The organism is Streptomyces sp. NPDC050617, assembly GCF_040654795.1.
Classification (GTDB): Bacteria; Actinomycetota; Actinomycetes; order Streptomycetales; family Streptomycetaceae; genus Streptomyces.
This window is the reverse complement of record NZ_JBFAIS010000028.1, coordinates 54,843-110,596: the sequence shown is the minus strand read 5'-3', so window position 1 is coordinate 110,596 and position 55,754 is coordinate 54,843. Positions and strand designations below refer to the sequence as shown.

The window sequence follows — 55,754 nt, the reverse complement described above, 5'->3', positions numbered from 1 at the left end:
TCATCCGGCATTCGGTGCGGGGCGGGAGGGTGAGCGCCGTCACCCGGCCCGCCGCCCCCCCCCGGCCCGCCGTCGGCTCGCCGCTGGGTCGCCGGGCTGTCGGGCGCGGAGCGACCGCGTCGCCGAGCCACCGCGTCGCCGAGCCACCGCACCGCCGGGCCACCGCAACACCGAGCGACAGATCCGGCCATCCCTGGAGACGAAGATGACGATCAGCCGCACCAGCACGATCAGCCGCAGAGACTTCGCCAAGCGAACCGCCCACGCCGGCGCCGGCATCGCGCTGGCCGGCAGCGCCGGTGTGCTCGCCACCGCGCCCGGCGCCCTCGCCGCGGAGCCGGGCGAGGCCGGCGAGCGCCTCGACCGCCACGGCGAGGGGCCCGGCTACGGACCGCTCGTCCCGGACCCGGCCGGGCTCCTCGCGCTGCCCGCCGGGTTCTCGTACCGCGTCATCACCCGCGCCGGTGTCACCAGGCTGGAGTCCGGCGAGTTCACCCCGTCGAACCACGACGGCACCGCCGCCTTCGAGGGGCGGCGCGGAGCGACGCTGCTCGTCAACAACCACGAGCTGAGCGGCCCGCGCGCCAAGTGGCCGCACCCGGTGCCCCTGGCCGACGGCCTCGTCTACGACCCGGCGGCCGCGGGCGGCTGCACGATCGTCGAGGCCGGCGCACCCGGCACCGGGCCCCGCGGCCGCGGCCATGTCGCCGAGTGGGTCGGCCTCGCCGGCACCTCCACCAACTGCGCGGGCGGCAGCACCCCCTGGGGCACCTGGCTGACCTGCGAGGAGACCGAGGACAAGGCCGGCCAGAACGGGATGACCAAGGACCACGGCTATGTCTTCGAGGTCGATCCGTACGACCGGCGGGCGGGGCGCGGCCCGCGGCCCGTCAAGGCGTTCGGCCGGTACGCGCACGAGGCGGCCGTCGTCGATCCCCACCGCGGCCACGTCTACCTGACCGAGGACGCCGCGGGCCCGAACGGGCTGCTCTACCGCTGGACGCCGCCGCCCGGCTTCCGGCACGGGCGCGGGGAGCTGCGCGGGCTGGCGGACGACGCGGGCGCGCTCCAGGCGTTCAAGTGCTTCGACTCCGGCGGCCGGTTCGTCGACGACCTCGCACGCGCCACGAAGCCGGGCACGGTCTACGGCGTGGACTGGGCCGACGTCCCCGACCGCGACGCGCGGACGGTCTCGGTGCGCAAGCAGTTCACGGACGGCCAGGTCACGCGGGCCCGGAAGCTGGAGGGCATGTGGTGGGGCGACGGCGGCGTCTACGTCGTGTGCTCGTTCGCCCGCCAGGAGAGCCCCGTGCAGCACGACGGGCAGGTCTGGTTCTACGCGCCGAAGCGGCGCACCCTGACGCTCAAGGTGCGGCTCGGCGTCAACGCCCACCCGGAGCGGGAGGGCGCCTTCGACGGCCCCGACAACATCACGGTCTCGCCCTACGGCGGGCTCGTCATCGCCGAGGACGGGGACGGCGTGCAGCACCTCTTCGGGGCGCTCGACGACGGGCGCACGTACCCCCTCGCGCGCAACGAGCTGAACATCGGCACCGCGGACAAGCCCGCGTACAGCGAGTTCACCGGGGTGACCTTCTCACCGGACGGGCGAACGCTGTTCGCCAATATCCAGGAGCCCGGCATCATGCTGGCGATCACCGGGCCGTGGCGGCGCCAGGGCCGTCAGCGCCGCTGACGGCGGCCGAGGCGGGGCGCGGGCCCGCCCCGCCCCGGGAATCTTGAGCGCCCGCAGCTGTTGTCACGGAAGTGACCTCGGCACTACGGACGACCCCGCTCTCCCTCCTCGACCGCTCCCGCACCCGCGAGGGGCGGGAGCCGGGGGAGGCGCTGCGGGACACCGTGCGCCTGGCGGGGCTGGCCGAGGAGCTCGGATATCACCGTTTCTGGGTGTCCGAGCACCACAGCGTGCCCGGAGTGGCCGGTTCCGCGCCTACGGTCCTCGCCGCCGCGGTGGCCGCCGCGACCTCGCGCATCCGGGTCGGCACGGGCGGCGTGATGCTGCCCAACCACCGGCCGCTGGTCGTCGCCGAGCAGTTCGGGGTCCTCGAATCGCTCTTCCCCGGCCGTATCGACATGGGGCTCGGCCGGTCGGTCGGGTTCACCGACGGCATCCGGCGGGCGCTGGGCGCCGACAAGGACGCCACCCGCGACTTCGCCGCCCAGCTCGCCGAGCTGACCGGCTACTTCACCGGTGACCAGCGCGTACACCCCGAGGTGCACGCGCAGCCGGCCGAGGGGCTGCGGGTGCCGGTCTTCGTGCTGGCCAACGCCGCCGGGGCCCGGCTCGCGGCCGCCGCCGGGCTGGCCCTGGTCATCGGCGACCTCCGCGGCCAGGACCGGATGCTCGACGCCATCGAGCGCTACCGGGCGGAGTTCCGGCCGTCCCCGCTGCTCGCGGCCCCGTACGTCGTCATCGCGGGCACCGCGGCCGTCGCTGAGACCACCGCGGCCGCCCGCCGTCTGCTGCTCCCCGAGGCGTACTCGCTGGCCCGCTCCCGTACGCAGGGGGTCTTCCCGCCGCTGGTCCCCGCCGAGGAGATCGAGGCGCTGGAGCCGCGGATGACGGCCAGGGAGCGCGAGTACTACACGGCGGCCCTGGAGGGCCAGCTGCACGGCACGGAGGACGAGGTCGCCGCCGAGCTGGGGGCGGTGGTCGAGCGCACCGGCGCCGACGAGGTGCTGGTCACCACCAGTACGTACGACCGCGAGGCGCTCCAGGACTCCTACCGGCGGCTGGCCCGCGCGGCGAGGCGCTGACCGCCGGGGGCGGGCCGTGACGGCGCGTCCCCGTCAGGCCATGGCCGCGGCGCACCGCTCCCGGCCCATCGTCGCCAGCCACTCCCCGCGCAGCCGCTCGTACTCGCGGCGCTCCTTGGAGGTCAGGGCGCCGCCTCGGCGCGCCGAGGACGACCACAGGGCGTGGATCGCGGCGTTGAGTTCGGCGGCATCCGGGCGTGCGACAGCGGGGTCGGAACGGTGGGTGGGCATAGATACAGGCTAGGGGCAGGCACTGACAACGCACCCCGATACGCGGGGCACGGGTTCGCGCGCGGAGCCCTCCGACCGCCCTCCGACGGCGTGTTCGGCACGTGCCCGTACGGCCCGCAGAGCACCTTCCGCCCCGTTGAAGGCAGTTCGCGCACCGATCCGACGAACTGCCCTGATACCGCAAAAGACCTGATCAGGCATGGGGTGACGGTTCCGGACCGGACGGTGCCGGCCGGCGGGGGGATGGTGCGGGCGCGGTCGGGGCGCGCATTCGCCGGCGCCTCTCGGCGCGACGTGTCCAAGGTCATGGGTGCGACCAACGCCACACTGTTCCAGGGGTGTGAAACCGGCTTCTACGGGCGTACGCGCGACTCCGCGCGCGGGGTCCGGGGTTCGCGCGCGGGGGTCATCGGGGGTCAGGGACCGCGGCCGGGCCTGGGAGGTCACCGGACACCTCGTCAACTTCGGGTGCGGAAGCGGGCGCTCCGGGACGGAACGCGTGATGGGGCACGCGACGGGCGGTCGCCGTGGGGGTCTTCGGCGGAGTGGTCGCCGCCCGCGCCCGCGATCGACCAGGCCGTCGCCCCCACGACCAGGGACACCGCCGCGATCTGACGCCCCGTAAGGCTCTCGTGCAGCAGCAGAGCGCCCGCAGCGGCGCCGACGGCCGGGCTCAGGGACAGCAGGACCCCGAAGGCGCGGACGCCGACACGGCGCAGGACGGCCATGTCCAGGGAGTACGGAACGAGCGACGACAACACGGCGACCAGGAACCCGATGCCCAGCACGCCGGGGTGCGCCGCCACCTCGCGCCCGGCGGTCACGGCGGCTGCCGGGGTCAGCGCGCACGCCCCGACGGCCAGGGCGAGGGCGAGGCCGCTCGCGTCCGGGAACCGCTGCCCCACCCGCCGGCTGAGGACCACGTAACCGGCCCGGCAGAGGGCCGCCAGCGCGCCGAGCAGCAGCCCCGCCACCGGAACGGCCTGGCCGGGAACCGCCAGCAGCACCACGCCGGCCAGCGCCGGCAGCGCCGCGGCCAGGTCCCGTACGCGCCGGGACAGGGCGACCGCCAGCGTGAGCGGACCCAGCAGTTCCAGCGACGAGGCGACGCCGATCGGCAGGAACCTGATGGCCTGGAAGTAGGCGACGTTCATGGCGGCGAGGGCCAGGCCGAGCGCGACGGCGGCCCGCCACTGGCGCCCGTCGATGCGCCGGGGGCGCGGGCGCACGGCGAGCCACATGATCACGGCGGCGAAGAGCAGCCGCATCCCCGCCAGCGCCACGGCCCCGACCTGGTCGTACGCGCCCTTGGCCACGGCCGCGCCCACCTGGAGGCTGCACATCTGCGCCAGGACGAGCACGAGGGGCAGCCGGTTCCGGCTGATGGCATGACGGCGCTCGGGCATGGGCTTCCCGTGTCCTCTCCTGGGTCCCGCCGCGGCGGGCGGGGAGGCCGCGAGCGGCGGCCCGGCCGCCACCATGCTGTAATCAGTCAGTGCACTTCAACCATTACGGCGGCGAGGCCGCCCGGCTGGCCGCCGCCCTGGCCAACGGCGCCGAACCGTGGGAGCCGCACGAACTGGAACCCGTTCTGGACGCGCACGGCATAGCGGACCGCCGCCTCACCGGCGCACAGGCCCGGCGGGTCTGGGAGTGGAGCCGACGGCTCGGCGCCTGCTTCGGGGCGCAGCCGCCCGCCGTGCGCTGCGAGCGGATCAACGTCCTGCTGGCGGACTCGGCCAGCCGCCCGTACATCTCCCTGCACGACGGCACCCCGCATCTGCACTACAGCTCCGAGGGCGCCGACCCGGCCGCGCACATCCGGGCCGTCACCGCCGCCGGACTCTCCTACGTCGCGTGCTTCGCGTCCCCGGACCGGCTGGGGCGGTGCGCCCGCGAGGGGTGCGACCGCGTGTTCGTCGACGTCTCCCGCAACGGCCGGCGCGCCTACTGCACCCTCAGGTGCTCCAACAACGACGCCGTACGCCGCCACCGCGCGCAGCACCGGACGCCGCCCCCGCGCCGCCCGTGACGCGATGCCCGGCGGCGCTGCCATGGCGGCGCGCACGCGGAAGGGCCGCGCCCGACCACTGGTCGGGCGCGGCCCTCGGACGCGGCGGGCGGACGGCGCCTACAGCGCCTCGGCGGCGGGCTTGACCAAGCCGCGGACCGTACGCGCCTTGACGAAGCCGCCGATGGCGGTCATGTCCCACTCGCCCGAGAACTGGCGGATCAGCTTGCACATCAGCACGCCCGTCTTCGGCTCCGAGCCCGTCAGGTCGAAGCGCACCAGCTCGTCGCCGGACTGGGCGTCCAGCAGCCGGCAGTACGCCTTCGCGACCTCGCTGAACTTCTGGCCGCTGAAGGAGTTCACGGTGAAGACCAGACCGGTCACCTCCGGCGGGAGGCCGCCCAGGTGCACGGTGATGGACTCGTCGTCGCCCGCGCCGTCGCCGGTGAGGTTGTCGCCGGAGTGCTGGATCGCGCCGTTGAGGATCTGGAGCTTGCCGAAGTAGCAGGCGTCGATCATCTTGCGGTCCGGGCCGTAGGCGATGACGGACGCGTCGAGGTCGATGTCCTTGCCGCGGAAGGCGGGCTCCCAGCCGAGGCCCATGCGCACCGAGGTCAGGAGCGGCCGGCCGCCCTTGACGAGCGAGACGGTCTGGTTCTTCTGGAGGCTGACCTTCCCCTTGTCGAGGCTGACCTTGCCCGCGCCGGGCGCCGGAGCGGCGGGCGCCGCCGGGGGAGCGGGCGGCTGCACGGGCCGCGGGGCCTGCGCCGGGGCGGACGGGGGAGGCGGCAGCGGGGCCGCGGGGCCGGTGGGCGCGGGCGCCTGTACGGGAGCGGGGGCGGGCTGGGGCGTCGGCTCCTCCACGCTCACGCCGAAGTCCGTGGCGATTCCGGCCAGCCCGTTCGCGTACCCCTGACCGACCGCGCGGGCCTTCCAGGCGTCGCCCCGCCGGTACACCTCGACGACCACCAGCGCCGTCTCCGCGCCCAGCCGCGGCGGGGTGAACGTGGCGAGGGGGGAGCCGTCGTCGGCGCTGCGGAGCGTCGCCGTCGGCTCCGTACCGGCGAAGGTCGCGCCCGCCGCGTCCAGGCTCGCGGTCACCACGACCTTCTCGATGCCGGGCGGCACGGCCGCGGTGTCCACCGTGATCGAGTCGCCCGCGCCGCCGGAGCCGGCGCGGTGCGTCACGCCCGGCCCGTTGGGCTGGTTGTAGAAGACGAAGTCGTCGTCGGAGCGCACCTTGCCGTCGGCGGTGAGCAGCAGGCCCGACACGTCGAGCCGCACGGGAGCGGTGACGTCCACCGTCACGCGGGCGACGGAGAGGGGGATGTTCGAGCCGGGTGTCATAGCGGTCATGTCACGGGTAACGAGCGGCCCCGCTTTGCAGTTCCATTACTTACGCGTACTTACGTGATCCTTTCGCGATCCTTTCGCGCCGGGACCGTTGGGGCGGGACGGGGCGGGGCGGGCGGACGGGGCGCATGGTGCGGAGTCAGCAGGTCAGTACGGCCGGTCGGTCAGTACAGCCAGCCGGTCAGTACGGCCAGATCGGCGGGTTGGTGCAGAAGTGGCCGCCGAGGTGGGCGTGGTCGGGGTTGCCGGGGTCGAGTTCGCCCTGGGCGGCGACGAGGGCGGGCGCGAAGGGCTCCGAGTCGTCCTGCGGCTCGTACCCGAGGGCGCGGGCCGTGGAGAGGTCCCACCACAGGCGGGTGTTGGCGGAACTGCCGTAGACCACGGTGTGCCCCACGCTCTCGGCGGTGAGGGCGGCGTGCAGCAGGCGCGCCCCGTCGGCGGGGCTCATCCAGACCGAGAGCATGCGCACCGACGTCGGCTCGGGGAAGCAGGAGCCGATGCGGATGGAGACGGTCTCGACGCCGTGCAGGTCCCAGTAGAGGGAGGCGAGGTCCTCGCCGAAGCCCTTGGAGAGGCCGTAGTAAGTGTCCGGCCGGCGCTCGGTGTTCACGGGGATGAGCGCGCCGGGCGCGGCGGGGGTGGTCGCGGGGCGCGGGGTGAACCCCACGGCGTGGTTGCTGGAGGCGAACACGACGCGGCCCACGCCCTCTTCGCGGACGGCCTCGTAAAGGTTGTACGTGCCCTCGATGTTGGCGCGCAGGATCTTCTCGAACGGGGCCTCCAGCGAGATCCCGGCGAGATGAACGACCGCGTCCACACCGCGTACGGCCTCCCGCAGCGCTTCCTTGTCGGCGAGGTCCGCGGTGATGGCGTCCGGCTCGCCCCCGATGGGCTGTACGTCGAAGAGCCGGAGCGCGTAGCCGTACGCGGGCAGCAACTCGCGCATCAGGGTGCCCAGGCCGCCGGCGGCGCCGGTGAGCAGGACGGTGCGGGGAGCGGGCATGGGCGGATCTCCTCCGGGCGGGGGGCGGTTGCATGTGCGGACGGCATTCAGATGTGTGGACACGCTAAGGAGCGGTGGTGACCGGGTCAAGACGGGGGCCGGGGCAAGGTGCGGGCCGGGTCAAGGTGCGGGCTGTTCGAGACGCGGGCCGTTCGAGACACCGGGTTCTGTTTCCCGGCCTCTGTTCCCTGCCCTCCGGACTCCGCCCCTGCCTCTCGACGCCGAGCGCCGCGCTGTTTAGGATCACCGGCACGGCATCGCGTGTCGGTCACCGACCGGGTGAGGCATGGAGGTGCCCGTGAGATTGCCTTACGGAGGCATTCCACGCATGTCAGTCGAGTTGAATCACACCATCGTCCACGCCCGCGACAGCCGGGAGTCCGCCGAGTTCCTGGCGCACATCCTGGGGCTTGAGGTCGGGGCCGAGTGGGGCCCGTTCATTCCGGTGGCCACCAGCAACGCGGTCACCCTGGACTTCGCCGAGGTCCCGGCGGAGTCGCTCGTCATGCAGCATTACGCGTTCCTCGTGTCCGACGACGAGTTCGACGCCGCTTTCGCCCGTATCCGGCAGGGCGGGATCGCCTATTACGCCGATCCGAGGCTGAAGCAGGCGGGGGAGATCAACCACCATCACGGCGGGCGCGGGCTGTACTTCCTGGATCCGTCCGGTCATGGCATGGAGATCATCACCCGGCCGTACGGCAGCGCCGAGCAGTAGCCGTACGGTCTCCCGCCGCGCGGGTCACTCGGATCGCCCGGATCGCTCGGTTCGTTCGGTTCACTCGGGCCGCTCGGGCCGCTCGGACGAATCCGCGGCCGCGGCGGCTGTGCCGATCGCGTCGGTCGTGCCGGTCGTGCCGGTCGCGGCATCGGCGTAGCGGCGGGCCAACTGGGCGCAAGCCTGCTTGAGTTCGGGCGGTTCCACGACCTCGATGTCGGCGTCGAATCGGCCGATGGCGGCGGCGAGGCCGGTCCATGACCACGAACCCAGGGTCAGCCGGCAGCGGTTCGGGCCCAGTTCCTCGACCAGCCCGTCGTGGGCGTAGCGGTACACGTCCGCGGCGGGCAGGTCGAGGATCGCCTCGCCGCGGCACGGCCAGCCGCCGGGGGCTTCGGAGCCCTGGAACCTGCCCGCCACGAAGGCGGCCACGTCGCCCCCGGGCAGTTCGCGCGGGGTGAAGCGGGGCCCGTTGGGGGAGCGCGGGGCGATGCGGTCGGCGCGGAAGGTGCGCCAGTCCTCGCGGTCGAGATCCCAGGCGACGAGGTACCAGCGCCCGCCCCACGTCACGAGGTGGTGGGGCTCCGCCCGGCGCGGGGGAGCGGCGTCCGGGGCCGCGTCGCCCGTTCCCGGCGCGGAGGCCGGAACGTAGTCGAAGCGCAGCACCTCGCGGGCGTGGACCGCCGCGCTGAGCGTCATGAGCACACCGCTGTCGACCTGCGGGTACGGCCGGGCCGACGACGGCTGGACCGCGGTCACCTGGAGGGTGTCGATCCGGCGCCGCAGCCGCGCCGGCATGACCTGCCGGACCGTGGTCAGCGCGCGCGCCGCCGCCTCCTCGATGCCGGCGCCGGTGCCGGCGGCGATCTGGAGGGCGACGGCGAGGGCCACGGCCTGCTCGTCGTCGAACAGCAGCGGCGGCAGATCCGCCCCCGCGCCGAGCCGGTACCCGCCGTCCGGCCCCTTCACCGCCGCGATGGGGTAGCCGAGTTCGCGCAGGCGGTCGACATCGCGGCGCACGGTGCGCGGACTGATCTCCAGGCGCTCGGCCAGCAGCGCCCCCGGCCAGTCGCGGCGCGCCTGGAGCAGGGAGAGCAGGGACAGGAGTCGCGCTGACGTCTTCGGCATGGTTCCCATACTGCCCCCATGCTCGCGCGAGAAGCGGCCACAACCTGTCCGCTACCCCTGCGACTCTGTCCCCGTCCGCACAACGAGAACGACCCGAAGGACCCGATCACTGTGACTGCCGCAACGACCCCCCGCTCCGCTCCCGACGGCGACGCCGACGTCGAGCGGGCCGAACTGATCGCCGCGCTCGCGACCGCGCGCGGCGCGCTGACCGCCACGGTGCGCGGACTGACCGACGAGCAGGCCGGCGAGCGCCCGACGGCCAGCGCGCTGTGTCTGGGCGGACTGATCAAGCACGTGGCGTTCATCGAGGAAGGGTGGCTGCGCTTCGTCGTCGACGGCCCGTCCGCGCTCCGCTACGACCTGCCCGACGGCGTCACCTGGGCCGACCTGGGGGCCGGCACCGCACGCGAGGTCCCGCAGTGGGCCGTCGACCACCAGAACAACCTCCAGATGCTGCCCGGCGAGACGCTGGCCGCCGTCCTGGAGCGCTACGAGCGCGTCGCCGCCCGAAGCGAGGAGGTCATCGCCTCCGTGCCGGACCTCTCCGCCGCCCACCCGCTGCCGGAGGCCCCCTGGAACGAGCCGGGGGCGGTGCGCAGCGTGCGCCGGGTGCTGATGCACGTCATCGCGGAGACCGCCCAGCACGCGGGGCACGCCGACATCCTGCGCGAGACGCTGGACGGGACGACGGCGAGCTGACGGGGGCCTGCCGGCTGGGGCGCCGCCGAACTCCGGCAGGCGGCAGGCGGCAGGCGGCCGGCCGGGCCCGTCCGACCCGGCCCGTCTCAGGACGGCCCGACCTGGTCCGGCTCGACCCGGCCTGGTCTGACCCCGCCCGACCTGACCTGGTCCGGCCCGCCCGGCCCGTACGATCTCGGCTCGGCTCACGTCGTACGTCGTACGTCGTACGTACGCGACCGTCGTACGTACGCGACCGTCGTACGTACGCGACCGTCGTACGTACTCGACTCGAAAGGAACAGCGCCGACCATGCAGCGACTCGCGCCCCGGACGACCCACCGCGAGGTGATCCGATGACCGCCGTCCTCGACGCCCGAGCGCTCAACCGCGCCACCCTCGCCCGGCAACTGCTGCTCGAACGCGCCGACGTACCGGCCCTCGACGCCGTCGCGCACCTCGGCGGGATGCAGGCGCAGGAGCCGCAGGAGCCGTTCGTGGGGCTCTGGTCGCGGCTGCGCGCGTTCGACCCGGCGGAGCTCTCGGACCTGCTCGTCGGGCGGCGCGTGGTGCGCACGCACCTCATGCGCCGCACCGTCCACCTCGTCACCGCCGACGACGCCCTGGCCTGGCGGGCCCGTCACGACGCCATGCTGCGGCAGCGGGTGCTCGGTACCTACCGCCGCGAGCTCGACGGCGTCGACCTCGACGAACTCGCCGCGGCCGGCCGGGCGGTGCTCGCCGACGGCGAGCCCCGCTCGATGCCGGAGCTCGCTCGGGCGCTCGCCGACCGCTGGCCGGATCCGGGCCCGCGGGCGCTGGGCGAGATGCTGGTCGCCGCCCTCATCCCCATGGTGCAACTGCCGCCGCGCGGGCTCTGGCGCGCGAAGGGAGGGGTGCGCAACGTCCCGGTCTCCTCGTGGCTCGGCCGCGAGATCGACCCGCCCGCCGCGGACGGGACCGACCCCGTGGGCCGGGCGCTGGTGCGGCGCTACCTGGCGGCGTTCGGCCCCGCCGCCTCCGCCGACCTGCGCGCCTGGTGCGGCCTCGCCGGGCTGCCGGCCGCGGTCGCCGCCGTGCGCGAGGAGTTGGTCGGCTTCCGCGACGAGCGGGGCCGGGAGCTGCTGGACCTGCCCGACGCGCCCCGCCCCGACCCCGCGACTCCGGCCCCGATGCGGTTCCTGCCGGCGTTCGACAACGCGATCCTCGGCTTCCAGGACCGCGGCCGGATCATCGACGACGCCCACCGCGGCCTCTCGGTCACCGGGGCCCGCGTCGTCCTGGTCGACGGCCGCGCCGCCGCGACCTGGACCGCCAAGGCCGGTACGGTCACGGTCACCCCGCTGCGCGCCTTCTCCCGAGCCGAACGCGCCGCCGTCGCCGAGGAGGGGCAGGCCCTGGCGTCGTTCCTCTCGGACGGGGAGAGCGACCGGGTGGAGCTGGCCGCCGCCGTGTCCGGCTGAGAACCGGCGCCGGCCCCCGGGCCGGGCCGGGCCGTTCCGCGCCGTACCGCGCCGCCGTCGGCGCATCGCGTCGGTCCCGTCGTCGGGAGCCTGCGGTCAGTCCGCGTCCGGGGCCGAGTGCCGGGACGCGTGCCGGACCGCGTCCAGGGCCTCGGCGGGCAGCGTGCCGCGCGGGCCGATGGCGTCGGCCACGCCCAGGCAGCCGCTGTCGCGGAAGACGACAGAGCGCGGACAGGGCGCGGACAAGGGGAGGGCAGGGCGCGGGCAGAGGGCGGGCAAAGGCAGCGCGGTGTCCGGCACTTGACCGGCTCCGTCGGGCTGGCTTAGCGTAGCCGCGTTCAGAGATATGGACGCTAATCAGAAACGTGCACGTACACGCCAGGGAGAGCCCGTGACCTCTGCCGCACTCGCCGAGCGCCTCGACGGCCTGCTGTTCTTTCCCGTGACCGCGTACGGGCCCGACGGCGGGCTCGACCTCGAAGCGTTCCGCGCCCATGTGCGCGCGGGCGTCGACGCGGGCGCGGCGGCGGTCTTCGCGTGCTGCGGCACCGGGGAGTTCCACGCGCTGACCGCGGAGGAGTTCCGCGCGTGCGTCGCCGCCGCCGTCGAGGAGGCGGCCGGCCGGGTGCCCGTCGTCGCCGGGGCCGGCTACGGGACCGCGCTCGCCAAGCAGTACGCCCGGCACGCCGAGGAGGCGGGCGCGGACGGCCTGCTCGCCATGCCGCCGTATCTCGTCGTGCCCGGCCAGGAAGGGCTGCTGCGGCACTACACCGAACTCGCCGGGGCCACCTCCCTCGACGTCATCGTCTACCAGCGCGACAACGCGGTCTTCACCCCCGAGACCGTCGTCGAACTCGCCCGCACCCCCGGCATCATCGGACTCAAGGACGGCTGCGGCGACCTCGACCTGATGCAGCGCATCGTGAGCGCGGTCCGCACCGCGCTCCCGCGCGAGGACTTCCTCTACTTCAACGGGCTGCCCACCGCCGAACTCACCGGCCTCGCCTACCGCGCCATCGGCGTGCGCCTCTACTCCTCCGCCGTCTTCTGCTTCGCGCCCGAGATCGCCCTCGCCTTCCACCGGGCGCTCGCCACGGGCGACGACGCGCTGGTGGCCAAGCTCCTCGACGGCTTCTACGTGCCGCTCGTCGAACTCCGCAACCAGGGGCGCGGATACGCGGTCTCGCTCGTCAAGGCGGGCGTCCGCCTCGGCGGCCTCGACGTCGGCGAGGTGCGGCCCCCGCTCACCGAACCGACCGCCGCGCACGTCAAGGAGCTCGCCGAACTCATCGAGCGGGGCCGGGCGCTGCTGACGGAGGCGGTCCCGCCGCTGGAGGCGAAGTGATCGCCGCCGCGTTCCTCTACCCCTGGGACGTCGTCGGCGACCCGGACGCCGCCCGCCGCGTCGCGGACCTCGGCGTCCGGCGCGTCACCCTCGCCTCCGCCTACCACTCCACCCGCGCCCTGACCCCCCGTCACCCCGGCCGCCGCATCGTCACCGCCCGCCACTCCGCCGTCCTCTACCCGCCGGACGCGGACCGCTGGCGGGGACGGGAGCTGCGCCCGTACGCGCAGTCCTGGACGGCCGGGGCCGACCCGTTCGCGGAGGCCGCGGAGGCGCTGGCCGCGGCGGGGCTCGACGTGTACACCTGGGTGGTGCTCGCGCACAACTCCCGCCTGGGCGAGGAGCATCCGGCCACCTCCGTGCGGAACGCGTACGGCGACCGCTACCCCTGGGCCCCCTGTGTCGCCCGCCCCGAGGTCCGTACGTACCTGGTCGACCTGGCCGCGGAGGCCGCGACCCGCCCCGGCGCGAGCGGGACGGACCTGGAGTCCTGCGGCTGGTACGGCCTGGCGCACCTGCACGCCCACGACAAGATCGGCGGGGTGGGGCTGGACGGCGCGGGCCAGTACCTGATGTCGCTGTGCTTCTGCGACGTCTGCGCCGCGGGCTACTCCGGGCACGGCGCGGACCCCGAGGAACTGCGCGCCGCGACCGTACGGGCCCTGCGGCCGTACTGGTCCGGAGGCGAGGCGGCGGGCGCGGCCGACCGCGCGGGGGAGTGGGCCGAGGTGCGCGAACTCCTCGGCCCGGACCTCGCCGAGGCCGTACGCGCCTGGCGCGACGCCGCCGCGGACACCCTCCAGCGGGAGTGCGTGGCGGCCGTCCGCGCCGCGGCGGGAGCGGACCGCCCCGGCTTCCGCGTCATGCTCCACGCCGACCCGGCCCCGCACCGCTGCGGCGCCAACGCGGGCGTCGTCCCCGCCGGCGTACTCGCCCACGCCGACGGCGTCGTCCTCCCCTGCACCGGCCCCGACGCCGCCCGCGAAGCGGTCCTGCGCCCCTTCGCCGGTCACGGAGCCCCGGACCGTACTCTCGCCGCCAACTTCACCGTCGTCTCCGGCATGGGCGGCAGCCCCGGCTCCCTCGCCGCCGACGCCGCCCACGCGGCGTCGCTGGGCGCGGACGAACTGCGGCTCTACCACGCGGGGCTGGCCTCCGACGCCGATCTCGCGGCGGTACGGACGGCGCTCACGCGTCTCGGCTGAGTCCCGGCGTCCGGTCAGCCGCCCGACCGCAGGGCCGGTTCCGGGAGGGTGGCCAGGCGGCGGCGGTGTTCGGCGCGCAGGGCTATCGCCGTGGCCAGGGCCCCCGCGCCCTCCCAGAGGCCGACGCCGACGAAGGGCGTGGGGGCGCGTCCGGAGACCACGGCGAGGGTGAAGACGGCGCAGGTCAGGACGCGGAAGGGGACGGTCCAGATGAAGAAGGCGCGCCAGTCGGCGAAGGCCGCCAGCACGTAGTACACGCCCATGTTCAGCGCCGCCATCGACGACGCCGTGATGAACGTACGGGTGTGGTCGACCGGCGCGCGGTGCGCGGAACCGAGGGGTTCGAGGCCCATCGCCGCGATCAGCGACTCCGGGGCGACGAGCCCCACCACGCCCAGCAGCGCGGCGAGGGCCCCGAAGACCGCCATGGTCCAGCCGGACGGAGAACGGGGCGTACGAATCGGCGGGAAGCCGGACATGAGGGGTACTCCAGGGCGCGATCGGCATGGTGAACGGGCCGCAACTCGCAACTCCCCCTGGCGCGGCCCGCGTTGATGTGCAGACCTTACGGCGTGCGATCACGCGCCCCGCTACCGGGCGGCCGTCGGACCCGCCTCGGCCCACTCCCGTGCGCCGTGCGCCCTGCGCCTCAGAGCCGCCGCGTCGCCAGCGTCAGACGGTCGCGGGCGTCGAAGAGCGCGTCCTTGATCATCTGCTCGTGCGCCGGGGTCAGCCGGGCCACCGGGACCGAGCAGCTGATCGCGTCGCGCGCCGGGGTGCGGTACGGAATGGCGACGCCGAAGCAGCGCAGGCCCAGGGTGTTCTCCTCGCGGTCCACGGCGTAGCCCTGTTCGCGGACGGCGTGGAGCTCCTCGATGAGCTGTTCGCGGTCGGTGATGGTGTGCTCGGTGAGCGGCGCCAGGGACTCCGGCAGCAGCTTGCGGACCTGCTCGTCGGTGCAGGTGGCGAGCAGCGCCTTGCCCAGCGAGGTGGAGTGGGCGGGCAGCCGGCGGCCGACGCGGGTGAAGGGGCGCAGGTAGTGCTGGGACTGGCGGGTGGCCAGATAGACGACATTGGTGCCGTCGAGGCGAGCGAGGTGGATGGTCTCGGTGGTGTCGTCGGAGAGCCGGTCCAGGGTGGGGCGGGCGGCGGCCACCACCTCGTCGCCGTCGATGTAGGAGGTGCCGACCAGCAGGGCGCGCACGCCGATGCCGTACCGAGTGCCGGTGGCGTCCGTCTCGACCCAGCCCAGCTCGACCAGGGTGCGCAGCAGCATGTACAGGCTGGACTTGGGGTACCCCACGGCCTCCTGGACGGCCGCGAGGCTGTGCATGCCCGGCCGGCCGGCGAAGAATTCGAGCAATTCGACCGTGCGGACCGCGGACTTGACCTGGGCTCCGCCCGTCTCGGCAGCTGACATCGCCCTTGACCCCTCTGTTCGACCCGCCATAGAGTCCCCAGAATATTCACCATCAGGGACAGCGTTCAGCATATCGAACAACACCCGGTGTGCGAACCGCAACCAGCAGGAGGAGGAGCCCGCGGTGGCAGCACCAGTGTGGAGCGTCGACCCCCGGACCGGGAAGCAGTACGAGCAGGTCGCCGAGGAAGCGGGCCCGGCCGACGTGGACCGCGCCGTACGCGCCGCGCACGCCGCCCGCCCGGCCCTCGCCGACCGCGCCGCGCGGGCCGCCCTGCTGCGCGGCGCCGCCGACCTCCTCGACGAGGCGGGCGAGCGGCTCGTCGCCGCCGCCGACGCGGAGACCGCGCTCGGCGCCGGCCGCCTCACCGGCGAACTGGCCCGCACCGCCTACCAGTTCCGCGCCTTCGCGGACGCCGTGGACGAGGGCGCCTTCCTCGACATCATCGTCGACCACGCCGACCCCGCCGCCCAGCCCGTGCCCCGCCCCGACCTGCGCCGCTACAAGGTGCCGCTCGGCGTCGTCGCCGTCTACGCCGCCAGCAACTTCCCGCTGGCCTTCTCCGTGCCCGGCGGCGACACCGCGAGCGCGCTCGCCGCCGGCTGCCCCGTCGTCGTCAAGGCCCACCCCGACCACCCCGCCACCTCCGAGCTCTGCGGCTCCCTGCTACGCCGCGCCGCCGTCGCCGCCGGGCTGCCCGAGGACGTCGTCACCGTCGTGCACGGCTTCGACGCGGGCCTCGACCTGGTGCGGCACCCGCTGGTCGCCGCCGCCGGGTTCACCGGCTCGGTGCGCGGCGGCCGGGCCCTGTTCGACGCGGCCGCCGCCCGCCCGCACCCCATCCCCTTCCACGGCGAACTCGGCAGCCTCAACCCGGTCGTCGTCACCCGCGCCGCCGCCGAGGAGCGCGCCGAGCAGATCGGCGCGGGGCTCGCGGGGGCCATGACGATGGGCGTCGGCCAGTTCTGCACCAAGCCCGGCCTCGTCCTCGCCCCGGCCGGCGAGTCCGGCGACCGGCTGCTGAAGTCCCTCGCCGACGCCGTCGGCGCCGCCGGCGCGGGCGTCCTGCTCGACGCCCGGATGCGGGACGCCTTCGCGGAGGGCGTACGGGAGCGGGCCGAACTCCCCGGCGTGCAGGCCCCCGTGGTCCCGGGCGCGGCGGGCGAACACACCGTCGGCGCCGGGTTCCTCGCCGTGCCCGCCGACCTTCTCGCCTCCGGCGGCCCGTACGGCGTCCTGCTGGAGGAGTGCTTCGGCCCCGTCACCGTCGTCGCCCGCTACACCGACGACGCGGAGATCGACGCGGTCCTCGGGCAGCTGTCCGGCAACCTCACCGCCACCGTGCACCTCGGCGCGGCGGAGGCCGACGGGACGGCGGGGCGGGGAGCGGACCTGCTCGCCGCGCTCGTACCGCTCGCGGGCCGGGTGCTCGTGGACGGCTGGCCCACCGGCGTCGCGGTCACCGAGGCGCAGCACCACGGCGGCCCGTACCCGGCGACGACCTCCACCTCCACCTCCGTCGGCGCCACCGCCGTCGAACGCTGGCTGCGCCCCGTCGTCCACCAGAACACCCCCGCCGCCCTGCTCCCGCCCGAGCTGCGCGACGGCAACCCGCTGGGGCTGCCGCGCCGCGTGGACGGCCGCCGCGAGAGTTGAGAGCCTGCGTCTAAGCCGCCCGGCGCATGATCAGCTGGACCCTGAGGTCCGTGCCGCCGTCGAGCGTCGGCGTCACGTCCCGCCGCTCCTCGGCCGCCGTGAAGCCATGGCGGCCGAAGAGTTCGTGGAAGCGCTCCGGCGGCTGGTGCTGGAACGTCCCGCCGTCCTCGATGCGGAAGACGCCGTACGTGCCGGTGCTCGCCTCCTGCGCGCGGTAGCGGTCGCGGCTGCGCTCGTCGGTCTGGAGCGGCACGTCGCTGACGTACACGACGCCGCCGGGCCGCACGAGCCGGGCCAGTTCCGCGACCGCGGACTCCTGCGCGACCGGGTCGGGGGCCGAGGTGAGGACGGCGAAGAGGAGCGCCGCGTCGAACGACGCGTCCGCGAACGGCAGCGGCGGCGCGCCCATCCGGGTCAGGCGCAGCTCCGGGCGGGCCGCGAGGCCCCGGGCGATGAGCGCCGCCGACGGATCGACGCCCCGCACGTCGCGGTAGCCCGATGCGGTGAGCTCCAGGACCAGCCGGCCGTACCCGCAGCCGTAGTCGAGAATCCGCCCGTCCACGGGCAGATGGGCGGCGAGCAGCTCCGGATCGAGCGGATGGGTGAAGGTGTGGGCGGCCCCGGCGGACTCCCAGTACTCGCGCGTGCGCCCTGTCTGCCGTACGTCACGGGGATGCGTCATGCGCCGGGAGGCTACCGGCAAGCGCACGGCGCGGGGAGTGCGCCCGGCGGGGCGGGAGCGGCGCCCGTACGGGCGCGCGAGCGGGCCGCGCGCCGCCACCCGCTTGGGGCCGGCGCCGGGCGTAACAGGGGCCGCATCGGTGCACACTGGACATATGTCCCAGGAGAACGCCCCGGTGGACCGCGTCCACGCCGAGTTGCGGGCACGGGTGCTCGACGGCACCTTCCTCAGCGGCGCGGTGCTCTCGGTGGAGGCCGTCGCCGACCGGCTCGGGGCCGACGCGGACCTGGTCCGGGAGGCGTTCCGGCGGATGAGCGACGAGGGGTACCTCCAGCTGGTCGCCGAGCGCGGCGCGCTGGTGGCGCCCGTATCGCTGGGCGAGGCCCGGTGCGTGATGGAGGCGCGGCTGCTCATCGAGCTGTTCGCGCTGGACACGGTGGCGGCCCGCGGCCACAACGAACTGCGCCGGCTGGGCGAGCGGCTGTACGCGCTGGAGGACGAGGTGCCGGCGGGCCCGTCGCCGTCGTCCGCGCAGGCCCTCGTCATCGGCCGCGCCTTCCACGGCGAACTCGTCGAGGCCGGCGGCAACCCGGTCCTGGCCTCGATGCACGCCGCCCTCTGGGGCCAGGGACTGCGCGTCTCCGCCGCCTCGATCGCGGGCCCCGGCCACGCGGCGGACGACATCGCGGAGCACGAGGCCATCGCCCTGGCCATGGGCGCGGGCCACGGCGGCGAGGCCCGCGAGCTGCTGCACCGGCACATCTCGGGGGTGCTGCGCCGCCTCGGCCTCGGCGACGAGTTCACGCTTCCGCGGCCGGCGGGCACGTAGCGGCGCGGAGTTCTAGCGGGCCGCCGCTGCTGCCGCGGACCGGCACAGATTGCCCTCCACGCGCGCGAGCAGCCGGGTGAGTTCGCGGCGCTCGTCCGCGCCGAGGCCGGCGAGCGTCTGCTCCTCCAGCTCCAGCCAGGCCCGCTCGACGTCCGCGCGCAGCGCGTGGCCCGATTCCGTCGCCTCGACGCGCATCGCGCGGCCGTCGACCGGGTCGGGGGTGCGGGTCACCAGTCCGGCCTGCTCCAGGCGCTGCACCATCCGGGTCACCGTCGACGCGTCCAGCGCCAGCGTCTTGATCAGCTCCGCCTGCCGCTGGGGGCCCTGGTCCCACAGCAGCATCATCAGGAATTCCTGGCCGGGGTGGAGGCCGACGCGGCGCAGCAGGCGGCCCGCCGCCGCGCGGTGCAGCCGGGCGATTCTGGGGACGGCGTGGCTGGTCACGGCGGGTGCGGCGGCCGGCGTGGCGGGGGAGTCCGGACAGGGAACGTCGTCGGTCGGTGTCATGACGGGCCTCCATGGCGTACGGGCGGCGCTCCTCGGCTCTCGGGGCGCCCGCGCCCGCTCCAGATTACTTTGGCCGGCCAAGGAATGCCCTGCGGCGCCGAGCGGTTATCCGGTCGGCCGACCGTGTAAAGCGATCGCATACCTCCTGGAGGACCCCGTGACCACCGCCTTCGACCCCCTCGAACTCGGCGCCGTCCGCCTCGCCAACCGCATCGTCATGGCCCCGATGACCCGCAGCCGCGCCTTCGGCCCCGGCGCCACGCCGACGGACTCCGTCGCCACGTACTACGCGCAGCGCGCCTCCGCCGGGCTGATCATCACCGAGGGCACCCACCCCTCCGCCGTCGGCCAGGGCTACCCCGACACCCCCGGCCTGCACAGCGCCGCCCAGGTCGCCGCCTGGCGCAAGGTCACCGACGCCGTGCACGCGGCCGGCGGCCGGATCTTCGTCCAGCTCATGCACACCGGGCGCATCGGCCACCCCTCCCTGCTGCCGGACGGGCTCGTTCCGGTGGGCGCCTCCGCCGTCCCGGCGGCCGGGCAGGTCTACACCCACGAGGGCCCCAAGGACTTCGTCACGCCTCACGTCCTCACCGAGGACGAGATCCGCGCGACCGTCGCCGACTTCGTGAGCGCGGCCCGCAACGCGATCGCCGCGGGGTTCGACGGCGTCGAACTGCACGGCGCCAACGGCTACCTCATCCACCAGTTCCTGGCCCCGAACACCAACCGCCGCACCGACGCCTGGGGCGGCTCCGACGAGAACCGCGTCCGCTTCGCCGTCGAGACCGCCCGTGCCGTCGCCGCCGAGATCGGCGCCGACCGCACGGGGCTGCGCGTCTCGCCCGGAAACCCCTACAACGACATCGACGAGCCCGCCCCCGAAGCCGTCTACACCGCCCTCGTCAAGGCGGTCGACCCGCTCGGCCTCGCCTATCTGCACGTCGTCGAGGGCCGCGACCGCGAACTGACCCTCACCCTCCGCAAGCAGTTCAGCGGCGTCTTCCTGCTCAATCCGGGCACGGTCGGCCGCCCCACCGGCGCCGAGGAGCTGCCCCTCGTCGAGGACGGCACCGCCGACGCGCTCGCCTACGGGGCGCTCTTCCTCGCCAACCCGGACCTGCCGGCGCGCCTCGCGGCCGGCGGCCCGTACAACGCGCCGGACCGGGCCACGATGTTCGGCGGCGCGGACGAGGGCTACATCGACTACCCCGCGCTGACGCGCTGACGGCCTGACGGCTCCGGGCCCCGTCGGCGAACTCCCGCCGTACGCGCCCCGGTCCGGCCCGGCGGACCGTGGACGCGGCGGCGGTCCGCCGCGCATAGTCGCCACCATGGAGAAACTCGCGACCACGCTCTTCGCGCCCGAGACGACCTACCTCAACACCGCCTCCGCCGGCCTGCTGCCCGCCACCGCCGTCGCCGCCATGACCGGGGCCGTCGAGGACACCGCGGCCGGCCGCTCCCTCACCGTCCACTACGAGGCGGTCGAGGCGGCGCGCGCCTCGTACGCCCGGCTCGTCGGCGTGCCGCCGGAGCGCGTCGCCGCGGGCGGGTCCGTCGCGGTCTACGGCGGACTGATCGCCCAGTCCCTGCCGCCCGGGTCCGAAGTCCTGGTCGCCGAGGGCGACTTCAGCTCCCTCGTCAACCCCTTCCACATGCGCCCCGACCTCACCGTGCGCACCATGCCGCTGGAGAAGCTCCCCGACGCCGTACGGCCCGGCACGGCGCTCGTCGCCGTCAGCGCCGTGCAGTCGGCGGACGGCCGGATCGCGGACCTCGACGCCATCGCGGCGGCGGCCGGGGCCCACGGCGCCCGCACGTTCATCGACGTGAGCCAGGCGGCCGGCTGGCTGCCGGTGGACGCGGACGCCTACGACTACACGGCGGCGGTCTGCTACAAGTGGCTCCTCTCCCCGCGCGGCACCGCCTTCCTCACCACCCCCGCCGACCCCACCGCCACCCCGCTCACCCCCTCCTTCGCCGGCTGGGTCTCCGGCGAGAAGCCCTGGGACAGCTGCTACGGCCCCGTCGAGGAACTCGCCCGCTCCGCCCGCCGCTTCGACGAGAGCCCCAGCCTCTACTCGTACGTCGCCGCCCGGCACTCGCTCGCCCTCATCGAGGAGCTCGGCGTCGACGCCATCGGCGCCCACGACCGCGCCCTCGCCGACCGCTTCCGCCGCGGCCTCGCCGACCTCGGCCACACCCCCGTACCCTCCGAGGGCTCGGCCATCGTCTCCGTCCCCGCCCTCGGCCACCAGGCCCCCCGCCTCGCCGACCGAGGCATCCAGCTCTCCAACCGCGCGGGCAACCTCCGCGCCGCCTTCCACCTCTACAACACCGAAGCCGACGTGGACCGGCTGCTGGAAGTGGCCGGAACAGCCTGAGCGGGTACGGACGCACTGATCGCCGAATCCGGCCGATCACCGCTGACGCCCACGAGGAGAGCCACCATGCAGTACCCACGCACTGAGCGGGACCAAGCCGCTTCCCCGGACCGCATCCTCGACGTCGGGCTGGGCTTCCAGGCGGCGAAGGTCCTGCTCAGCGCGGTCCGCCTCGACCTGTTCACGGTGCTGGCCGAGCGCCCCATGCCGTACGAGGAACTGCGCGTCCGGCTCGACCTGCACCCGCGCTCCGCCCGCGACTTCCTGGACGCGCTCGTGGCGCTCGGCATGCTGCACCGCACCGGCGGCGACCTCGACGGCGCGGACGGCCCGGCAGACGACCGCGGCACCTACGCCAACACGCCCGCCACCGCCCGCTATCTGGACCGCGGCCAGTCCACCTACATCGGCGGCTTCCTGGAGATGGCCGACAACCGCCTGTACGACTTCTGGGGCGGCCTCGCCGAGGCGCTGCGCACCGGAGAGCCGCAGAACGAGGTCAAGAAGAGCCGGGAGGGCGGCGACCTCTTCGACTCCCTCTACGAGGAGCCCGCCCGGCTCACGGAGTTCCAGCAGGCCATGACCGGTCTCTCCGCCCGCTCCGCGCACGCCATCGCCGAAGCCTTCGACTGGTCCGGCCGCCGGACCGTCGCCGACATCGGCTGCGCCGAGGGCGCGCTGCTCACCCAGCTGCTGCGCGTGCGCCCCCACCTGGAGGGCATCGGCTTCGACCTGCCGGCCGTCGCCGGGAACTTCCACGGCCGCCTGAGAAGCAGCGGCCTCGCCGACCGCCTCTCCTTCATCGGCGGCGACTTCCTCACCGGGCCGCTGCCCACCGCCGACGTGCTGATCTTCGGCCACGTCCTGCACGACTGGGACCTGCCCACCAAGCGCATGCTGCTCCGCAAGGCGTACGAGGCGCTGCCCGAGGGCGGGGCGGTCATCGTCTACGAGTCGCTGATCGACGACGACCGGCGCCAGAACGCGACCGGGCTGCTGATGAGCCTCAACATGCTCATAGAGACCACGGGCGGCTTCGACTTCACCGGCGCGGACTGCCGGCGCTGGCTGGCCGAGGCCGGGTTCGGGGAGAACTGGGTGCGCCATCTGGCGGGGGCCCAGTCGATAGCCGTCGGCGTCAAATGACCGCGCGCCCGTGGGCGGTCCCTCTGGTGAGGGGCCGCCCACGGGCGCGTCATACCAGGTGGCGCCGGTTCACACGGGCACTACTTCACGGGCGTGAACGGGGCTCGGGCGCCGATGAAGGACGGGCGGGGCACCGGGGCCGCGAAGGGCTCCACCGCCGGGTTCTCCATGCTGTTGAAGACGATGAAGACATTGCTGCGCGCGAAGGGCGTGATGTTGTCGCCCGACCCGTGCATGCAGTTGCAGTCGAACCAGGTCGCCGAGCCGGCCGGGCCCGTGAAGAGCTTGATGCCGTGCTTCTCGGCGAAGCCGGTGAGGGCCTCGTCCGAGGGGGTCCCGGCGTCCTGCATCTTCAGCGACTGCTTGTAGTTGTCCTTCGGCGTCTCGCCCGCGCACCCCAGGAACGTCCGGTGCGAGCCCGGCATGATCATGAGGCCGCCGTTGGTGTCGTAGTTCTCGGTCAGCGCGATCGAGACCGACACGGTCCGCATGTTCGCCAGCCCGTCCTCGGCGTGCCAGGTCTCGAAGTCCGAGTGCCAGTAGAAGCCACTGGCCCCGAACCCCGGCTTGACGTTGATCCGGGACTGGTGGACGTACACGTCCGAGCCCAGGATCTGCCGGGCGCGGTCCACCACCCGTGGATCGCTGACCAGGCCGGCGAACACCTCGCTGAGCCGGTGCACCTCGAACACCGACCGCACCTTCTGCGACTTCGGCTCGATGATCGAGCGCTCGTCGGCCCGTACGGCCGGATCGGCGATCAGCCGGTCGAGCTCGGCGCGGTAGACCTCGACCTCGTCCGGGGTGATGAGCTGATCGACGGCGAGGAAGCCGTCCCGCTCGTAGTCCCGCAGCTCCGCCGCGTCTATCGGCCCCGGAGCCCCAGGGTCGGACCACACCACCGGGTCCTGGCGCTGGGTGGTCACCTCGCTCGTGCCACGGGTGGGGTACAGGTCAGTGGTGCGCTCGGGGGCGGTGGTCATGATCTCTCCTCTCTTGGGCCTGCGGGGCTCGGGTTTCAGCTGCTGACGGTCTCCGGTACGGACTCCGGCTCGGTCAGCAGGGGGTAGACGCCGTTCTCGTCGTGGTCCTCACGGCCGGTGACCGGCGGGTTGAAGACGCAGACGCAGCGGAAGTCGGTCTTCGGGCGCATGGTGTGCTTCTCGTGCCCGTCGAGCAGGTACATGGTGCCGGGCGTGATGAGGTGCTTCTCGCCGGTCTCCTCATTGGTGAGCTCGGCCTCGCCCTCCACGCACAGGACCGCCTCGATGTGGTTGGCGTACCACATCGACGTCTCGGTGCCGGCGTAGAGCACGGTCTCGTGGAGCGAGAAGCCCACCCGCTCCTTGGCCAGCACGATGCGCTTGCTCTCCCAGGTGCCGGTCGCCGCCTTGACGTGCCGGTCGGTGCCCTCGATGTCCTTGAAGGATCGGACGATCACGGTGCGGTGCTGCCTTTCTCTCGTACGTACATACTGCGCTCGTCGCGCCTGGCGCGCTCACCGCGCGTACTGCGGTCAGGCGGTCTCGTTGACCGCTCGGGCGAGGGTCCGCAGACCCTCGTCCAGCTCTTCGGGGGTGACGGTCAGCGCCGGGAGGAGCTTGATGACCTCGCTCTCCGGGCCGGACGTCTCGATCAGCAGGCCGAGTTCGAAGGCGCGCCGGGCCACCGCCGTGGCGCGCGACTTGTCGGTGAACTCCAGGCCCCAGACCAGGCCGCGGCCGCGGTACTCGGCGCCGAGCCGCACGTGCTCCTCGCAGATCGCGCGCAGCGCCTGCTCGACCTGCTCGCCGCGGGCGAGGGTCTGCTTCTCGGTCTGGCCGTCGGCCCAGTAGGTGTCCAGGGCCGCGGCCGCGGTGACGAAGGACGGGTTGTTGCCGCGGAAGGTGCCGTTGTGCTCGCCCGGCTCCCAGACGTCCAGCTCCGGCTTGAAGAGCGTCAGCGACATCGGCATCCCGTAGCCGCCGATGGACTTCGACAGGGTCACGATGTCCGGGGTGATGCCCGCCTCCTCGAACGAGAAGAAGGCACCCGTACGGCCGCAGCCCATCTGGATGTCGTCGACGATGAGCAGCATGTCGCGGCGCTTGCACAGGTCGGCGAGGGCCCGCAGCCACTCGGGACGGGCGACGTTGATGCCGCCCTCGCCCTGCACCGTCTCGACGATGACGGCGGCGGGGGTGTTCAGGCCGGAGCCCTGGTCCTCCAGCAGCCGCTCGAACCACAGGAAGTCCGGGACGCGGCCGTCGAAGTAGTTGTCGAACGGCATCGGGGTGCCGTGCACCAGCGGGATGCCCGCGCCGGCCCGTTTGAAGGCGTTGCCGGTGACCGCGAGCGAGCCGAGCGACATGCCGTGGAAGGCGTTGGTGAACGACACGATCGACTCGCGGCCCTTGACCTTGCGGGCCAGCTTGAGCGCGGCCTCCACGGCGTTGGTGCCCGTCGGGCCGGGGAACATGACCTTGTACGGCAGGTCGCGCGGGCGCAGGATCATGTTCTGGAAGGACTCCAGGAACGCGCGCTTCGCGGTGGTGCCCATGTCCAGGCCGTGCGTGACGCCGTCCCGCGCGATGTAGTCGATCAGCGCGCGCTTGAGCACCGGGTTGTTGTGGCCGTAGTTGAGGGCGCCGGCGCCGGAGAAGAAGTCGAGGTAGGTGTGGCCGTCCTCGTCGTACATGTAGCTGCCCTGGGCACGGTCGAAGACGGCGGGCCAGCTGCGGCAGTAGCTGCGCACCTCCGACTCCAGGGTCTCGAAGACGCTCAGGGCGGGCGGGGTGATGGTCACAGCGTTCTCCTGGGAGACGAATCGCGAGGGGGTGAGTGAGAAGCGATGGGGGGTGCCGGGGGAGGGGCTGCCTCAGACCACGATCGGGCCGATGCGGTGCAGCACCTCCGGCTCGTGACCGGTGTCCGGGAACAGCTCGGCGCCGAAGAGGTCTTCGCGCTCCAAGCGGGCGCCGTGCCGTTCGGCGAACGAGGCGAACAGCCGGTTGGAGGGGGCGTTGTCGGCCGTGATCGTGGTCTCGACCTCGTCGACGCCCGGCTCCCGGGCGGTCCGCTCCACCAGTCCGTCCAGCAGCGCGGCGGCGAGCCCCCGGCCGCGGTGCGCGCGGTCGACGGCGATCTGCCAGACGACCAGGGTGCGCGGGCGCTCGGGGCGTATGTAGCCGGTCACGAAGCCGACCGGCTCGCCGCCCTCGGACCGGGCCACCGCCGAGGTGGCGGCGAAGTCGCGGCACCACAGGAGGTAGCTGTACGAGGAGTTGAGATCCAGCACCTCGGAGTCGCGGGCGATGCGCCAGATCGCGGCTCCGTCCTCCAGACATGGAGTGTCGAGCTTCAGCCCCTCCGGCATTTCGAGAAATTCGCAGCGGGCACGTGCAAGGTCTGCTTGTGCGGCGGTCATGCGGATTGAATTTACCGAGCTAAATTTGAAATTGCATCGCGGGTAGGGGTTACGCAGGATGCGCTTTTGTGTTAACGCGCGGGGGCCCGCGAGCGCGCGGCTCGCCTGCAAGATGTGGCGGTTTGTCCGGTATTTTCTGGGCAATCCGGGCGTGTTGTGGAGTGTGTCACATCTGGGTAACGGTCTTGAGATTCCCTGGAATTACGCCATCCGGCGTTAGCGGAATCTTGGTGTTTAAGGTCCGGGAAAGCGGGCAGAAGAATGCGGGAAGCTGCGCTTAATAGGATTCTAGGGATGGAATAAATAATTCATCAATAGGGATTGGAGTGCGGGTTGCGGGAAGGGATCCGGGGCGAGTCCGGAAGGAGCCTGGAAGGAGTCCGCGAGGGGCCGCGGAAGACGCCGCGAGAAACCGGGGAAGGCGCCGGGCGCGATTGCGCGCCGCCCGCGGGCGCCCTACGCACACGCGTGTTCGGGCTCGTACAGTGCCGTCCATGAGCGAGAGCGCTGCGGTGTCGGAGACGCCGGTGTTGCACATCAAGGGACGGGTGCTGGTCGGCGCGGAGGACGTACGCGACGAGCTGTGGGTGATCGACGGCCGCGTCACCTACGAGCGGCCGCGCGGCGCGCGCGAGACCACCCTCATCGAGGGCTGGACCCTGCCCGGCCTCGTCGACGCCCACTGCCACGTCGGCCTCGACGAGCACGGCCCGGTCGACGCCTCGACCAGCGAGAAACAGGCGGTGACCGACCGCGACGCGGGCGCGCTGCTGCTGCGCGACGCCGGCTCGCCCTCCGACACCCGCTGGATCGACGACCGCGACGACCTGCCGCGCATCATCCGCGCGGGCCGGCACATCGCCCGCACCCGCCGCTACATCCGCAACTACGCGCACGAGATCGAGCCGGAGGACCTCGTCGCCTACGTGGCACGGGAGGCCCGCAACGGCGACGGCTGGGTCAAGCTCGTCGGCGACTGGATCGACCGCGAGACCGGCGACCTGTCGGCCTGCTGGCCGCGCGGCGAGGTAGAGGCCGCCATCGCGGAGGCGCACCGGCTCGGCGCGCGCGTCACCGCGCACTGCTTCGCCGAGGAGACGCTGGCCCCGCTGGTCGAGGCGGGCATCGACTGCGTCGAGCACGCCACCGGGCTGACCGAGGAGACGATCCCGCTGTTCGCCGAGCGCGGCGTCGCGATCGTCCCCACGCTCGTCAACATCGCCCTCTTCCCCCGGCTCGCGACGGGCGGCGAGCGGAAGTTCCCGCGCTGGGCCGCCCATATGCGGCGGCTGCACGAGCGGCGGTACGAGACGGTGCGCGCGGCGTACGACGCGGGCGTGCCGGTCTACGTCGGCACGGACGCGGGCGGCGCGCTGGCCCACGGGCTCGTCGGCCAGGAGGTCGCCGAACTGGTCAAGGCCGGCATCCCGGCGTCCGCCGCGCTGCACGCCGCCGCCTGGGGCGCCCGCCAGTGGCTCGGCCGCCCGGGCCTGGAGGAGGGCGCCCCGGCCGACCTGGTCGTCTACGGGACGGACCCGCGGGCGGACGTACGGGTGCTGGGGTCACCGGACCGGGTGGTGCTGCGGGGGAGGGTGATCCGCTGAGGCGGGCGGGGCCGCGGGATGGGCCCGTCGGGGCGCGGGCCGGATGCGTACGGGACCTTTGCCCGAGACCGGTTTCGTGCGGGGCCGGTTCCGTACGGGACTTTCGTATGGGACCGGGTTCGTACGGGCCGGCTTCCGATCGGGGGCGGTCGCGGGACAGCGGTCGGGGTTACTCCGCGCGGCGGGACGAGCGGCCCATCCAGGCCGCCGCCAGCGCGCCCGAGATGTTGTGCCAGACGGAGAAGACCGCCGCCGGCAGCGCGGCCGCCGGGCTGAAGTGGGCGGTGGCCAGGGAGGCGGCGAGGCCGGAGTTCTGCATGCCGACCTCGAAGGCCATCGCCCTGCTGCCCGGACGGCCGAGCCGGGCCAGCTTGCCGGAGGCGTAGCCGAGGGCGAGGCCCAGCCCGTTGTGGAGGATGACGGCGACGAAGACGAGCGCCGCCGCGTCCATGATGAGCCGGGCGCTGCCGGCGACCACCGTCAGCACGATGACGGCGATGGTGACCGCCGAGACCCACGGCAGCACCCGCAGCACCTTGTCGATGTAGCGACTCGCCACCAGCCGGACCAGCACGCCCAGCAGCACCGGCGCCAGCACCGTCTTGAGGATGTCGGTGACCATCGCCCCCGCGTCGACGTGCAGGAACTGGTCCGCGAGCAGCAGCGTCAGCGGCGGCGTGACGAGCGGTGCGACGAGCGTCGAGACCGTGGCGACCGAGACCGACAGGGCCACGTCGCCGCGCGCCAGGTAGGTGACGACGTTGGAGGCCGTGCCGCTCGGCGCGCAGCCGACCAGGATCACCCCGGCGGCGAGCTGCGGCGGCAGGTCGAGCACGGTGGCGATGAGCCAGCCCAGCCCCGGCATGATCACGTAGTGCGCCACCAGCCCGATCGCGACCGCCCACGGGCGCTTGGCGACGGCGGTGAAGTCCGGCAGCGTCAGGGTGAGCCCCATCGAGAACATCACGACGCCGAGCAGGTACGGGACCGCGGGCGCCCAGCCGGTGAAGGGCGAGGGGAGGGCGAGTCCGAGCGCCCCGGCCGCGAGGACGAGCAGCGGGAAGACCGTTACCGCGAGGCGCGCGGCCCGGTCGGCGGCGGGGGAGCCGTCCTCGGGGGCGGGCGGCGCGGGGGCGGTCGCGGGGGGAGCCTCGGTGGGCTGGCCCGTCTGCTGGTCCGTCTGCTGGTCGGTCTGCTCATGTGACACAGAACGGCACTTTAGCGATGACCTGCGTATATCGAACAAGTGGTTCGCATCGTGGACCGGGCGGCGTGCGGATGCGGCGGCCTCGGTGACGGGGCGTGACGTGAGGGCCGGGGGAGCAGGGCGCGGTTGGGGGGCCGGGAGCGCCAGGAGAATCGAATCCAGGTGCGGAAACCACCCTTTGGAATGAACTGACGCCAGGTAGCTGTCCGTTCACCCTCAGTGCGTCAAACATGACGGGGTCCAAGCCGTCGGCCGGCGATGTCCCCCATTGGCCGCGCCGGCGGCTCCATGCCTCATGTGGGGGTCCCACACGCATGCCCAGCACCGCCAGCTTCTCCTTCGGCCTGCCCGTACGCCGTCTCGCGTCGGTCGCCGCGGCCACCGTGCTCGCCGCCGGACCGGCCGTCCTCTCCGGAGCCGCACCGGCACACGCCGCACCCGCCACCGGCCACGGCGCCGGTAACGGCGCCGGAAGCGGCACCGCCGACGGCGCCTCCAACGGCGGCGGCAAGGCCGGCGCGGTCGTCCTCCGGGCGGGGCTCGACGTCTCGCTCCTCAACAAGGCCGTCGACGTGCCGCTGTCCGCCTCCCTCAACGAGGTCCACGCACCCGCCGAGGCCGCCAAGACCGCGCTCAGCGTCACCGTGGACGGCGTCGACCGCGGAAACCCCGTCCACGTGCTCCGCGCCGACGTGGCCACGGCGCGCGCCACGGCCGACCGGCACGCCGCGCGGGGGTACGCCAACCTGGCGCACGCCAAGGTGCACGTACCGGGCCTGCCGCTGCTCCCCCTCATCGAGGTCCAGCAGGTCACGTCCAAGGCAGTGTGCGAGGCGGGCCGCAAGCCGACCGCCGCGTCGAACGTGCTCGGCGACGTGTCGGTGCTCGGCAAAAAGGTCACTCTCTCGGCGGCGGGCACGACCAAGGTGGAGGTGCCGGGCGTCGGCGAGGTCCGGCTCGACCTGTCGAAGACCTCGACCACGTCGCGCACCGCGGCGGCGACCGCGCTCGAACTCGACGTCGCGGTCAACCCGCTGAAGCTCAACGTGGCGGACGTGAAGGGCAGAGTCACCCTCGCCCGGGCCACCTGCGAGACGCCCAGGGCCGCCACCTCCCCGAGCCCCTCCGCCCCCGCCCCCAGCACCCCGGCCGCCCCGGCCCCCAAGCCCCAGACGGGCTCCGGCCACGCCCCCGCCGACCTCGCCGAAACCGGCGGCAACGCCCTCACCCCGTACCTGGCCGGCGGCGCCGCCCTCCTGGTCGCGGCAGGCGCCGGCACCCTCATCGCCCTCCGCCGCCGGTCCGCCGCCACAGGGGGACGCGGCTGAGGCCGACAGCGCGAAGCGCCGGAGGGGGCTTGAACTCGTCGCTCCCTCCGGCGTCAGTCGCCCCTTCCGGCGTCAGTCGCTCCCTCCGGCGTCAGGGGCGACGGGCGATGCGTGCCCTGGCCACACGTCAAGGGGAGCGACTTCGCCACTCACAGCCGGTTTCCGGTCGCCCCGGTCGGAAGCATGTCGTCCGCCGAGGCCGCCGCGAATCCTGTGGGGCGGTCCACCGGTGACCCGTGTGACGCAAGGGGGAACGATGATCAAGAAGTTGCTCACCTCCGCTGCCGCCCTGGCCATGGCGGCGAGCGGCGCGGCCGTCGCGATCGCCGCCCCGGCGAACGCGGCGGCGTGCCCGTCCACCAAGCTCTGTGCCTACCTGAGCAAGAACTACGCGGGTGACCCCGGAGAGGTGGCGGGCGATAACTCGAACCTGCTCCAGTACAACAAGTTCAACAACGCCCTCTCGGTGTCCAACAGCGGCACCCAGTGCACGGTGCGCATCTTCAGCAAGACCGGCTATGCCGGCAGCCACGTCGACATCAAGCGCGGCTACGGCATAGGCGACCTGACGGGGACCGCGTACTACAAGAACGTCGCCTCCAACCGCTGGTGCCCGTGACCCGTACGCGCGGCAGAACCACCGTGGTGGCCGTGTTATCGGCGTTATCGGCGCTGCTGACGGTGGCCGGGTGCTCCGACGCACCTGGCCACCGGGCGTCACAGCCGTTGCCGGTGCCCCTGCATGGCGCCGCGCTGCCGACGCCCGCCGAGGAACGCGCGCTGCACCGGGCCGAGGAGCGCGCGGTCGCCGCGTGCATGCGAGGGGCGGGGTTCGAGTACCAGGAGGTGCCGGCCGCCCCGACGCCGTCCGTCAATCCGTACGGGCTGGTGACCCGCGAGGGCGCCCGGCAGGACGGATACGGCTTGACGAGTGCCGCGCTCGCCGGGCCCGGCGCCGATCCCAACACCCGGCTCACCGGCGGCTGGTCCGTCGAGCGGCGGACCCGTTGGGAGCGCGCGCTCGTGGGCACGGCCCCGCACGAGCGCACCATCGCCGCCCCCGGCGCCCCCTCGCTCCGGGTCAACACGGACGGCTGCGTCTACCGGAGCCAGGCCACGCTCTACGGACGCCGCTGGGAGGAGGACCGCCTCGCCCTGGAAGGGGTGAACGCGAAGGTCATCGACACGGTGACGAAGTCGCCGCGATACGTCCAGGCACGTCGGGCCTGGGCGCGGTGCATGCGCGACGAGGACGAGTCGTACGCCTCGCCCGACGATGCCCGCGGGGCGGTGCAGGAACTGCTCGCCGAGGCGAAGGGCGATGCGGATGACCTGCGCCGCACGGCGCGCAGGGAACTCGAACTCGCCGGACGCGACGCCGCGTGCCAGGACTGGAGCGAGCTGCCCGCGGCGGTCCGGGCGTCGCAGCGCGAGGCGGAGACTCGCCTGCCCGACAGCGCGCGCCGCCTCGCCGCCCGCGTGTCCGCCGCGCGGGAGCGCGTCGTCCGCGCCGAGGAGTCCGCGCCGCCTCGCTGACCGCCGCCGTACTCGACCGGCGCCGGCCGGCGGACGGCCACCGTCGGGCTCTCCAGGAACACGCGGCCCCACATGCCCCCGGCAGCCCTGTCCTCACCTCTCACCCCTCGCCCAGCGCCTTGGCCAGTGCCACCGCGAAGCGGTCCGTGGTGGCGCGGTCGCGGACGGCCAGGCGGAGGTGGTCCGGGCCGAGGCCCGGGAAGGTGTCGCCGCGGCGGGCGGCGAAGCCGAGTTCGCGGAGGCGGGAGCGGACGCGGGAGGCGTTCGGCAGGCGGATCAGCAGGAAGGGGCCCGCCGCCGGTTCGTACACGCGCACCTCCTCGAACTCCGCCAGCCGCGCCGTCAGATGGGCCCGGTCCGAGGCGATGCGGTGCGCGGCGTGGCCCGCTTCCGCGAGGGCCGGGGGAGCGCTGCACGCCTCGGCCGCCGCGAGGGCCGGGGTCGAGACCGGCCACAGCGGCTGCGCGCCCGCCAGCGCGGAGACCGTGCCGGGCGCGGCCAGTACGTAGCCGATGCGCAGCCCGGCCAGGCCCCAGGTCTTGGTGAGGCTGCGCAGCACGACCAGGCCGGGCAGGTCCGTGCGCGCCGCCAGGGACTCGCTCTCGCCCGGCACCGCGTCCATGAACGCCTCGTCCACCACCAGCGTCCGGCCCGGCCGGGCGAGCCGGGCGATGGCGTCGGCGGGGTGCAGTACGGACGTGGGGTTGGTGGGGTTGCCGATGACGACCAGATCGGCGTCGGCGGGCACCGCGTCCGGCGCGAGGCGGAACCCGTCGCGCTCGTCGAGCACCACCCGTTCCACGTCGTGCCCCGCGTCCCGCAGCGCCGCCTCCGGCTCCGTGAACTGCGGATGCACGACGACCGGCCGCCGGGCCGGCAGGGCGCGCGCGACGAGGACGAACGCCTCCGCCGCGCCCGCCGTCAGCAGCACCCGCTCGGCCCCGAGCCCGTGCCGCACCGCCACCGCGTCCCGCGCCGCGCGCCCGTCCGGGTACGCCGCGAGCCCGTCCAGCGAGGCCGCGATCCGCTCCTTGAGCCAGACCGGCGGCGTGCCGGACCGTACGTTCACGGCCAGATCCGTCAACTCCGCCCCGCTGTCGCGCACTTCGGCGTCCCCGTGGTGCCGGAGATCGTGCGTCGGCGCCGCCGGGCCCTGCGTCCCCGGACTCTGCGTGCCTGGACCCCGCGTCCCCGGGCCCTGCGCCGCCGGGCTCCGGTCCGCCGTCGTCCTACGCATGAGCGCCCACCGTTTCCTCGTAGCGCCCCACGACTTCCTCGTAACGCCCCACGACCAGTTCGACCAGCTCCTCCGCCGGACCGATCGCCTCCGCCGCGACTACCTCCACCTCGGGATGGGCCGCCGCCCACCCCTCCGTCTGCATCCGCACCCGGTCCGGCAGCGCCCCGGAGAAGAGCACGTACGGCAGCACGACGATCCGCCGCGCACCCAGCCGCACGCAGCGGTCGAGCCCGGAGGGCACATCGGGGGCGGCCAGCGACACGAACGCCGTCTCCACGCCCGCGTAGCCCCGCCCCTCCCACAGCAGCCGCGCCGCCCGGTGCGCCTCGGCGTTGGCCTCCGCGTCGGCCGACCCCCGGCCCACCAGCAGCACCGTCGTCGCCGCCCGGTCCGAGGGCGTACGGGACGTACGGGCCGCCCCGTCCAGCGCCTCGTCCAGCCGCCGCTCCAGCACCGCCAGCAGCTCGGGCTCCGGGCCGAGCGGGCGGCCGCAGGCGTAGCCGACGCCGGGGTACGGGGCCAGCGCGCGCTTCAGCGCGGCCGGCACCCCGCCGGGGCCGGCGTCGCCCGGCCCGTCCGAGGCCAGCGCAAGCGGTACGGCGGTGATGCGGCCGGCGCCCTCCCCGACGAGGGCGGCGACCGCCTCGTCGAGCTGCCGCGGGTCGCGCCGCCCGACGAGCGTGCCCGCGACGGCGACTCCGGGGGCCCGGCCGCTCAACGCCCGGACGACCTCCCGGAACGCCTCGGCCTCCGCCTCGTCGGGGGTGCCGTGGCCGGCGATGAGCAGCGCTGGCGGGGTGGTCACTCGATCTCCTCCGTGCTGAATTCCGTGCTGGGACTGCGTGCTGGACTGCGTGCTGATTCCGTGCTGGGGCGGGGGCCAGGGTGAGGGCCGGGTCGGGGGGCCGGGTTCCGGGCGTACGGCCGACCCCAGACGTTACTTTCGGGCCGGCGTCCCCGTGCGGGCAGGTCCGTACCGCTTCCCGCCCGAACCGTCCGACCCGCCCGCGCCCCGCGCGACGGCGCAGGTCACCCTCGCGGGCCCGGCCGCCGGAGCGGACTTCCGCTTGCCCACCACGAGCGCGCCGCCCGCCCCCGCCGCGAGCAGCGCCGCCGCCTCGGCCACGCTCGGCGTCCCCACGGCCGCGAGCGCAGCGCCGGACGGATGCGGCACCTCGACGCGGGCCAGCGCCCCGGCCCCGTACCCGAGCAGCTCCACCCCGAGGTGCGCGGCGGCGGCCACGAGCCCGGCCTCCGCCGTCTTCGTATCGGCCGTCGCCAGCGCGGCGACCTCCTCGGGGGCGACCCCCGCCTCGGCCAGGACCCGGCCGATCAGGTCGAGCACCTCCGCCGCCTCGGCCCCGCTGGACGCGCCCAGCCCGACGAAGACCGAGGGGGCGCGGCCGTGCGGCGTCATGGCGGGCTCCTCTCGTGCGGTGGAAGGGATGGAATCGCGTCCGTCGGACATGCGGGGGAGGGCCGGGGTCAGTAAGCAGGGATCAGCACGTGGCGAAGCCGAGACAGTCAAGAGAAGAGGTGCACCCGTGCCGGTGGTCATAGCCTTGGGGGCGTTCCTGATGACGCTGCTCGGCGGCTGGACCGCCCAGCGCGTCACCGACCGGCGGCACCTGGTGCTCGGGCTCGCGGGGGGCCTGATGCTCGGCGTCGTCGGCCTCGATCTGCTCCCCGAGGCGCTGGAGGCCGCCGACCGCGAGGTCTTCGGCGTCCCGGCCGCCCTGCTCTGCTTCGTGCTCGGCTTCCTCGCCGCCCACGCCGTGGAACGGCTGCTCGCCGTCCGCAAGGCCGCCCACGGCCTCGACCCCGACGAACGCGTGCCCCAGGTCGGCCTGACCGCCGCCACCGCGATGGTCGGGCACAGCGTCATGGACGGCGTCGCCATCGGCGCGGCCTTCCAGGTGGGCGGCGGGGTGGCGGCGGCCGTGGCGCTCGCCGTGATCGCCCATGACTTCGCCGACGGGTTCAACACGTACACGATCACCAGCCTGTACGGGAACGCGCGGCGCAAGGCCGTCCTGATGCTCTGCGCGGACGCGCTGGCCCCCCTCGTCGGCGCGGCCTCGACGCTGCTGTTCACCCTTCCGGAGCAATTGCTCGGAATCTACCTCGGCTTCTTCGGCGGCGTACTGCTCTACCTCGCCACCTCGGACATCCTCCCCGAGGCCCACCACGACCACCCGGCTCTGTCCACGCTGGCCTGCACGGCGGCCGGGGTGGGCTTCATCTGGCTGGTCGTCGGCATCGCCGCCTGAAAGCGCCTCGGCACGCGCGGCCGTCCGTACGGTCACCGGCGCGGCCCGGACACGCCGGCCACACCGGCCACACCGGCCACGAACCGCCGTGCCGTCCCCGGCGCGCCCGCCCAGTGCACATGCAGGTACGAGGCGTGGACCGAGCCCTGTACGAAGCCCTCGACGCGCCGCTCCGGGTGGGTGAGCCCCCACGCCGGGGCCGCGCCCGCGCCCGGCTCGATCACGGTGCGGTGGAACTCGTGCCCGCGCACCCGCTGCCCGGCCGCCGCCAGCGGGTTGTCCGCGACGGCTACCGCCTCGCGGTACCCGAGCGTCAGCCGCTCCGACATCCGCGCGGCGGCGGGCAGCACCCCGCACATCGGCTTCTCGTCCAGTGAGCGCGCCAGATACAGCAGCCCGGCGCACTCGGCGGCGATCGGCGCCCCGGACGCGGCCAGCTCCGCCACGGCCTTGCGCAGCCGCTCGTTCGCCGACAGCTCCGGCGCGTACATCTCGGGGAAGCCGCCGCCGATGACCAGCCCGCCGGCGCCCGGCGGCAGCTCCTCGTCCCGCAGCGGGTCGAAGGGCACGACCTCGGCCCCGGCGGCGGCGAGCAGCTCGGCGTGCTCGGCGTACGAGAACGAGAACGCGGCACCGCCCGCCACGGCGACCACGGGCCTGCCGGCCGGGGCGGCTCCGGGGCCGCTCGCGCCCGGCAGGCCCGCCACCGGTGCGCTGTCCGTCCTCGCCACACCCGACGCCGCCGATGCCGACGCCGACGCCGACGCACCGTCCGTCTCCGCCGCACCCGACGCCGCCGATGCCGACGCACCGTCCGTCCCCGCCGCACCCGAAGCAGTCGCGGAGACCACCGCCCCCCGCGCCTCCTCCGCCGGGTCCCACGCCGTCTCCGTCAGCGGCGGAGCGCTGCGGGCCAGGGCCAGCAGCGCCTCCATGTCGCACCCCTCGCGGACCTGCGCCGCCTGCGCGGCCACCGCTTCCAGCGCCTCCGCGTGGCGCTCGGCCGCCGGTATCAGGCCGAGGTGGCGGCTGGGCGTGCTCGCGGTCCGTACGCGCCGCAGCGCGCCCAGCACCGGCACGCCCGCGCCGTCGAGCGCCTCGCGCAGCAGGTGTTCGTGGCGGTCCGTGCCGACCTTGTTGAGGATGACGCCCGCGAGCCGGACCTCCGGGTCCCACGACGCGAAGCCGTGCACCAGCGCCGCCACCGACCGGGACTGCGACGACGCGTCGACGACGAGGACGACCGGCGCCCGCAGCAGCTTCGCGACGTGCGCGGTCGAGGCCAGTTCGCCCTGGCCGCTCGCCCCGTCGAAGAGCCCCATCACGCCCTCGACCACCGCGAGATCGCAGCCGCGCGCGCCGTGCAGGAAGAGCGGCGCGACCCGCTGCGGACCGCACAGGTACGCGTCCAGGTTGCGGCCCGGCCGCCCCGTGGCGAGCGCGTGGTAGCCGGGGTCGATGTAGTCCGGGCCGACCTTGTGCGGGGAGACCGCGAGCCCGGCCGCCGCGAAGGCCGCCATCAGGCCCGTGGCGACGGTCGTCTTGCCGCTCCCGGACGCCGGGGCGGCGATGACCAGGCGCGGGACGCCGCCGGGAACGTTCACCACTCGATGCCCCGCTGGCCCTTCTGGCCCGTGTCCATCGGGTGCTTGACCTTCGACATGTCGGTGACCAGATCGGCGAAGTCGACCAGCTCCGGCGGCGCGTTGCGGCCGGTGATGACGACGTGCTGGGCGCCCGGCCGGTCGCGCAGCACCGACACGACCTCGTTCACGTCCACCCACCCCCAGTGCATCGGGTAGGCGAACTCGTCGAGCACGTACAGCTTGTAGGTCTCCGCCGCCAGGTCCCGCTTGACCTGCTCCCAGCCCTCGCGCGCGGCCTCCTCGCTGGACGCCATGTCGCGCTGTACCCAGGACCAGCCCTCGCCCATCTTGTGCCAGGCGACGGTCCCGCCCTCGCCGGTGTCGCCGAGTACCTTCAGCGCGCGCTCCTCGCCGACCTTCCACTTCGCCGACTTCACGAACTGGAAGACCCCCACCGGCCAGCCCTGATTCCAGGCCCGCAGCGCGAGCCCGAAGGCGGCCGTCGACTTCCCCTTGCCGACGCCGGTGTGCACGAAGACCAGCGGCCGGTTGCGGCGCTGGCGTGTGGTGAGCCCGTCCTCGGGCACGACTGACGGCTGTCCCTTGGGCATTACGCGGCCTTCCGTGAGTTCTGTACGGTCCGGACGAGCGCGGAGACGCTGTCCGCGCGCAGTTCGTCGAGCGTCACGGCCGGGCCCCGCAGCTCGCGCGCGAGCTGCCCCGCCAGGCCCAGCCGCACCGGCCCGGCCTCGCAGTCCACGACCACCGACGCCGTGCCCCCGGCGGCCAGCAGCCGCGCCGCGCGGGTCGCCCGTACGACCGGCTCGGGCCCGCCCGTCGCCCGGCCGTCGGTCACCACGACCAGCAGCGGGCGGCGCGAGGGGTCCCGCATCCGCTCGACGCGCAGCACCTCGTGCGCGGTCAGCAGCCCGGCGGCCAGCGGCGTCCGGCCGCCGGTCGGCAGCTGCTCCAGGCGCGCCGCGCCCGCCTCCACCGAGGACGTCGGCGGCAGCGCGACCGCCGCCCCCGACCCCCGGAAGGTGACCATGCCGATCTTGTCCCGGCGCTGGTAGGCGTCGAGCAGCAGCGACAGCACCGCGCCCTTGACGGCGCTCATCCGCTTCCGCGCCGCCATCGACCCGGAGGCGTCCACGACGAACAGCACGAGATTGCCCTCGCGCCCCTCGCGCACCGCCTCCCGCAGATCGTCCCGGCGTACGAGGAGGCCCGGCCCGGACCGCCCGCGCACCCGCTGGTGGGGCGCGGCGGCCTGGACGGTGGCGGCCAGGTGCAGCTTGGACAGCGCGCCCCGGGGGCGGCGCGATCCGGTCGTGCGCCCGTGCGCCGTACGGGCCCGCGAGCGCCGGCCGTCCGCGCCCTCGCCCAGCCCCGGCACGTCCAGCCTGCGCGTCCGGAACGGATCGTCGGCGGCGACGGCCGCCGCCACCGGGCCCTCCGCGCCGTCACCGGCGTCCGCTTCGGGCCCGTGGTCCCCGCGGGGCTCCTGCGACTGGGGCTGCGGCTGGGGCGCGTCCTGCTGCTCGGCGCCCGACTCGCGCTGCCCGGGCAGCTCCGGGCCGTCGGGCCCGGCCCCGTCCTGGCGGTCCTGCGGCGCCCCGCCGCCGGGGCCGTCGTCCTCCGGGCCGCTGTCGCCCGGACCGCCCTCGTCGGGCCCGCCGTCGTCCGGGCCCTCGGGCTCCGGCTCCGGGTCGGGCTCCGGCTCGGGGTTGTCCTCCTCGAACTGCCGCAGGATCTCGTCGAGCTTCTCCTCGTCCAGCCCCGGCGCGTCGAAGGGGGCCCGCCGCCGCCGGTGCGGCAGCGCGAGCAGCGCGGCCTGCCGCACGTCCTCGGTCGCCACGTCGGAGCGGCCGGCCCACGCGGCCAGCGCCGTCGCGGTCCGCGCGGTCACGATGTCCGCGCGCATGCCGTCCACCTCGAACCCCGCGCACACCGCGGCGATCCGCCGCAGCGCGCCGTCCCCGAGCCGTACGGACGGCAGCAGCGCGCGCGCCGCCGCGATCCGCTCCCGCAGGGCGGACTCCTCGGCCGCCCACTTCGCGGCGAAGGCCGCCTGGTCCTCGTCGTACGCGAGGCGGCGGCGCACCACCTCGACCCGCTCGTCCGTGTCCCGCGAGGCCGCGACCTCCACCGTCAGGCCGAACCGGTCCAGCAACTGCGGGCGCAGCTCGCCCTCTTCGGGGTTCATCGTGCCGACGAGGAGGAAGCGGGACGCGTGCCGTACGGAGACGCCCTCGCGCTCGACGTACGAGGCGCCCGTGGCGGCCGCGTCCAGCAGCGCGTCGACCAGGTGGTCGCCCAGCAGGTTGACCTCGTCGACGTACAGCACGCCCCGGTGCGCGGCGGCCAGCAGGCCGGGCTCGAACGCTTTCACGCCCTCGGACAGCGCCCGCTCGATGTCGAGCGCGCCGACGAGCCGGTCCTCGGAGGCCCCGACGGGCAGTTCGACCATCTTCGCGCCGCGCGAGCCGGACGCCTCTTGCGCACCGCCCTCGTGCGGCCCGTCGGGGCACTGGGGGTCCGGGGCGGCGGGGTCGCAGGAGAACCGGCAGCCGGGCACGACCGCGACGCCGGGCAGCAGCGCGGTGAGGCCGCGTACGGTCGTGGTCTTCGCGGTGCCCTTGTCGCCCCGTACGAGCACACCGCCGATGGCGGGCGAGATGGCGTTGAGCAGCAGGCCCAGCCGCATGTCCTCCATCCCGACGACCGCGGTGAACGGGTAGGTGGTGCTCATCCGGTGATCACTCCTTCGAGTGGCCTGTGGCTTCTGGCTCGTTGGTGTCCGAGGGGTGTGCGGTATAGGGGCTCCGTACGTGCGGAGCGGCGGCCCGTCATGGCGCCCCCGGCGGAATGAACGGCAGCCCCTCCGGCACGCCGTCCTCGATCAGCCGCAGCAGCGCGTCCGTGTCCGCGTGCTCCTCGATCAGGTCGCCCAGCCGGTCCAGCTGCTCCTCGCGCAGCGCCCCGAAACTCGTGTCGGGCGCCGGCACGAACGCCCGGCCCGCCGCCTCCGCGACGCGCCGCAGGAACGCTCGCCGGAAGCCGTCGCTCTCCAGCGACCCGTGCCAGTGCGTGCCCCATACGGAGCCCACCCGGCAGCCGTCCAGGAACTCCTCGTCCCCGCCCGCCACTTCGGCGACCCCGTGGTGGATCTCGTACCCCTCCACGTGCTCGCCCAGCGCCGTGCCCGCGGGCCGGGCCAGGGTCTTGGCGGCGGCGAACCGGACCCGCACCGGCAGCAGGCCCAGCCCCGGCACCGTCCCGGCCTTCGCCTCCACGTCGTCCTCGATGCGCTCGCCCAGCATCTGGAAGCCGCCGCAGATGCCCAGCACCGGCCGCCCCTCGCGGGCGCGGCGCGCGACGGCGTCGGCCAGCCCGCGCTCGCGCAGCCAGGCCAGCGCCCGTACGGTGCCGCGCGTGCCCGGCAGCACCACCAGGTCGGCGTCGGCCAGCTCCTCCGCCCGGTCCACGAACCGCACGACGACGCCGGGCTCGGCGGCCAGCGCGTCCACGTCCGTGAAGTTCGACATCAGGGGCACGGCGGCGACCGCGACGCGCAGCACGTCCGCGCCGTGCGGCGGCGCGACGACGCTCTCGCGCACCGCGCCGCGCAGCGAGACCCGCAGCCCGTCCTCCTCGTCGATGCCGAGTCCGTGCGCGTACGGCAGGACGCCCACCGTCGGCCGCCCGGTGAGGTCCCGCAGCATGTCCAGGCCCGGTTCGAGCAGCGACACGTCGCCGCGGAACTTGTTGACCAGGTACCCGGCGATGAACCGCTGGTCCGCCTCGGAGAGCAGCGCCGTCGTGCCGAAGAACGACGCGAAGACGCCGCCGCGGTCGATGTCGCCGACCACGACGACGGGCAGCCGCGCGGCCCGCGCGATGCCCATGTTGACGATGTCGGTGCGCCGCAGGTTGATCTCGGCCGGGCTGCCCGCGCCCTCGCAGATCACCGCGTCATGCGTACGCCGCAGCTCCTCCAGGCAGTCGGTGACGGTGCCGAGCAGCTGCTCCCGCCCGGTGTACCGGGCCTGCTCGCCGTCGCCGAAGTAGCCCTGCGCGCTGAGCTCGCCGACGGGCTTGCCCATCAACACGACCTGGCTGCTGCGGTCGCTGCCGGGCTTGAGGAGCACCGGGTTCATCAGCGCGCTCGGCTCCACGCGCGCCGCCGCGGCCTGCATCGCCTGCGCCCGCCCGATCTCCGCGCCCTCGCGGGTCACGAAGGAGTTCAGCGACATGTTCTGCGCCTTGAACGGCGCGACCTTGACGCCCTTGCGGACCAGCCACCGGCAGATCCCCGCCGTCACCACGCTCTTGCCCGCGTCCGAGGTCGTCCCCGCGACGAGCAGCCCCCCGCCGAGCGGGCCTGCCGGCCCGCGTCCGTCCCCACTCACCGCTGCCTCCTCGCTCCGCGCCCCCACAAACCCGCCACGATCCTGCCCACAACGCCGACCACTGCCACCCCGCCGGCCACTCCCGCACCACCACGAAGCGGAACGGCACCGCGCCCCGGCCTTCCGGTTCCGGCCCGACTGCCGCCGGGGGCGCTCGCCGCGCCTGGACGGCGGGCCACGCCCGTGGCCGCTCCGGCGGCGCCGGCCCCGTCGCCCGGGACAGCGGTCGCCGTCGGGACTCGTCCGTCGGCCGCGCTCGTGCGGCTGCTCGCGCTGCTACGACTGGTCACGCCCATGCGGCTGCTCGCGCCCGTGACGACGCTCGCTGCGTCCGTACGGTCGACCGCTTCGGTCCGTCCGGCTGCGTCCGTACGGTCGACCGCTTCGGTCCGTCCGGCCGCGCCCGTACGGACCAGCGCGTCCGCTGCCTCCGCCACGCCCGCGGCGGCGCTCGCCACGCCCGTAACGACTCCTGCCGCGCTGCCCGCTCGCCGTCCCGCGGCGGTCACGACCGCCGCCCGCCCCGCCACCGCGACGCACAGCGCCAGCAGCGAGACCCGGCGCGAGAGCCGTACCGCCCGTTCGATGTCCGCGACGGCGACCGGGCGCAGCTCCGCGCCGAGTACGGGGCGGTGTTCGACGCGGCCCTGGTAGGCGAGGGTGCCGCCGAGGCGGATGCCGAGGGCGCCGGCGAAGGCGGCTTCGACCGGGCCGGCGTTGGGGCTGGGGTGCTTGCCCGCGTCGCGGCGGGCGACGCGCCAGGCGCCGCGCGGGTCGGGGCCGGCGACGGCGGCGAGCGCGGCGGTCAGCCGAGCGCCCGGCCAGCCGGCGACGTCGTCGAGGCGGGCCGCGGCCCAGCCGAACCGGCGGTGGCGCGGCGACTTGTGCCCGACCATCGCGTCCAGGGTGTTGACCGCGCGGAAGCCGACCAGCCCCGGCACCCCGGCGACCGCGCCCCACACCAGGGCGCCGACCACCGCGTCCGAGGTGTTCTCGGCCACCGACTCCACCACGGCGCGCGCGATCTGCTGCTCGTCCAGTTCGCGGGGGTCCCGCCCGCACAGATGCGGTAGCCGCTCCCGCGCCGCCGCGAGGTCCCCGGCGGCCAGCGCGCCGCCGACCGCCCGCGCCTCACGGCCCAGCGAGGTGCCGCCGAGCACGGCCCAGACGGCGGCGGCGGTCAGCGCCGCCTCGGCCGCGCGCGGCGCGGGGGCGGTGCGTACCGTACGGGCCAGCAGCGCGGCCCCCGCGGCGGCGCCGCCCGCGCACAGCGCGGTGTGCAGCGCCCCGAAGCCGCGGTGATCGCGCCACAGGGCGCGCTCGGCGGCCGCGGCGGCGCGCCCGAAGGCGGCCACCGGGTGGCCGCGGCGGGGGTCGCCCGCGAGGAGGTCGCCGAGGAAGCCGAGGGCGGCGCCGTACGCGAAAGGGGCGTGACCGGCACGCATCCGTATGTCCTCACTCAGGGTCCGCGCCCTGGCTCGACGTGACCGGCGACCAGAGTCTCCTGGCTCCCGGATCCGCGCTTCCCCCGGCCTTCCAGCTCGTGTCGGCGAGCCGTGGCCTGTGAGTGATGGGGGAGCGCTCCCCGGTAACAGTGGCGGGACCGCGCCGGATTCGCACCGGCTTCCTCTGCTGTCGCCGTTTGGCTCCGGAAGTCCACCATGGCCCGGGAACGGCCGTCAACTCACGCTTGACCTGCGACGGGGGAGTGTGCGGAGGCACACAGTGGGGAACGCGGGGCGCACGCGCGAAGGCCCGCCGGGCGGTGTCATCCGGACACTCCCCGGCGGGCCCCAAGGCACTGCCGTCACCGCTCGGCTCAAGCGACTCAGCTCAGGCGAATCCGCTCAAGCGGCTCAGCTCAAGCGGCTCAGCTCAGGCGGTTCAAGCCACGATGAGATAGATGCCGTACGCGACGACCGCCGCGCACGCGGCGAAGCAGGCGTACGCGCCGGTGCGGGCGAGGGCGCCGGGGCCGCCGGTCGCGGCGGCCGCGCCGTCCCCCTGTTCGCGCGGCTTGCGGGACGTGCCGACGATGCCGAGCGTGAACACGCCCACCATGCCGACCGTCACCACGAGGCTGACGCCGAAGACCTGCCCGAGGGCTGCCCAGTCGATGTTCATGGCGTGGGTCCTGATTCCTTAGGTGGCTCGGACGGCTCAGGTGGTCGCCGCGGCGGCCGGGGCGCGGTCGTGGGGCTGGGCGGGCGGTACGTCCGCCGCGGTGAGCGGCCCGGCGGGCGGCGGGGCGACGCTCTGGAGCGCGGCGGTGACCACACCGGCCGGCTCGTCGGCGGTGGCGGCGGGCTCGGGCGCGTTCACATTGGTGTGGTCGACCGGCTTGCGCCGCGACGCCGCCCAGATCGCGCCGCAGGCGGCGAGGGCGAGGACGGCGACCGCGGTGATGCCCCAGTCGCCCTGGTCGGCGAGGAACGCCGCGCCGCCGGAGACGAGGGCGGCGGCCGGGAGCGTCAGGCACCAGGCGACGACCATCCGGCCCGCGGTCGACCAGCGGACGACGCCGCCCTTGCGGCCGAGGCCGGCGCCCATCACCGAGCCGGAGCAGACCTGGGTGGTGGAGAGCGCGAAGCCGAGGTGGGAGGAGGAGAGGATGACGGCCGCCGCGCCGGTCTGGGCGGCGAAGCCCTGCGGCGGCTGGATGTCGGTGATGCCCTTGCCCATGGTGCGGATGATCCGCCAGCCGCCCAGGTAGGTGCCGAGCGCGATGGCGAGGCCGGCCGAGACGATGACCCACAGCGGCGGGTCGGCGTGCGGGGCGACGACGCCGCCGGTGACCAGCGCGAGGGTGATCACGCCCATGGTCTTCTGGGCGTCGTTGGTGCCGTGGGCGAGGGAGACCAGGGCGGCGGAGGCGATCTGGCCCGCGCGGTACCCCTTGGCGGTGTCGCGCTCGTCGCGGTCGCGGGCGAGGCGGTACGTCAGCCGGGTGGCGAGCAGCGCGGCGAGGCCCGCGACGAAGGGGGCGGCCACGGCCGGGATGACGACCTTCATGATGACGGCGTCGCCGTTGACCCCGCCGGTGCCGACGGAGACCAGGGTCGCGCCGATGAGGCCGCCGAAGAGGGCGTGCGAGGAGCTGGAGGGGAGTCCGGCCAGCCAGGTGAGCAGGTTCCAGACGATCGCGCCGACGAGCCCCGCGAAGATCACTTCGGGCCTGATGCCCGCGCTCTCGTCGATGATCCCGCCGGAGATGGTCTTGGCCACCTCGACGGAGAGGAACGCGCCGACGAGGTTCAGCGCCGCGGACATCGCCACCGCGATCCGGGGGCTCAGGGCGCCGGTGGAGATGGTGGTGGCCATGGCGTTGGCCGTGTCGTGGAAGCCGTTCGTAAAGTCGAACACCAAGGCCGTGACGATCACGATCCCGATGAGAAGCGTGATGTGTTCCATTCACCCAGGCAATCAGTTTGGTGAGCAGTGACGCGGCGAACCTAAAGAGCCTTGATGAACGGAAGGTGAACTGGAACGGGCGTGGTGGTGACGCCGACCGGAGTGGCGCGGCGCCCGGAACCGGGGGAGTCGCGCCACGGCGGTGCGGGGTATGGGCGGCGGCCGGCGGATCAACCGGAGGCGAACTGCCGCAGCCCCTTCATCGTGCCGTTGAACACGTCCTGGTCGCCGGGGAGGACGCCGCGGTTCGCGTGCTGCCAGAAGGTCGCGAACGACCAGCCGGCGGGCATCGGCCCCGGCGAGCCGTGCCAGTTCGCCAGCCACAGCGGATGGCTCGCGCCGAAGGCCCCGCTGCCGCCCGTGCAGCTGTTCCACCAGCGGGCGGTCGTGTAGATCACCGGATTGCGGCCCGTACGCCGCCGCACCTCGCCGCTGAAGGACGAGATCCAGCGCACCATCTCCGCGCGGTCCAGCCCGTAGCACTTCCTCCCGCTGTACGGATTCCCCTCGATGTCCAGCGCGGGCGGCAGCGTCCAGCCGTCCGCCCGCCATCCGCCGCCGTGCCGCAGGAAGTACGCGGCCTGCGCGCGGCCCGAGGAGCGGCTGGGCACCCCGAAGTGGTACGCGCCGCGCAGCAGCCCGGCCTGCCGTGAGCCGTTGTACTGCTGCGTGAAGTACGGATTGCGGTAGTTCGTGGCCTCCGTGGCTTTCACGTAGACGAAGCTCGCGCCGTCGGCGCGGACCGCCGGCCAGCTGACGTTCTTCTGGTGCGAGGACACGTCGTGGCCGTGCGGCCGGGTCCAGGCGGCGGCCGGGGTGCTCTCGGCGAGGACGGCGGCCCCGAGAGCGAGCGCGGCGGCGGAGGCGGAGGCGGCGATCAGCCCGCCCCGCCGCCGCGGATGGTTGTCATGGTCCATGATTCCCCCCAGAAGGCGGAGTGCATGACAAATCCCGGCAAGATTAGTAGATGTCATGACCAACACCGTCGATCACCAGCCAATCACAGTAAGTCGCTTATCAGGCTCTATATAACGGCTTCCGGACGCCCGGAGTCCGCGCTTCGGCGCCGCCCGCCGCCGCGCCCCCTTGACGCCATCCCTTTGGAGTCCTCCGGCCGCCCGCGCCCGCGGCCCGCCCCGCCCCGAGCCCTGCCCCGCGCCGCGACGCGCCCGCCGCCCGTACCATCGCGCGACGGAAGCGGACCCGAACGCACCGAATCCAGCGGAGGCGAAGGCTCATGACGGACCGTACGAAGGTGGAACAGACCTGGGCCGCCGTGGTGGCCACCGCCCGCCGGACGGTCGCCGACGGGCTCGTCGTCGGCACCTCGGGCAACGTCTCCGCCCGCGCCGGCGACCTGATCCTCGTCACCCCCAGCGGTGTCCCCTATGACAGGCTCGGTGTTGACGACCCCGTCGCCGTGGACCTCGACGGCCGCCAGGTGCTCGGCGAGCTGACCCCCACCAGCGAGCTCCCCATGCACCTCGCCGTCTACCGCGAGACCCCCGCCGCGGCCGTCGTCCACACCCACGCCGAGCACGCCACCGCCGTCTCCGCGCTCGTCCCCGAGCTGCCGCTGATCCACTACATGGCCGCCGCGCTCGGCGGACCCGTCCGCGTGGCCCCCTACGCCCTCTACGGCAGCCAGGAGTTGGCCGAGAGCGTGCTCGGCGCCCTCCGCGACCGCACCGGCTGCCTCCTCCAGAACCACGGCACCCTCACCTACGGCGACACCCTCGACCAGGCGTACGACCGCACCGCCCAGCTCGACTGGATGTGCCGGGTCTGGCTCACCGCGTCCGCCCTGCCGGGCCGCACCCCGAGCCTGCTGACCGCCGATCAGCTCCAGCAGGTGACGGAGAAGCTGCGCGGCTACGGACAGCGCGGTTGAACCGCACCCGCCGTACGCGCCCGAGCCGGCCGGACCGCCCCGGCCGGTTCGTATCGCCCGCCCCGAACCGGCCCGGACCGGGCCGAAGCGCGGCGGGGGACCGTGGCGGGTTCCGGCCCCGGCGCGGCGGCGCCCGCGTCACCCGGCCGCGCCCGCCCACTGGCAGGCCCGCCCGCGCGCACCCACACTGAGGAGGATGCGCCTGCGTACAGCGGCGGCCGCGGCCGTCACCACCGTGCTCGGTGCCGGGGCCGCCGCCGTGGCGGCCGGACGGTACGCCAGCGATGCTGCCCTCAAACCCGTTCCGGGCCGCCCCCTGCCGGGCGAGCCGCAGCTCACCGTGCACGCCGTCGCGGCCGGCCAGATCACCCTGAGCCGCACCCTCGCCTCGCTGCGCCCCGGCACGTACGGACTCGCCGGACACGGCGTCCACGCCGTCGTCGGCCCCGTCGTCGAGGGCGCCCCGTGCCCCGCCGCCTGCGTCGTCCGCCGCCTCGAACGCGTCGTCCGCGGCAGGCTCGAACCCGGCCTGCGCCTGCGGCTCACCCCCCAGGTGCACATCGGCGACCCGCGCGACGCGCTCGGCCTCGACTACGCGGACGTCGACGTGCCCGGCGAACTCGGCGCCCTGCCCGCCTGGTTCGTGCCCGGCGCGCGGGACATCTGGGTCATCACCGTCCACGGCCTCGGCACCACCCGCGAACACCCCATGGTGGTCATGCCGTTCCTGCACGGCCAGCAGCTGCCCGTGCTGGACCTGGCCTACCGCGGCGACCCCGGCGCGCCCCGCCAGCCCGACGGCATCGGCCGCCTCGGCGACACCGAATGGCGCGACCTGGACGCCGCGATCCGCTTCGCCGTGCGCTACGGCGCGCGCGGCGTCGTCCTGTACGGCTTCTCCACCGGCGCCACCATGGCGCTGCGCGCCGCCACCGGATCGGCGCTGCGCCACCGCGTCAGCGGCGTCGTCCTGGACTCCCCGGTGCTCGACTGGCAGGCCACGCTGCGCGCCACGGCCGCCGCCCGGCACACCCCCGCCGCCCTGCTGCCACTGGCCGTACGGGCCGCCCAAGGCCGTACGGGCCTGCTCGCCGGCGGGCGCCCGGAGGCCGCCGCCGAGGCCGCCGGCCTGGACGTGCCCACCCTGATCGTGCACGGCCCGGACGACGCCCTCGCCCCCTGGGACAGCTCCCGCGAACTGGCCGCCGCGCGACCCGAACTGATCACGCTTCACACCGTTCCGCGCGCGCCGCACGCCGCGATGTGGAACGCTGATCCGCAGGGCTACGAAGAAGCCCTGCGGCGCTTCATGACACCGCTCATGTAGCGCCCCGGACACCGTCGCGCACCGCGGCGAAGATCCCCATTGGGCATTCCGATTGGGTTTTCGGAGCGTCAACGGCAAGACTGCTCCTGTGACGTCCCGTACTCCGCGCGACTCCCGGCTCCGACTCGTCCCCCAAGCGCCGATCGCCGCAGCCCGCCGGGCCGTGGCGAACCGCGGCTCCCGCCCGGCGCCCCGCCCACCAGCGGGCATGCCGCCACCGGCCGAGCTGGCCCGGCACGCGAGAGTCGGCCTCACCGGCGCCGTCAAGGTCGCCCGCTGGATGGCCGAGGAGCGCGGCACGGCCACCGGGCCGAGATCCGGCGGCGTCCCGGCGCTCTCCGACGAGGCGGTGGAGCGGGCCGCCGCCGCCCTGCTGCTCCCCGCGCCGCGGGTCCGCGCCGACTGGGACCGGGCCCGCCTCGCGGGCCTCGTCGAGCTCCACGGCGGCGCCGCCCGCCCCGGCTGGCGGCTCCAGGCGTGGGACCGCGACGACAGCGCCGTACTGCGCGGCTGGGTCGCCCTCTTCGACGCCTGGTCGCTCGCCCACCCGGCCCGCCCCGACGCCGACCCGGCCATAGCCGCCGAAGTCGTCGAAGCCGTGCCGCAGCTGCTGTCCGTCATGCACCTGTCGGCCGGCGCGCTCTCCGCCGCGATGCTCCTCGACCTGCTCCAGCAGCGCGTCGCCGAGATCCGCGCCGAGCGGTGCGAAGTCCCGTACGGACAGCGGCCCCCGGCCGCCTCCGAGCTCCCTGAGCCTGCCGAGCCCGCCGGCCCCGCCGAGTCCCGCGACCCGCTGCCCCCGCTCCTCGACTGGGCCCTCGCGGCCCTCGCCTCCGTCGGCGCGCTCGTCGTGCGCGAGGGCACCCCGGCGGACGCCGCCGACACGGCCGCCCGGCCGGGCGGTGCCTACGCCGATACGCGCGTCGCGACGCTGACGCCGCTCGGCAACTGGGCGGTGTGGGTCAAGCTGGAGCAGATCTGCGTCGCCGCCCAGAGCGTCGCGGGCAATATCGAGCTGTCCGCCGAGGACATGCTGCGCGGCTGCGCCGACCTCACCCCCGGCCCGGCCCGCGCCGAGTACCGCGCCTGGCTCGCCGCCCGCCCCGTGGGCAGCGCCGTCACCGAGCTCCTCGACGCCGCCCGCGGCGACGACGCCCTCCTGCGCGGCCTCGCCTTCGAGGCGCTGCGCGCGGTCGGCGGCCCCGCCGAGCCCGCCGTCCGCGCCGCCTCCGAAGAGGCGGTCCTGCGTCCGTACGCGCTGCTGTGGCTGGCCGAGCAGGAGGGCGGCGACCCGGAGAACACGCTGTCCGTGCTGACCCGGGAAGAAGCCACCTGGCTGTGGGTCGACACCGCCGCGGCCGTCGCCGACCACGGCGAGAGCCGGCTGCTGGTCCGCCACCTCGACTCCGCGGTGCAGGGCACCGTGCCGGCGCTGCTGGAGGAGGTACGGGCCGTCGGCCACCCCCGCACCGTGCAGGTCCTGGTCGCGCTGGCCGCCGCCCACCCCGACCCGGCGCTCGCCAAGGCGGTGCGCCGGGCCGCGTTCCAGGTGCACACCGGCGGGGTCTGAGTCCGGTCCCGGCGCGCACGGCCGTGCCGGGACCGTGCGCGCCGCTGTGCCGCGGGGACTCCCCGGCCGCCGCGGAAACGCAGTTGCGAGCCACCGTTAGAATGGTTCGTATGGCTTTCCTCCTTGTGCATTAGACGGCGTCAGACAGACCTCGACCGTCCCGCCCGCCGTCCATCCTGCTCAGGAGCAATACCGTGATCACCGCCTCAGGCGTCGAGCTGCGTGCCGGAGCACGCGTCCTCATCGAGTCCGCCTCCTTCCGCATCGCCAAGGGCGACCGCATCGGCCTCGTCGGCCGCAACGGAGCGGGCAAGACCACGCTCACCAAGTGCCTCGCGGGCGAGGGCCAGCCCGCCTCGGGCACCATCACCAGCTCCGGCGAGGTCGGCTATCTGCCGCAGGACCCGCGCACCGGCGACCTCGACGTCCTCGCCCGCGACCGCATCCTCTCCGCCCGCGGCCTGGACACCGTGCTCCGCAAGATGCGGGAGAACGAGGACCGCATGGCCAACGGGCAGGGGGCCACGCGCGAGAAGGCGATGAAGAAGTACGAGCGCCTGGAGACGGAGTTCCTGACCAAGGGCGGGTACGCGGCCGAGGCGGAGGCCGCGACCATCGCCGCCAGCCTCGGGCTGCCGGACCGGGTGCTCGGCCAGCCGCTGCACACCCTCTCCGGCGGCCAACGCCGCCGCGTCGAGCTGGCCCGCATCCTCTTCTCGGACGCCGACACCCTGCTCCTCGACGAGCCGACCAACCACCTCGACGCCGACTCCATCGTCTGGCTGCGCGACTACCTCAAGACGTACCGCGGCGGCTTCATCGTCATCTCCCACGACGTCGAGCTGGTCGAGACCGTCGTCAACAAGGTCTTCTACCTCGACGCCAACCGGTCCCAGATCGACATCTACAACATGGGCTGGAAGCTGTACCAGCAGCAGCGCGAGGCCGACGAGAAGCGCCGCAAGCGCGAGCGGCAGAACGCCGAGAAGAAGGCCGCGGCCCTCAACTCGCAGGCGGACAAGATGCGCGCCAAGGCGACGAAGACCGTCGCCGCGCAGAACATGGCCAAGCGGGCCGAGAAGCTGCTCTCCGGACTGGAGGAGGTGCGCGCCGCCGACAAGGTCGCCAAGCTGCGCTTCCCCGACCCCGCGCCCTGCGGCAAGACCCCGCTCACCGCCGAGGGCCTGTCCAAGTCGTACGGATCGCTGGAGATCTTCACCGACGTGGACCTGGCCATCGACAAGGGCTCGCGGGTGGTCATCCTCGGCCTCAACGGCGCGGGCAAGACCACGCTGCTGCGGCTGCTCGCCGGGGCCGAGAAGCCCGACACCGGCCAGGTCACGCCCGGCCACGGCCTCAAGCTCGGCTACTACGCGCAGGAGCACGAGACGCTCGACCCGGACCGCACGGTCCTGGAGAACATGCGCTCCGCCGCCCCCGACCTCGACCTCGTCGCGGTGCGCAAGACGCTCGGCTCGTTCCTCTTCTCCGGCGACGACGTCGACAAGCCGGCCGGGGTGCTCTCCGGCGGCGAGAAGACCCGGCTGGCGCTGGCCACCCTCGTCGTCTCCTCCGCCAACGTGCTCCTCCTCGACGAGCCCACCAACAACCTCGACCCCGCCAGCCGCGAGGAGATCCTCGGCGCGCTGCGCACGTACAAGGGCGCGGTCGTGATGGTGACGCACGACGAGGGCGCGGTGGACGCGCTCCAGCCGGAGCGCATCATCCTGCTCCCGGACGGCGTCGAGGACTTGTGGGGCGCCGACTATCTGGACCTGGTCGCCCTGGCCTGATGAGGCACGGAACGTAACCGAATGCCGCGATCGGCCCGTACCCCTCCGGGTACGGGCCGATCCGCGTGAGGTGATCAGTGCGGACTGGATCATTCGGCCGACGCGTGATCCATCATCTGAGTGAGTGCGGCTCGTACCGCAGCGTGGCTGAGCGCCCCGGCGTGCGCCCTGTGCGTCCCGCCGGGCGCTCCCGCACCGTCCGCGCCCCCGCCGGGCCTGACCTGCCGCTTCGCTCGGCAACCCGGACGGCCGTACGTTCCGACCCGCTCGGAATCCCGAGTTCCGGGGGCTGTCGGCCCCTCAACGCGGGGAAAACCCCTCCCACCTACCTTGCCGAATGGGTGGCCAGGACGGCGTGGAGGGGTGATCATGAGAGTCCAGAGCGCACTTCCCATGAGGAGGCACGGGTGGCCGAGACTCTGAAGAAGGGCAGCCGGGTTACCGGCGCCGCGCGCGAGAAGCTCGCGGCAGACCTGAAGAAGAAGTACGACTCCGGTGCGAGCATTCGGGCGCTGGCCGAGGAAACCGGCCGTTCCTATGGGTTCGTCCATCGGATGCTCAGCGAATCGGGCGTAACCCTGCGTGGCCGCGGAGGAGCGACGAGGGGCAAGAAACCTGCCTCTGCATGACGAGGCAGTCTCCGGAAAACAGCGGTGCCACCCGGTCTGCCGTTCGGCCGACCGGGTGGTTACTGTGCAGTTAACTTAACCGCGGTTGACTCCGGAGGCACCCCTTGACCCTGCTCGACAAGGACGGCGTGCGCCTCGCCGTCGACGAAGCGGCGACCACGGCCACGGTGACGCTGGCCAACCCGGCCAAGCGCAACGCGCAATCGCCCGCCCTCTGGCGGGCGCTGGCCGAGGCCGGCCGACTGCTGCCGGGCACCGTGCGCGTCGTCGTGGTGCGCGGAGAGGGCAAGTCCTTCTCCGCGGGCCTCGACCGGCAGGCGTTCACCCCCGAGGGCTTCGACGGCGAGCCGTCCTTCCTCGACCTGGCGCGCGGCTCGGAGAGCGACCTCGACGCGGCCATCGCCGAATACCAGGAGGCGTTCACCTGGTGGCGGCGGAACGACATCATCTCCATCGCCGCCGTCCAGGGACACGCGATCGGCGCCGGATTCCAGCTCGCCCTCGCCTGCGACCTGCGCGTCTGCGCCGACGACGCCCAGTTCGCGATGCGCGAGACGAGCCTCGGCCTGGTGCCCGACCTCACCGGCACCAAGCCGCTCCTCTCGCTCGTCGGCTACGCCCGCGCGCTGGAGATCTGCGCCACGGGCCGGTTCGTCCACGCCGACGAGGCCGAACGCACCGGCCTCGCCAACCTCGTCGTGCCCGCCGCCGACCTCGACGCCGCCGTGGCGGACCTGGCCGCGGCCCTCCTCGCGGCCCCGCGCGACGCCGTCATCGAGACCAAGGCGCTGCTGCGCGACGGCGGCGGACGCACGTACGAGCAGCAGCACGCCGCGGAGCGCGCGGCGCAGGGGCGGCGGCTGCGCGACCTGGCGGGTCTCTCGGACTGACTCAGCCCTCGCCGCCGTCCACCGCCGTGATGAGCACGGCCACGGTGACCGGGCCGCCGGCGCCCGCCGACGCGGCCCCCGCCACCGCCTCGCGGACGGCCAGCGCCACGTCCAACGCCCGATGGTCCGCGCCGACGGCGAGCTGGACCTGCACATGGCGTCCGGCGGCCGCGGCCCCTTCCGCCGTGCGGTCCTCGACGCGCACGGCGTGGGCGGCCGGGCCGCCGAGCGCCGGGGCCAGTCGGGTGACGCCGGGGACGCCGCGCACCGCGTCCTCGACGGCGGCGGTCTCCGTACGGGCGCCCGACGGTGCGTCTGTGGGGGTGCCCGGGTCCTCGGAGCCCCGGTCGTCGTCGGCCTCCGCCGCGGCAGCGGCCTCGTCGTCGAACAGCGACGTGATGTGCAGATCCACCGTGTCCACGGCCAGCCCGAGGCGGTCCACGGCCGTCGCCCGCAGGGCGTCGCGGAGCAGCCCCGCCGTCGTGGGCAGCGGCTGGTCGGCCGAGGCCGCGAACCGGGCCTCGACGCTCAGCGGCCCCGGCGGCAGAGCGCTCGGCGGAGGCGGCACCGCCGCACGCTCCGCCGCTTCCGGGCCGCTCGCCCCGGAGCCGCTCGCCCCGATGCGGAGCGGGCCGAGGCGGACGCCCGGCAGCGCGTCGGCGGCCCGGCGCAGCACGCCGCGCGCCGCGCGCTCCGTGATCCACGCGCCGTCCGCCGGGCCGCCCAGCGGCAGCACCCTGCCGAGGCCCAGCTGCTGCCGTACCGCTTGTGCCAACCGGTCCGTGCCCACGTGTCCGTCGCCCCTTCGTCCGTCCGTACACCCAGCCTGCCGCACCGGCCCACCCGATCGGCGGGTGACGCGCCACGGCTGACGTATCCCCGGAGCGGGACGGCGGAATCGCCCTTAGGGTGGCAAAAGGAGCGGCAGGCCGCTCCTTCCCCGCGGAAAGGGATGATCGGCGATGAGCGACACGGCACAGTTCAACAAGTCCGGATCGTCCGGCCAGGACCAGGGCGGCGAGGGCAGAAAGACGCTCGGGTCGGGCGGCAAGCGCGGCGACGCGCCGGGTGACCGGGGCCGGACCACCATCGCCGACGGCGTCGTCGAGAAGATCGCCGGGCTCGCCGCCCGCGATGTGGTCGGCGTGCACGCGATGGGTAGTGGTCTCTCACGGACCTTCGGCGCGGTACGGGACCGGGTGCCCGGCAGCGGGAAGTCCGTCACGCGTGGCGTGAAGGCCGAAGTGGGGGAGGTGCAGACGGCGCTCGATCTGGAGATCGTGGTCGAGTACGGCGTGTCGATCGCCGACGTGGCGCGCTCCGTGCGGGAGAACGTGGTCTCCGGCGTCGAGCGGATGACCGGCCTCGAAGTGGTCGAGGTCAATATCGCGGTGAGCGACGTGAAGTTGCCGGACGAAGAAGAGGACGAGCCGGAGCCGAGGCTCCAGTAGAAGGAGCACAGGATGAGCATGGCCGTGGTCGGTCTGATCGTGGGCATGGCGCTGGGCTTCGCCGGATACTTCGGCGGGTTCGGAGCCTTTCTGCTGGTGGCGGCCCTGGGCGCCATCGGGTTCGTGGCCGGCCGGTTCCTGGACGGCGATCTGGAGCCGGGCGACTTCTTCCGCACGCGTGAGCGTGACGGACGCCGGCGGTGACGGTGCGTGGGACCGTTCGCGACACGGAGCGGGAGCGCGCGGTGAGGGGGCACGGTGGAGCCGGCTGAGCGCGGCGCGACGCGCATCGCGGACCGGGTCGTATCGAAGATCGCCTCCCAGGCGGCGCGCGAGGCGCTGACCGGCCCGGAGGCGGACGGCGCGGCGGACGTCCCGCACGCGGCCGTGGCCGTGCGGGAGATGACGGCGCGGGTGCGGGTCTCCGTCGAGCTCGGCTATCCGTCCGACATCGGCGCGCAGTGCGGCGCGGTGCGTCGCCGCGTCGCCGAGCGGGTGCGGACGCTGACGGGCATGGAGGTGCCCGAGGTCGCGGTCACCGTGGAGCGGCTGCACTCGCCGCAGCTTCAGCGCGCGGGCCAGGGAAGGGTGCGATGAGCGACAGCGAACCGGATACGCGGAGTTCGCCGACGCTGGAGAAGGCGTCGGGCGCGACAGAGAGGGGACGGGCCGGGCACGACCCGGCCCCGGAGCCGGGCGTCGTGGACGGCGGCCGGGCCGGGCGGTTCTGGTCCACGCGGCGGGTCCCGGCCATCGTGGTCGGACTGGTGCTGCTGGGCGCCGCCGGCCTCTTCCTCTACGACGTGGCGGCCGTACGGGCGGACCGCCCCGCGATGCGCTGGCGCCGGTGGCTCGCGGACCAGCTGGCGACCCGTCACCTCGAACACGGCTGGGTCGTCGCCGGGGCCGCGGTCGCCGTCGTGCTGGGGCTGTGGCTGCTGGTGCTCGCCCTGACGCCGGGCCTGCGCAAGTCGCTGCCGATGCGGCGGGCCGGCGGCGTACGGGCCGGGCTGGACCGCGCCGCGGCCTCCCTCGTGCTGCGGGACCGGGCGATGGAGGTCGCCGGGGTGCAGTCGGTGCGGGTGGACGTCGGCCGACGGCGGGTCAAGGCACGGGCGCAGTCGCATTTCAGGGACGTGGACGAGGTGCGCGGCGACCTGGACGCGGCCCTGTCCGACGGCATCCGGCAGCTGGGGCTGGTACGGAAGCCGGGCCTGTCCGTGCACGTACGCCGACCGGCGAAGAGGTGAGCGCGCGGTGTTGAGGACCGTCAACCGGGTACTGATCGGGCTCGTGGGCCTGGTGCTGGTGGCGCTGGGCGCCGCCGTGCTGATCGGCGGCCTGGACCTGCCGCGCCGGTGGGGCTTCTGGCTGCCCTCGGCCTGGCCGTGGAGCGGCCCCCACGACGTCCTGCTGAGCGACGCGGACCGCACCAAGTGGCGGTCGGACGGCTGGTGGTGGCCGGTGGTCATCGCGGTGCTGGCCGTACTGGTGCTGCTGTGCCTGTGGTGGCTGCTGGCGCAGCTGCGGCGGCGCCGGCTGCGCGAGCTGCTGGTGGACAGCGGCGACGGCGAAGGCGCGCGACTCCGCGGCCGGGCGCTGGAGGACGCGTTGGCCGCCGAGGCGGAGGACCTGGACGGCGTCGACCGGGCCCATGTG

The 55,754-nt window shown here is 74.4% G+C and carries 55 protein-coding genes, 1 pseudogene and 1 riboswitch (1 of these 57 only partly in view); of the genes and pseudogenes, 29 read left to right on the top strand and 27 right to left on the bottom strand.

All coding sequences use genetic code 11. The features are described from left to right. Window positions 1–205: 205 nt before the first annotated feature. Both AB0I49_RS30335 and AB0I49_RS30330 read left to right on the top strand, forming a co-directional pair. The gene (locus AB0I49_RS30335; RefSeq protein WP_363230320.1) at window positions 206–1,696 is read left to right on the top strand and encodes an alkaline phosphatase PhoX; all 1,491 of its coding nucleotides are present in this window, start codon (window positions 206–208) and stop codon (window positions 1,694–1,696) included. Between the two features lie 71 nt (window positions 1,697–1,767). Continuing rightward, window positions 1,768–2,778, top strand: a complete 1,011-nt coding sequence (locus AB0I49_RS30330) for an MsnO8 family LLM class oxidoreductase (protein WP_363230319.1) — start codon at window positions 1,768–1,770, stop codon at window positions 2,776–2,778. Window positions 2,779–2,811: 33 nt separating this feature from the next. Here AB0I49_RS30330 and AB0I49_RS30325 read toward each other — a convergent pair whose 3' ends face one another. After that, a complete protein-coding gene (locus AB0I49_RS30325; RefSeq protein ID WP_363230318.1) occupies window positions 2,812–3,009 on the bottom strand; it encodes a hypothetical protein in 198 nt (65 codons plus the stop codon). 458 nt (window positions 3,010–3,467) lie between these two features. Then, entirely contained in the window at window positions 3,468–4,415 is a 948-nt protein-coding gene (locus tag AB0I49_RS30320; protein ID WP_363230317.1) for an EamA family transporter, read from the bottom strand. Window positions 4,416–4,504: 89 nt separating this feature from the next. On the opposite strand from AB0I49_RS30320, the gene AB0I49_RS30315 reads away from it, so the two are divergent. After that, window positions 4,505–5,041, top strand: a complete 537-nt coding sequence (locus tag AB0I49_RS30315) for a CGNR zinc finger domain-containing protein (protein WP_363230316.1) — start codon at window positions 4,505–4,507, stop codon at window positions 5,039–5,041. 99 nt (window positions 5,042–5,140) lie between these two features. Here the strand turns inward: AB0I49_RS30315 and AB0I49_RS30310 are convergent, their stop codons facing one another. Then, a complete protein-coding gene (locus AB0I49_RS30310; RefSeq protein ID WP_363230339.1) occupies window positions 5,141–6,367 on the bottom strand; it encodes a TerD family protein in 1,227 nt (408 codons plus the stop codon). A 187-nt stretch (window positions 6,368–6,554) separates the two neighbouring features. Beyond that, window positions 6,555–7,376, bottom strand: a complete 822-nt coding sequence (locus AB0I49_RS30305) for an NAD(P)-dependent oxidoreductase (protein WP_363230315.1) — start codon at window positions 7,374–7,376, stop codon at window positions 6,555–6,557. A gap of 328 nt (window positions 7,377–7,704) precedes the next feature. On the opposite strand from AB0I49_RS30305, the gene AB0I49_RS30300 reads away from it, so the two are divergent. Further along, a complete protein-coding gene (locus AB0I49_RS30300) occupies window positions 7,705–8,094 on the top strand; it encodes a VOC family protein (protein WP_363230314.1) in 390 nt (129 codons plus the stop codon). Between the two features lie 60 nt (window positions 8,095–8,154). Here the strand turns inward: AB0I49_RS30300 and AB0I49_RS30295 are convergent, their stop codons facing one another. Continuing rightward, a complete protein-coding gene (locus AB0I49_RS30295) occupies window positions 8,155–9,222 on the bottom strand; it encodes a WYL domain-containing protein (protein WP_363230313.1) in 1,068 nt (355 codons plus the stop codon). A 111-nt stretch (window positions 9,223–9,333) separates the two neighbouring features. Here AB0I49_RS30295 and AB0I49_RS30290 point away from each other — a divergent pair, with 111 nt between their 5' ends. Then, entirely contained in the window at window positions 9,334–9,924 is a 591-nt protein-coding gene (locus AB0I49_RS30290; RefSeq protein WP_363230312.1) for a DinB family protein, read from the top strand. A gap of 335 nt (window positions 9,925–10,259) precedes the next feature. After that, complete coding sequence (locus AB0I49_RS30285) at window positions 10,260–11,366, top strand: winged helix DNA-binding domain-containing protein (RefSeq protein ID WP_363230311.1); 1,107 nt, start codon at window positions 10,260–10,262, stop codon at window positions 11,364–11,366. A gap of 96 nt (window positions 11,367–11,462) precedes the next feature. Here the strand turns inward: AB0I49_RS30285 and AB0I49_RS30280 are convergent, their stop codons facing one another. Continuing rightward, on the bottom strand, window positions 11,463–11,612 hold the full coding sequence (locus tag AB0I49_RS30280; RefSeq protein WP_363230310.1) for a hypothetical protein: 150 nt from the start codon (window positions 11,610–11,612) through the stop codon (window positions 11,463–11,465). A 145-nt stretch (window positions 11,613–11,757) separates the two neighbouring features. Between AB0I49_RS30280 and AB0I49_RS30275 the strand changes: the two genes are divergently transcribed. Together AB0I49_RS30275 and AB0I49_RS30270 are read left to right on the top strand one after the other, a co-directional pair. Beyond that, window positions 11,758–12,711, top strand: a complete 954-nt coding sequence (locus AB0I49_RS30275; protein ID WP_363230309.1) for a 5-dehydro-4-deoxyglucarate dehydratase — start codon at window positions 11,758–11,760, stop codon at window positions 12,709–12,711. Continuing rightward, window positions 12,708–13,916, top strand: coding sequence for a hypothetical protein (locus tag AB0I49_RS30270; protein WP_363230308.1), 1,209 nt, complete (start codon window positions 12,708–12,710; stop codon window positions 13,914–13,916). The genes AB0I49_RS30275 and AB0I49_RS30270 overlap by 4 nt, the downstream gene beginning before the upstream one ends. 14 nt (window positions 13,917–13,930) lie before the next feature. On the opposite strand, the gene AB0I49_RS30265 is transcribed toward AB0I49_RS30270, so the two are convergent. After that, window positions 13,931–14,395: a hypothetical protein gene (locus AB0I49_RS30265; RefSeq protein WP_363230307.1), complete on the bottom strand. Its 465-nt coding sequence runs from the start codon at window positions 14,393–14,395 to the stop codon at window positions 13,931–13,933. Between the two features lie 170 nt (window positions 14,396–14,565). Next, window positions 14,566–15,336, bottom strand: a complete 771-nt coding sequence (locus AB0I49_RS30260; RefSeq protein WP_363230306.1) for an IclR family transcriptional regulator — start codon at window positions 15,334–15,336, stop codon at window positions 14,566–14,568. A 124-nt stretch (window positions 15,337–15,460) separates the two neighbouring features. On the opposite strand from AB0I49_RS30260, the gene AB0I49_RS30255 reads away from it, so the two are divergent. Further along, window positions 15,461–16,993 (top strand): aldehyde dehydrogenase (NADP(+)), encoded by a 1,533-nt coding sequence (locus AB0I49_RS30255; RefSeq protein WP_363230305.1) that lies wholly within the window; start codon window positions 15,461–15,463, stop codon window positions 16,991–16,993. Between the two features lie 10 nt (window positions 16,994–17,003). On the opposite strand, the gene AB0I49_RS30250 is transcribed toward AB0I49_RS30255, so the two are convergent. Then, window positions 17,004–17,675: a methyltransferase domain-containing protein gene (locus tag AB0I49_RS30250; protein ID WP_363230304.1), complete on the bottom strand. Its 672-nt coding sequence runs from the start codon at window positions 17,673–17,675 to the stop codon at window positions 17,004–17,006. A gap of 154 nt (window positions 17,676–17,829) precedes the next feature. Between AB0I49_RS30250 and AB0I49_RS30245 the strand changes: the two genes are divergently transcribed. Beyond that, the gene (locus AB0I49_RS30245) at window positions 17,830–18,504 is read left to right on the top strand and encodes a GntR family transcriptional regulator (protein WP_363230303.1); all 675 of its coding nucleotides are present in this window, start codon (window positions 17,830–17,832) and stop codon (window positions 18,502–18,504) included. Between the two features lie 12 nt (window positions 18,505–18,516). On the opposite strand, the gene AB0I49_RS30240 is transcribed toward AB0I49_RS30245, so the two are convergent. Then, complete coding sequence (locus AB0I49_RS30240; RefSeq protein WP_363230302.1) at window positions 18,517–19,011, bottom strand: MarR family winged helix-turn-helix transcriptional regulator; 495 nt, start codon at window positions 19,009–19,011, stop codon at window positions 18,517–18,519. A 157-nt stretch (window positions 19,012–19,168) separates the two neighbouring features. Between AB0I49_RS30240 and AB0I49_RS30235 the strand changes: the two genes are divergently transcribed. The 3 genes from AB0I49_RS30235 (at window position 19,169) to AB0I49_RS30225 (ending at window position 22,544) form a co-directional block, all read left to right on the top strand. Beyond that, entirely contained in the window at window positions 19,169–20,239 is a 1,071-nt protein-coding gene (locus AB0I49_RS30235) for an alkene reductase (protein WP_363230301.1), read from the top strand. A 106-nt stretch (window positions 20,240–20,345) separates the two neighbouring features. Then, complete coding sequence (locus tag AB0I49_RS30230; RefSeq protein ID WP_363230300.1) at window positions 20,346–21,398, top strand: aminotransferase class V-fold PLP-dependent enzyme; 1,053 nt, start codon at window positions 20,346–20,348, stop codon at window positions 21,396–21,398. 66 nt (window positions 21,399–21,464) lie between these two features. Then, a complete protein-coding gene (locus AB0I49_RS30225; protein ID WP_363230299.1) occupies window positions 21,465–22,544 on the top strand; it encodes a methyltransferase in 1,080 nt (359 codons plus the stop codon). An 80-nt stretch (window positions 22,545–22,624) separates the two neighbouring features. On the opposite strand, the gene thpD is transcribed toward AB0I49_RS30225, so the two are convergent. The 4 genes from thpD to ectA all read right to left on the bottom strand — a co-directional run bounded on the left by thpD (window position 22,625) and on the right by ectA (window position 25,950). Beyond that, on the bottom strand, window positions 22,625–23,527 hold the full coding sequence (gene thpD, locus AB0I49_RS30220; RefSeq protein WP_363230298.1) for an ectoine hydroxylase: 903 nt from the start codon (window positions 23,525–23,527) through the stop codon (window positions 22,625–22,627). A gap of 35 nt (window positions 23,528–23,562) precedes the next feature. Next, window positions 23,563–23,985: an ectoine synthase gene (locus AB0I49_RS30215; protein WP_363230297.1), complete on the bottom strand. Its 423-nt coding sequence runs from the start codon at window positions 23,983–23,985 to the stop codon at window positions 23,563–23,565. 75 nt (window positions 23,986–24,060) lie between these two features. After that, the gene (gene ectB / locus AB0I49_RS30210) at window positions 24,061–25,329 is read right to left on the bottom strand and encodes a diaminobutyrate--2-oxoglutarate transaminase (RefSeq protein WP_363230296.1); all 1,269 of its coding nucleotides are present in this window, start codon (window positions 25,327–25,329) and stop codon (window positions 24,061–24,063) included. A gap of 72 nt (window positions 25,330–25,401) precedes the next feature. After that, entirely contained in the window at window positions 25,402–25,950 is a 549-nt protein-coding gene (gene ectA, locus AB0I49_RS30205; protein WP_363230295.1) for a diaminobutyrate acetyltransferase, read from the bottom strand. Window positions 25,951–26,444: 494 nt separating this feature from the next. Here ectA and AB0I49_RS30200 point away from each other — a divergent pair, with 494 nt between their 5' ends. After that, the gene (locus tag AB0I49_RS30200; protein ID WP_363230294.1) at window positions 26,445–27,554 is read left to right on the top strand and encodes an amidohydrolase family protein; all 1,110 of its coding nucleotides are present in this window, start codon (window positions 26,445–26,447) and stop codon (window positions 27,552–27,554) included. Window positions 27,555–27,723: 169 nt separating this feature from the next. On the opposite strand, the gene AB0I49_RS30195 is transcribed toward AB0I49_RS30200, so the two are convergent. After that, entirely contained in the window at window positions 27,724–28,761 is a 1,038-nt protein-coding gene (locus AB0I49_RS30195) for a bile acid:sodium symporter family protein (protein WP_363230293.1), read from the bottom strand. Between the two features lie 314 nt (window positions 28,762–29,075). Between AB0I49_RS30195 and AB0I49_RS30190 the strand changes: the two genes are divergently transcribed. The 3 genes from AB0I49_RS30190 to AB0I49_RS30180 all read left to right on the top strand — a co-directional run bounded on the left by AB0I49_RS30190 (window position 29,076) and on the right by AB0I49_RS30180 (window position 31,625). Continuing rightward, entirely contained in the window at window positions 29,076–30,089 is a 1,014-nt protein-coding gene (locus AB0I49_RS30190; RefSeq protein WP_363230292.1) for an SCO1860 family LAETG-anchored protein, read from the top strand. Between the two features lie 256 nt (window positions 30,090–30,345). Beyond that, complete coding sequence (locus AB0I49_RS30185) at window positions 30,346–30,708, top strand: peptidase inhibitor family I36 protein (protein ID WP_363230291.1); 363 nt, start codon at window positions 30,346–30,348, stop codon at window positions 30,706–30,708. Between the two features lie 113 nt (window positions 30,709–30,821). Further along, window positions 30,822–31,625, top strand: coding sequence for a hypothetical protein (locus AB0I49_RS30180; protein WP_363230290.1), 804 nt, complete (start codon window positions 30,822–30,824; stop codon window positions 31,623–31,625). A 100-nt stretch (window positions 31,626–31,725) separates the two neighbouring features. Here the strand turns inward: AB0I49_RS30180 and cobC are convergent, their stop codons facing one another. The 3 genes from cobC to AB0I49_RS30165 all read right to left on the bottom strand — a co-directional run bounded on the left by cobC (window position 31,726) and on the right by AB0I49_RS30165 (window position 34,282). Continuing rightward, complete coding sequence (gene cobC, locus AB0I49_RS30175; RefSeq protein ID WP_363230289.1) at window positions 31,726–32,862, bottom strand: Rv2231c family pyridoxal phosphate-dependent protein CobC; 1,137 nt, start codon at window positions 32,860–32,862, stop codon at window positions 31,726–31,728. After that, window positions 32,855–33,670, bottom strand: coding sequence for a sirohydrochlorin chelatase (locus AB0I49_RS30170; RefSeq protein ID WP_363230288.1), 816 nt, complete (start codon window positions 33,668–33,670; stop codon window positions 32,855–32,857). The genes cobC and AB0I49_RS30170 overlap by 8 nt, the downstream gene beginning before the upstream one ends. 132 nt (window positions 33,671–33,802) lie before the next feature. Beyond that, on the bottom strand, window positions 33,803–34,282 hold the full coding sequence (locus tag AB0I49_RS30165; RefSeq protein WP_363230287.1) for a cobalamin biosynthesis protein: 480 nt from the start codon (window positions 34,280–34,282) through the stop codon (window positions 33,803–33,805). Window positions 34,283–34,409: 127 nt separating this feature from the next. Here AB0I49_RS30165 and AB0I49_RS30160 point away from each other — a divergent pair, with 127 nt between their 5' ends. Beyond that, the gene (locus tag AB0I49_RS30160) at window positions 34,410–35,135 is read left to right on the top strand and encodes a ZIP family metal transporter (RefSeq protein WP_363230286.1); all 726 of its coding nucleotides are present in this window, start codon (window positions 34,410–34,412) and stop codon (window positions 35,133–35,135) included. A gap of 32 nt (window positions 35,136–35,167) precedes the next feature. On the opposite strand, the gene AB0I49_RS30155 is transcribed toward AB0I49_RS30160, so the two are convergent. From AB0I49_RS30155 to AB0I49_RS30120, 8 genes and pseudogenes are all read right to left on the bottom strand, one after another. After that, window positions 35,168–36,739: a cobyrinate a,c-diamide synthase gene (locus AB0I49_RS30155; protein ID WP_363230285.1), complete on the bottom strand. Its 1,572-nt coding sequence runs from the start codon at window positions 36,737–36,739 to the stop codon at window positions 35,168–35,170. Beyond that, window positions 36,736–37,332, bottom strand: coding sequence for a cob(I)yrinic acid a,c-diamide adenosyltransferase (gene cobO, locus AB0I49_RS30150; protein WP_363230284.1), 597 nt, complete (start codon window positions 37,330–37,332; stop codon window positions 36,736–36,738). Before cobO ends, AB0I49_RS30155 begins: the two co-directional genes overlap by 4 nt. Then, window positions 37,332–39,473: a putative cobaltochelatase gene (locus tag AB0I49_RS30145; protein ID WP_363230283.1), complete on the bottom strand. Its 2,142-nt coding sequence runs from the start codon at window positions 39,471–39,473 to the stop codon at window positions 37,332–37,334. The genes cobO and AB0I49_RS30145 overlap by 1 nt, the downstream gene beginning before the upstream one ends. A gap of 97 nt (window positions 39,474–39,570) precedes the next feature. Further along, on the bottom strand, window positions 39,571–41,133 hold the full coding sequence (locus AB0I49_RS30140; protein ID WP_363230282.1) for a cobyric acid synthase: 1,563 nt from the start codon (window positions 41,131–41,133) through the stop codon (window positions 39,571–39,573). A gap of 509 nt (window positions 41,134–41,642) precedes the next feature. After that, window positions 41,643–42,578: pseudogene (locus tag AB0I49_RS30135) on the bottom strand (cobalamin biosynthesis protein); the annotation flags it as partial. 52 nt (window positions 42,579–42,630) lie between these two features. Continuing rightward, a riboswitch (cobalamin riboswitch) is annotated at window positions 42,631–42,764 on the bottom strand. A 253-nt stretch (window positions 42,765–43,017) separates the two neighbouring features. After that, on the bottom strand, window positions 43,018–43,257 hold the full coding sequence (locus AB0I49_RS30130) for a hypothetical protein (protein WP_363230281.1): 240 nt from the start codon (window positions 43,255–43,257) through the stop codon (window positions 43,018–43,020). Window positions 43,258–43,293: 36 nt separating this feature from the next. After that, the gene (locus AB0I49_RS30125; protein ID WP_363230280.1) at window positions 43,294–44,544 is read right to left on the bottom strand and encodes an inorganic phosphate transporter; all 1,251 of its coding nucleotides are present in this window, start codon (window positions 44,542–44,544) and stop codon (window positions 43,294–43,296) included. A 170-nt stretch (window positions 44,545–44,714) separates the two neighbouring features. Further along, a complete protein-coding gene (locus AB0I49_RS30120) occupies window positions 44,715–45,461 on the bottom strand; it encodes a lysozyme (protein ID WP_363230279.1) in 747 nt (248 codons plus the stop codon). Window positions 45,462–45,781: 320 nt separating this feature from the next. Between AB0I49_RS30120 and AB0I49_RS30115 the strand changes: the two genes are divergently transcribed. From AB0I49_RS30115 to AB0I49_RS30090, 6 genes are all read left to right on the top strand, one after another. Next, complete coding sequence (locus AB0I49_RS30115; protein ID WP_363230278.1) at window positions 45,782–46,435, top strand: class II aldolase/adducin family protein; 654 nt, start codon at window positions 45,782–45,784, stop codon at window positions 46,433–46,435. Between the two features lie 196 nt (window positions 46,436–46,631). Further along, a complete protein-coding gene (locus AB0I49_RS30110) occupies window positions 46,632–47,762 on the top strand; it encodes a hypothetical protein (RefSeq protein WP_363230277.1) in 1,131 nt (376 codons plus the stop codon). A gap of 88 nt (window positions 47,763–47,850) precedes the next feature. Continuing rightward, entirely contained in the window at window positions 47,851–49,332 is a 1,482-nt protein-coding gene (locus tag AB0I49_RS30105; protein ID WP_363230276.1) for a hypothetical protein, read from the top strand. 194 nt (window positions 49,333–49,526) lie between these two features. Continuing rightward, the gene (locus AB0I49_RS30100; RefSeq protein ID WP_363230275.1) at window positions 49,527–51,125 is read left to right on the top strand and encodes an ABC-F family ATP-binding cassette domain-containing protein; all 1,599 of its coding nucleotides are present in this window, start codon (window positions 49,527–49,529) and stop codon (window positions 51,123–51,125) included. Between the two features lie 407 nt (window positions 51,126–51,532). Beyond that, window positions 51,533–51,754, top strand: coding sequence for a helix-turn-helix domain-containing protein (locus AB0I49_RS30095; protein ID WP_030889289.1), 222 nt, complete (start codon window positions 51,533–51,535; stop codon window positions 51,752–51,754). 104 nt (window positions 51,755–51,858) lie between these two features. Beyond that, entirely contained in the window at window positions 51,859–52,644 is a 786-nt protein-coding gene (locus AB0I49_RS30090; RefSeq protein WP_363230274.1) for an enoyl-CoA hydratase/isomerase family protein, read from the top strand. 1 nt (window position 52,645) lies between these two features. On the opposite strand, the gene AB0I49_RS30085 is transcribed toward AB0I49_RS30090, so the two are convergent. Beyond that, window positions 52,646–53,434 (bottom strand): hypothetical protein, encoded by a 789-nt coding sequence (locus tag AB0I49_RS30085; protein ID WP_363230273.1) that lies wholly within the window; start codon window positions 53,432–53,434, stop codon window positions 52,646–52,648. Between the two features lie 172 nt (window positions 53,435–53,606). Here AB0I49_RS30085 and AB0I49_RS30080 point away from each other — a divergent pair, with 172 nt between their 5' ends. The 5 genes in view from AB0I49_RS30080 to amaP are tightly spaced (at most 54 nt apart) and all read left to right on the top strand, a layout consistent with a single transcriptional unit that may run on beyond the window. Beyond that, window positions 53,607–54,095, top strand: a complete 489-nt coding sequence (locus AB0I49_RS30080; protein ID WP_363133338.1) for an Asp23/Gls24 family envelope stress response protein — start codon at window positions 53,607–53,609, stop codon at window positions 54,093–54,095. Between the two features lie 12 nt (window positions 54,096–54,107). Then, window positions 54,108–54,299 carry a hypothetical protein gene (locus tag AB0I49_RS30075; RefSeq protein WP_030889278.1) on the top strand — a complete coding sequence of 64 codons (192 nt, stop codon included), beginning with the start codon at window positions 54,108–54,110 and terminating at the stop codon, window positions 54,297–54,299. A 54-nt stretch (window positions 54,300–54,353) separates the two neighbouring features. Further along, entirely contained in the window at window positions 54,354–54,692 is a 339-nt protein-coding gene (locus AB0I49_RS30070; protein ID WP_363230272.1) for an Asp23/Gls24 family envelope stress response protein, read from the top strand. Further along, window positions 54,689–55,345 carry a DUF6286 domain-containing protein gene (locus AB0I49_RS30065; RefSeq protein ID WP_363230271.1) on the top strand — a complete coding sequence of 219 codons (657 nt, stop codon included), beginning with the start codon at window positions 54,689–54,691 and terminating at the stop codon, window positions 55,343–55,345. Before AB0I49_RS30070 ends, AB0I49_RS30065 begins: the two co-directional genes overlap by 4 nt. Window positions 55,346–55,352: 7 nt before the next feature. Next, window positions 55,353–55,754, top strand: the 5' portion of a protein-coding gene (amaP, locus tag AB0I49_RS30060; protein ID WP_363230270.1) for an alkaline shock response membrane anchor protein AmaP. It continues 195 nt past the right edge of the window; 402 of the gene's 597 nt are visible here — the first part of the coding sequence; its start codon is at window positions 55,353–55,355; its stop codon lies off the right edge, out of view.

Coding starts and splice junctions, on each gene's coding strand:
- AB0I49_RS30335 (WP_363230320.1), top strand. CDS start 206: ATGACGATCAGCCGCACCAGCACGATCAGCCGCAGAGACTTCGCCAAG.
- AB0I49_RS30325 (WP_363230318.1), bottom strand. CDS start 3,009: ATGCCCACCCACCGTTCCGACCCCGCTGTCGCACGCCCGGATGCCGCC.
- AB0I49_RS30320 (WP_363230317.1), bottom strand. CDS start 4,415: ATGCCCGAGCGCCGTCATGCCATCAGCCGGAACCGGCTGCCCCTCGTG.
- AB0I49_RS30310 (WP_363230339.1), bottom strand. CDS start 6,367: ATGACACCCGGCTCGAACATCCCCCTCTCCGTCGCCCGCGTGACGGTG.
- AB0I49_RS30305 (WP_363230315.1), bottom strand. CDS start 7,376: ATGCCCGCTCCCCGCACCGTCCTGCTCACCGGCGCCGCCGGCGGCCTG.
- AB0I49_RS30300 (WP_363230314.1), top strand. CDS start 7,705: ATGTCAGTCGAGTTGAATCACACCATCGTCCACGCCCGCGACAGCCGG.
- AB0I49_RS30295 (WP_363230313.1), bottom strand. CDS start 9,222: ATGCCGAAGACGTCAGCGCGACTCCTGTCCCTGCTCTCCCTGCTCCAG.
- AB0I49_RS30285 (WP_363230311.1), top strand. CDS start 10,260: ATGACCGCCGTCCTCGACGCCCGAGCGCTCAACCGCGCCACCCTCGCC.
- AB0I49_RS30265 (WP_363230307.1), bottom strand. CDS start 14,395: ATGTCCGGCTTCCCGCCGATTCGTACGCCCCGTTCTCCGTCCGGCTGG.
- AB0I49_RS30260 (WP_363230306.1), bottom strand. CDS start 15,336: ATGTCAGCTGCCGAGACGGGCGGAGCCCAGGTCAAGTCCGCGGTCCGC.
- AB0I49_RS30250 (WP_363230304.1), bottom strand. CDS start 17,675: ATGACGCATCCCCGTGACGTACGGCAGACAGGGCGCACGCGCGAGTAC.
- AB0I49_RS30245 (WP_363230303.1), top strand. CDS start 17,830: ATGTCCCAGGAGAACGCCCCGGTGGACCGCGTCCACGCCGAGTTGCGG.
- AB0I49_RS30240 (WP_363230302.1), bottom strand. CDS start 19,011: ATGACACCGACCGACGACGTTCCCTGTCCGGACTCCCCCGCCACGCCG.
- AB0I49_RS30230 (WP_363230300.1), top strand. CDS start 20,346: ATGGAGAAACTCGCGACCACGCTCTTCGCGCCCGAGACGACCTACCTC.
- AB0I49_RS30225 (WP_363230299.1), top strand. CDS start 21,465: ATGCAGTACCCACGCACTGAGCGGGACCAAGCCGCTTCCCCGGACCGC.
- thpD (WP_363230298.1), bottom strand. CDS start 23,527: ATGACCACCGCCCCCGAGCGCACCACTGACCTGTACCCCACCCGTGGC.
- ectA (WP_363230295.1), bottom strand. CDS start 25,950: ATGACCGCCGCACAAGCAGACCTTGCACGTGCCCGCTGCGAATTTCTC.
- AB0I49_RS30200 (WP_363230294.1), top strand. CDS start 26,445: ATGAGCGAGAGCGCTGCGGTGTCGGAGACGCCGGTGTTGCACATCAAG.
- AB0I49_RS30190 (WP_363230292.1), top strand. CDS start 29,076: ATGCCCAGCACCGCCAGCTTCTCCTTCGGCCTGCCCGTACGCCGTCTC.
- AB0I49_RS30185 (WP_363230291.1), top strand. CDS start 30,346: ATGATCAAGAAGTTGCTCACCTCCGCTGCCGCCCTGGCCATGGCGGCG.
- cobC (WP_363230289.1), bottom strand. CDS start 32,862: ATGCGTAGGACGACGGCGGACCGGAGCCCGGCGGCGCAGGGCCCGGGG.
- AB0I49_RS30165 (WP_363230287.1), bottom strand. CDS start 34,282: ATGACGCCGCACGGCCGCGCCCCCTCGGTCTTCGTCGGGCTGGGCGCG.
- cobO (WP_363230284.1), bottom strand. CDS start 37,332: ATGCCCAAGGGACAGCCGTCAGTCGTGCCCGAGGACGGGCTCACCACA.
- AB0I49_RS30145 (WP_363230283.1), bottom strand. CDS start 39,473: ATGAGCACCACCTACCCGTTCACCGCGGTCGTCGGGATGGAGGACATG.
- AB0I49_RS30130 (WP_363230281.1), bottom strand. CDS start 43,257: ATGAACATCGACTGGGCAGCCCTCGGGCAGGTCTTCGGCGTCAGCCTC.
- AB0I49_RS30125 (WP_363230280.1), bottom strand. CDS start 44,544: ATGGAACACATCACGCTTCTCATCGGGATCGTGATCGTCACGGCCTTG.
- AB0I49_RS30120 (WP_363230279.1), bottom strand. CDS start 45,461: ATGGACCATGACAACCATCCGCGGCGGCGGGGCGGGCTGATCGCCGCC.
- AB0I49_RS30115 (WP_363230278.1), top strand. CDS start 45,782: ATGACGGACCGTACGAAGGTGGAACAGACCTGGGCCGCCGTGGTGGCC.
- AB0I49_RS30110 (WP_363230277.1), top strand. CDS start 46,632: ATGCGCCTGCGTACAGCGGCGGCCGCGGCCGTCACCACCGTGCTCGGT.
- AB0I49_RS30080 (WP_363133338.1), top strand. CDS start 53,607: ATGAGCGACACGGCACAGTTCAACAAGTCCGGATCGTCCGGCCAGGAC.
- AB0I49_RS30075 (WP_030889278.1), top strand. CDS start 54,108: ATGAGCATGGCCGTGGTCGGTCTGATCGTGGGCATGGCGCTGGGCTTC.
- AB0I49_RS30065 (WP_363230271.1), top strand. CDS start 54,689: ATGAGCGACAGCGAACCGGATACGCGGAGTTCGCCGACGCTGGAGAAG.